The sequence below is a fragment of the Enterococcus sp. DIV0187 genome, assembly GCF_051713785.1.
In the GTDB taxonomy this organism is placed as follows: domain Bacteria; phylum Bacillota; class Bacilli; order Lactobacillales; family Enterococcaceae; genus Enterococcus_A; species Enterococcus_A avium.
The window spans coordinates 980418-1038088 of the sequence record NZ_JBIOQO010000002.1; the positions used below are offsets into that span (position 1 = coordinate 980418).

Sequence of the window (57671 nt, forward strand, 5' to 3'; positions counted from 1 at the left end):
GTTTGGCAGGATCTAGCTAAGGCAGTGGCTGATGGTGAAGATGCACAACGGCGAGAGAGAATTCATAACGCTTCATGTTTAGCGGGAATGGCCTTTAGCGAAGCCTCGTTAGGAATTTGCCACAGCTTGGCTCATGCGCTGGGGGGACGTTTTCATATTCCTCATGGTCGAGCTAATGCCATATTATTGCCACATGTTATTAGCTTTAATGCGGGAATTGAAAGCAATCAAGATCTGCCTGCTTTGAGTAAGTATGCTGAAGCGGCGAACCTATTGGGAATATGCTCAACAACAGAAAGAACGACGGTCAATCTTTTGATTGCAGGTATCCAAAAATTAACCCGAAAACTCGATATTCCGAAGTTCGTAACAGATCTAGGAATTAATGAAGATGCGTTTATCGCTGCAATTCCAGAGATGGCAGAAGCAGCATTGAAGGACAAATGTACATTAACCAATCCGCGGCAGGTTACGGTGGCGGATCTGGCAGGTATTTACGCCAGAATTTGTCGAGGTGAGTGCTGATGCGTTTTATTACTGAGCAGGAATTACAGTTAAAAAATCGACAGAAATCAATAGAACGTTTTTTGTTAACAAAAAATGAGCGTTTAACTCCTGGAGCGAAACAGTTTTTGACGGATCATCAGATTCCGATTGTAACGCATGATGAAACGGATACTGCTGGAGGATCGTCCGATGAAATGATGAAAAATCTGGCTTTAGTGTCCAAGCATAAGACTTTTTTTCCGTTATTAGAAGTCGAACTGTGGGAAGCAGCGTTAGAGGCGAGAAATGTTTGTTCAGCTAGCTGTGAACGAATAACTGCTTTGACTCAACTTGTAAAAAAAATTGTAACGCAAAATCTTGAAGAGCTTCCTTGCAGTGAAAATGAAAAAGATCAACCGATTGAACTTTCTGAAATCAGCGAGGTTCAGATTTTTCAGCCTGGAGGTAAGATCGCTTTAAAATTGAGACGCGCAATCATCTATGCGAAAACGATTCAAACCTGTGTCACACTCGAACAACAAGCAGCTTTAGAGCAATTGATCTATTTAATTGCAAAAGAAATCGAACAGCTAGAAAAGCTTTAAAATGTTAAAACTTGGAGGAATCGCCTGTGATGACTATGAACGATATATCTGCCTGTGACCACTTAGTCGCAGAATTTGAAGCAGTGATAAACAAACCAAAGAAAAATTCAACACGTACACTTTATACCGGTGTCGATCTTGGGACAGCCTGTATCGTTTTAGCTGTTATGAATGAAAACTATCAACCAGTGGCTGGGGCTTATCGCTATGCAGATGTCGTGCGAGATGGGATGGTTGTGGACTATATTGGCGCGATTACCATCGTGAAAGAGCTGAAGGCTGAATTAGAAGAAAAACTGGATACAGAACTAATTTATGCAGCGGCGGCAATTCCTCCAGGAACAGATGCGTTAGATGGCGGCGCGATCAAGAATGTTGTTCAAGGAGCCGGTTTTGAATTGACGAATGTGCTGGATGAACCTACTGCGGCCAATCAGGTCTTAGCGATTCAAAACGGTGCCGTCGTCGATATCGGTGGCGGAACGACAGGTATCTCCATTATCAAAAATGGTGAAGTTGTAAAAGTCGTGGATGAGGCGACTGGCGGTACTCACTTAACACTTGTAACGGCAGGTGCATACAAGGTTTCTTTTTCAGAAGCGGAGCTTTATAAACGAAATCAAGATAATCACCAAGAGTTGATTGCTGTTTTGAAGCCAGTAGTAGAAAAAATCGCAACGATCATTACCGAACAAATTACCGGTTTTGAGATCAATGGTCTGTATTTGGTTGGCGGAACGGCTTGTTTAACAGGGATTGAGAAAATCATTGAAGCAAAAACCAAAATCAAAACGTACAAGCCATTGAATCCGATGTTTGTTACTCCGTTAGGCATCGCGTTGAGTTGTACAGATGAAGCTTTGTAGCTTTGGCAGTAGGTTAAAAGTCTTAAAGTAATCGATTTATGCGTTTAACCTATTGCCAGAAAGAAGAAAACGTTTGGTGAAATAAAGGAGGGACAGCAAATGGATTGTCGAATGATTAAATCTCCCGGTGAAGGAACGCTGGCTATCTTAAATCGTCGGAAAGGCTCTGGTCCTAAAGCAGCACTGGAGATACCTGATGCAGTAGGGTTGGTTCAAGGAAAATTGATTGAAATGGTCTGTGCGGCTGATGTTGCAGAAAAGGCAGTGGGCGTTACGGTGGAGGATATTCGCGGAAGTTGTCCGCAAAATATGATCTTGTTAGCGATTTTTGGTGATACCGCATCTGTTGAAGCAGCAATCGAGGAAATCAAACGAAAAGAGAAGGAACGAAAATGGTAACAGCACGATTAATCGATAATATTTGGGCAACACGAAAAGCAGAGCAACTGAATGGCCTGAAGCTAATGATTGCAGAAATCATCGGTGGATCGCGTGATGGCGAGCAGATGATCGTTTGTGATGTGATTGGTGCAGGGATTGGTGATCGAGTGATTGTTACCTGCGGCAGTGCTGCGAGAAGAATGCTGGAAAATGATGCGATTCCAGTGGATGCGGCGGTGATCGGTATTATCGATGAAGGCTGTGAATCTGTATAGAGAGGATCAGGTGCAATGAAGGAATTGATATGTCTGGAGGATGTAACAAAAGCGCATGAAGCGGGTGAACCTCTTTGTGTTAATCAAAACACGATCATTACACCCGCTGCACAGGATTTAGTCGAAGAACTGCATGTTCCGTTAAACGAATCCTGTGAAACGCAATCAAAAGAGCTCAATTTACCTAATGAACTGAATCAGGAGACCTTGTTGCAGCTGTTGAAAATGATTTTAGCGGGTGAAACGAGCCCCTTTCAATGTGAAAAACATTCCAGTGGATTAAAAGTTGTAAAAGGCAGCACTGTGGAAATGAAACCCTTTGAAACAGGTAATCCTGAAGCGCAGGTTTTTTATCAAGAACTCATCAGTAAAGAAGAGGCGAAAATCAATGCAGGCTTTTTAGAAATTGATCATTCACGCTTTGATTGGGAACTCAGCTATGAGGAGATTGATTATGTGATTAGTGGAACTTTAGAAATTACGATCGAAGGTCAAAAATTTACAGCATGTCCAGGAGATGTTGTTTTCGTGCCAAAAGGCAGCAAAGTCACTTGGGGTTCTAATGATAAAGTGAGGCTGTTTTATGCAACGTATCCAGCGAACTGGTCAGATTTGCTGTAAAAAAATTGTGCCGACAACGTGTACGATGAAGGAGTAGACAATGAACGCATTAGGATTAGTTGAAACAAAGGGCTTATTGGCTGCGATCGAGGCCAGTGATGTCATGCTGAAAACAGCGGAAGTGAGCTTAACGCAAAAAGAAATTGTCGGTGGTGGACTAGTGACGATAATGGTCTCAGGTGATGTGGGAGCAGTCAAAACGGCAGTGGATGCTGCGGCTTCCGCTGTGACAAAGCTCGAGGCAACTTTACTCGTAACAACTCACGTTATTCCACGTCCTGATAAAAGCTTAAGCCTTTTTGAAAGAAAGGAAGAGACTCAGGAGTCTAGTGATGAATCAGTATCTATTGTTGAGGAGGCACCTCAGGACGCGGAAGAAGTGTTAATCTCAAATGAAAATCATGAAGAGACAATTATTGAAGGTAGTCAGGAATCAGAAGCCGCATTAAGCCCAATAATTTCAGGGGCTACCCTTTCACAATGGGGAAAGACTGGAAAAATAGCGGAAATGGAAGCAGCATTAACTGAAATGAAGGTTATTGACCTGCGAAAACTTGCGAAAAAGCAAACTAATTTTGCTATCAGTAAAAAGGATGTGCATAAAGCCAATAAGGAACAGCTTGTTTCTGCATTGAGCTTACATTTTCAAAAAGGCTAGTGACTGTCTTCAGAGGCTGCATTTCCGCCAAACTGATGAGAAGAATTCTGTTTAAAAATTTTAGCGCTAAAGGAGTCACATAAAAATGAACAAGTTTGACAAAGATTTATGTTCCGTACAGGAAGCGCGAGACTTAGCCCGAGCTGGAGAAAGGGCTGCTCAAGAATTTGCGACCTTTAGTCAAGAGCAAGTCGATGCAATTCTAAAAAGTATGAAGGAAGCAGCAGAAAAATTTTCTGTTTGTTTAGCTAAAGCTGCTGTGGAGGAGACTGGTTTTGGAACAGTAGCGGATAAGGCTTACAAGAACCATGCAGCCGGAACGTTGCTATACGAAGAAATCAAAGATGAAAAAACCGTTGGGATTATCGCTGAAGATACGACTAAAGGGACCCTTGATGTGGCGGAGCCAGTGGGGCTAGTCTTAGGAATTATCCCTTCAACCAACCCCACATCAACGGTTATTTTCAAGGCAATGGTGGCATTGAAATCACGGAATGCTATCGTGTTTGCTCCGCATCCTGCGGCTGCAGAATGTACGAAGAAGGCTGCGGGCATGATGAGTCGTGCTGCAGAAGCAGCCGGAGCACCCAAAGGCATTATTAGCTGTGTCTCGACACCAACGATGGCGTCAACAAATGAATTAATGCATGCTGATGAAGTAAGCTTGATTATCGCTACTGGCGGGCCGGGAATGGTAAAGGCTGCCTATAGTTCAGGAAAACCTGCTATCGGTGTAGGAGCGGGGAATTCTCCTGCTTATATTGAGAGAAGCGCTGATGTCAAAAAGGCTGTTTCACAAATTATTGCAAGTAAAACCTTTGATAATGGAACGATCTGTGCCTCTGAGCAGTCGATTATTTGTGAAGAGATCAATGAAGCTGAGGTTATTGCTGAATTGAAAGCTCAAGGTGGTTACTTTATGTCTGAAGAGGAGACCGCAAAAGTCTGCGGGCTGCTTTTCAAAGGCCGAGGTCATGCGATGAATGCGAAATTTGTCGGGCGTAAGCCGCAAGTGATCGCAGAAGCAGCCGGTTTTACTGTTCCACATTCAACGACTGTTTTGATTGGTCGACAAAACGGTGTAGGAGCGGGAAATCCGTTGTCATTTGAAAAATTAACGACTGTTTTAGCCTTTTATACCGTCAAGGATTGGGAGGAAGCCTGTCACTTGAGCATCGAATTATTACAAAACGGCATCGGGCATACCATGAGTATTCATACGAATAATCGCGACATTGTTTTGAAATTTGCGGCGAAGCCGGCTTCACGCATTTTAGTGAATACAGGAGGCAGCCAAGGAGGAACAGGAATTAGTACTGGGTTGCCAATTTCCTTCACGCTAGGTTGTGGAACCTTTGGCGGCAGCTCTGTTTCTGAAAATGTAAGTCCGAAGCATTTATTAAACATTAAAAAAGTCGCATACGGCTTAAAGGACGTGACGACTTTATTGGCTGAGGATACTAGTTTTTCTCATCCAGAACTGGAAGAGCCACTAGATGCCTGTTTGACCGCAAAGCCAGTGGAAGCGAGCCAGCCATCAGAGGGGAAAACGGACAATTCAAGTATGAAGGATTTTTCGGCAGCAGAATTGTCAGAGTTGGCAGAAGTCGTGCGGAAAGTTTTAACCCAAATGAATGCTTAAATTGAAGCAAATAAAGAATTGAAGGAGTAGGAATGGAAGATTATGAAGTGATTTTAAATGCCATTATGGCGCATTTAAATCCTGAAGATGTCCCAAATGATGATTCGATTCCAGTAGGGATTTCAAATCGTCATATCCATTTAAGTCAAGCTGCATTAGATAAGCTGTTTGGCAATCACTATCAATTAACTAAGCTAAAGGATCTCTCGCAACCGGGACAATATGCTTGCAAAGAATGTGTCACGCTCGCCGGTCCCAAAGGAGTAATTGAAAAGGTCCGGATTTTAGGTCCTGTGAGAGCAGAAACGCAAGTAGAAATTTTACAAAGCGATACGTTCAAACTTGGAGTAAAGGGTGCGTTACGGTTATCTGGTGATTTAAATGGTACACCTGGCTTAACATTGATTGGTCCCAATGGCGCATTTGAAATGGCTAAAGGGGTAATTATCGCCAAACGTCATATTCATATGCTGCCGGAAGAGGCAGAACGTTTTGGCGTGACTGATGGTCAAGTCGTGACGATTGATTTTGCTGGTGAACGCGGCGGAAGCTTAAACAATGTAGTAATTCGCGCGACTGCGAATTCAGGCTTAGAGTGTCATATTGATACGGAAGAAGCCAATGCTCTTGGTGTTACGCCAGGAACAACAATAAAAATCAGAAATTAATTTAGGAGGAATACAAAAATGAAATCAGATGCATTAGGAATGATCGAAACAAAAGGATTGATCGGTTCAATCGAAGCGGCCGACGCAATGGTGAAGGCAGCCAATGTTACATTAGTAGGAAAAGAACGTGTAGGAGGCGGGATTGTGACCGTTTTGGTTCGCGGTGATGTTGGCGCAGTAAAAGCGGCAACCGATGCAGGAGCAGCAGCGGCTCAGCGTGTAGGTGAACTATTATCTGTTCACGTGATCCCACGTCCGCATTCAGAAGTAGAAACAATTTTACCATCAACAAATGCGTAAATTCTTTTATAAAAATAGGTAATTGATCTGTACTGTTTCTGACAGGCCTTGTAATTTTGGCAAAAGGAGCAGTACAGATTTTTTAGTGTGTGAAAGAAGAATATTGTGTATTAGCAGCTTTGAAGTGCGTAAAAAAGGGGAATCGGGCGTAAATTTTTTAAGTAAGCTAGAATCTTCAGACTGTTCTCATGTATGATGAGGATAGAAAAACGCTTTCTCGAAAATAGTAAAGGCGCTATAATGATTTATTGTTTATTAGAAAGCGATACAAGGAGGGGCATTATGCGTTTGATTGAACCGTGGGAAAATATTGAGATAAATGTATTAGCAGAAGATCGAATCATGCAGCATTTTGATTTAAATATCCATTTAATCTATGTGTTGGCAGGCGAAGTGACGATTGAAAAAGAAGGAACAATCATTTCATTGCAAAAAAATGATTTTTATATTTTGTCAAAATCATTGGTACATACTGTTTATAAAAAAAATGCGCGGGCATTTGAGATTGTTTTAGAGTATTATTTTGAAGAGCAAGAGAACCAAGTGTTTGAAGGAAACTCGGTCACAGAGAATAAAAGAGCAGATAATCAAGTCATTCAGTCGATTGAACGCTTGCTAAAGCTATACGTCTTACAAGAAAAGCATACAGTTTCAGAAGTGTTTGAGGAGTATTTTCATATTCTTCAGATATTGGAAAAGGAATACACGAAACCTTCTACTATAGAAGAAGAGCGAAGCATGAAGCAAAAAGTCTATGAACTGAAATTTTATATTGATAATAACTTCGATAAGGATATTCGATTGGTCGATATTGCCAATAAGCTGTATGTTTCCGATCAATATTTGTCTCGCAGTTTTTCTAACGAAATCGGGATGCCAATGAATGAATACCTGATTCGTAAACGGTTGGAAAAGGTTCGGAAGGATTTGCTGGAAACGGAGAAATCAATTACCGACATAGCCTTTTCAGCGGGCTTTTCGAATATTAACTCATTTAATCGTTTATTTAAGAAGTATCAAGGTTTGACGCCGAGTGAATTTCGTAAGGAAACAAAAGCGAAGGCTAAGGTTTCCTCGAAGCAAAATAGCCTTGAAGAAAAAGACCTTCGAAATTTGGAAATTTACTTTAAAGAAAAGGATGCGGAAATCAGTGATGAGACGATTCAAGTTTCCATGCAGACATCGTCAAAGCAAAACTTTCAAAAGAATATGATTAATCTTGGCTACGCTGGTGATTTGACTCATGCTTCATTTGCGGAACAAATTCACTATTTGCAGGAAAATAATCCTTTTAATTATGGACGTATATGGGGATTGTTAAGCGAAGAAATTCTGGAGCAGGTAGGCGAGGCTTACGATTTTTCCACAGTTGATGAAATTTTACGAATCATGCTAAAGGCGGGAATCAAACCATTTTTAGAACTCGGCTTCAAAGGAAAGCTGATTCATGAATCCCATACGCAGATTGTTAAAAGTCATCCTTTTATCCGAAAATCCTATAAGCTATCTGACTTGATCCAACGATTCCAAGTTTTTTTCCATCATTGTGTGGATGTATTTGGTTTAGAGGAAGTTTCTACCTGGATGATCGAGATTTGGAAGCCTAATCCTTTAGTTTTGAAGACAATTGGCTGTGAGGATTTGATGCGAATTGATCAGGATGGGGTACAACTGAATTTAGCTAAAGAAAAGACCTATATTGATGTCTTTTCGAAAATAAAAAAAGCTGTAAAACAAATCGTACCAATGATTCAGATCGGCGGCTGTGGCTTAAGCTTAGATATTGAAACGCGCGATTTAAGCACGTTTCTGACACAGTGGACAATGAGTAAAGGCGCACCGGATTTTCTTAGTCTGTCGATTTATCCAATGGATGCGGTAAAGCAGCAGCTGAACCAGAAAAAGCAGCATCATGAGCCGATTTCACCGAATTCTGATTACATGCTTCATCGCATAAAGGATTTCAAAGAGCTTTTGACGGAAATCAATTATCAGGGAAAAACATTCATTACGGAGTTTAATGTGACCATTTTAAGTCGCGATATTATCAATGATACGGCCTTCAAGGGCAGCTATATCTTGAAAAATGCTTTAGGGGCGATGCCTTATTGTGATTTGATCGGCTACTGGCAGCTGACGGATTTATCGGTGACGACCTTTGATACGGCCAATAAAGAGATTTTTGGCGGTTCTGGTTTGATTTCTAAAAGCGGTATACCGAAGATTGGCTACTATGCCTACCGTTTCTTAAATCGATTAGGTATTCAGGTCGTGTATCAATCAGAGGATCTATTGATTACGAAGGATGATCCGAACAAGATACAAATTTTGTGCTATTCTTATAGTCATTTAAATTCTACTTATTATTATGACCATAGCAGTGTCTTTACTAGGAGAAATGCAGCTGCCCTGTTTGCTTCTGGAAATGTTCAGACGAAACAGGTGTTGTTGAAAGATTTGAAGGAAGAAGAAAGTCACTATCGTATCAAATATTATCGTATAGGTCAAAAGACCGGCAATATTCTGGAGGAAATTAATCAGATCAGCAGCTCTGATCGGTTAGATGATGAGATGATCACTTACTTGAAGCATCGTTGTGAGCCGCAGCTGGAAATAAGGGAAGGACAGTCTAGAAACCATCAGTTAAAAATCGAGCTAGAGCTTTTTCCGCAGGACATTCAATTGATTGAGATTCAAAAAGTCTCTCGTTAACAAGATTGTGTAATACAATCTTGTTTTTTTGTGGATTTCAAAGCCATCATCCTAGGAAAGTATCAATAGAAAGAATGAAAAAAGCAGAGTAATGTTTTGGCTGACAGATTAAACTATTCATTGTAAACGTTTGCAAATACAACTATTCTAGGAGGTTCACATGGAAAAAGATGTCTTTGAAAATGGAATGAAGATGGAGAAAAAGGGTTTAACGAAATTTTCTATGATTGCTTATGGATTGGGTGACTTGGCTAGCCAGTTTGTCTGGACATTTGTCGGCACTTATTTGACTGTTTTTTATACGGATATTGTTGGTTTGGCTCCGGTTGCAGTTTCGATGATTATGCTAATTGCCCGTTTATGGGATGGGATCAATGATCCGATGATGGGGATGATCGCTGAACGTACAAGAAGCAAGTTAGGTCGTTTCCGCCCTTATATTGCTTTTGGCTCACCATTTTTAGCTCTGTTTTCAGTTTTGACTTTCACCGGTCCGTTTGGAAATGGAACGGCAGGTATCATTTGGGCAGCGGTCATTTATATCATCGCTGGAATGATCTACACATTAGTGAATATTCCTTATGGGGCTTTGGCGGCGGTGATGAGTGAAGATGCCAATGAACGAAATCAGTTAAATGCATGGCGCTCGGTTGGGATGAATGTCGGAATGATCATTGTGAACTCATTGTCTTCGTTTATTATGCTGGCATTTTCAGATGGTTCGCAGGTAGCAACTGGTCGAGGCTATTTTATGACAGCGTTGATCTATGCGGTAATTTCGATCCCGTTGTTTTTCGCGGTATTCGCGACATCTCGAGAAGTTGTTCAACCGATGAGAAATGAAAATAAAGTACCATTTCGTACCACGATTAAAAATGTGATTGGTAATAAATACTTAATGATCGTTTTTCTTATCATGATTTTGCAAATGACTGCTTTTATGGGAAGAATCGCTGTAACAACTTTTTATGTCATTTATTGTTTAGGTGCGTTTACCTTGATTGCCTTACTCATGACGATTCCATCCATTGGCGGAGCGCTTTGTTCATTAGCAATTGTTCCTTTGGTTAAACGTTTTGGGAAACGTAATGTGTTGATGGTTTCCTTGATTCTTCAAGGGATTGGTTTACTCGTCGTATACTTTGCTGATTTTGACAACTTGCCAATGATTATTGCCGGTCATGTAATTTTTGGATTGTTCAATATGGGCTTTCCGATTTCACTTTCATTAGTGGCGGATTCTGTAGATTACCAAGAATTGAAATCAGGGGTTCGAACAGACGGGACTGCTTATGCGACTTATGGATTAGCGACAAAAATTGGTAACGCTATCGGAGCATCGGTAGGAATCATGCTGCTGCATTCATTCGGCTATCGGGCCAATATGGAACAATCAATGGCGACTAAAAATGGTATCAATCTAGTGGTTAATTTGATTCCAGCAATCCTATTTTTCGCTGCTGCATTGGCTTGTCTGTTATGGAACTTAAGCGACAAGGATACGGATGATATTCGTGCGCAACTAGATAAAAAACGCGAGAATATCAATGATTGAGCATAAAAGTATGGTATAAATTTGTGCATTATAAAAAGAATGAAGATATAGTGCAAAAATGTTTGATCTTTAAACGTACGATTTGAAGAGTACGAAAAGCCATCATTCAGTAAACTAGATTTTGTAAGCGATATCCATTTAGCCAGTCAATAAAATGATTGCGGCTGGCTAATAGTGTATGGATGTCAGCGTAAAAACGAACAAGGAGGAAAACAACGTGAAAAAATTAAAATTCGGTATTATCGGGTGCGGCGGGATCGCCAACCAAAAACATTTACCAGCGTTAGCGAAATTAGCGGATCAAGTAGAATTGGTGGCCTTTTGCGACACGATCATTGAACGGGCAGAAGCTGCGGCGGCAGAATATGGTGTTGCCGATGCATTAGTTACAGAAGACTACAAAGAAGTGGTGAAGCAAGCTGATATTGACGTGATACATGTATTGACACCAAATATTTCTCACTCATTTATTACGGTTGATGCCTTAGAAAGCGGTAAGCACGTGATGTGTGAAAAGCCAATGGCGATCAACTATGAAGAAGCGAAAAAAATGCTGGAGGCCGCAGAACGCACAAGCAAAAAATTAACGATCGGATATCAAAACCGTTTCCGTGCGGATTCCTTAGCAACCTATGATGCCTGCAGTAAAGGCGAGCTTGGCGAAATCTACTTTGCAAAAGCTCATGCGGTTCGTAGAAAAGGTGTTCCGACCTGGGGTGTTTTCCCAGATAAAGAAAAACAAGGCGGCGGTCCGTTGATTGATATCGGTACCCATGCGTTAGATTTAACCCTTTGGTACATGAATAATTACAAACCAAAAATGGTTTTGGGCTCGACCTACCAAAAATTGAAGGATAATCCAATGGCGAATATGTTTGGACCGTGGGAGCCGGAATCCTTTGAAACGGAAGATTCCGCATTCGGTTTAATCAAAATGGAAAATGGGGCAACGATCTTCTTGGAAGCGGCTTGGGCCTTGAATATGATCAATCCGAAGGAAGCACAGGTCACACTTTGCGGGACAGAAGGCGGCGCGGAAATGTTCGGGAAAGCCTTCTTAGATCAAGGGTACGTGGTCTTTAACAAAGCAGCCCACAACCAATTGGAGCAAACACAACCTTCCGATGCTGGCGGCGTCTTTGGCTTTGAAGGCAGTAGCTTGGAGCAAAAAGACGCAGAAGCGAAGCAATGGGTTGAAGCGATTTTGAATGATACAGAGCCGTTGGTAAAACCAGAACAAGCAATTGTGGTGACACAAATTTTAGAAGCCATTTACAAATCTGCAGAAACTGGAAAAGTTGTGGAACTGTAATTTAATGAGGCGGACGAGCGCAATTGAAAGCAGTCGTTCGTCCCATCATCTTTATTAATTATTCGTAGGAGGAATACAAATGTCGAAAATCAAAACGGCTGTAAGTTTATATAGTTTACAGGATGAATACTTAAATCATCGCATGAACCTAGATGATTTGATGCACTTTTTGCAGGAACACAAGGTTGAAGGAGTCGAGATTTTACCAGATCAAATGATCAAAAAAGCCCCGCATCCGACAGAAGAGGACGTTGCCCATTGGCATCAGCTTTTAGAAGAAACAGGAATTAAGCCGGTTATCGCGGATGTTTTTTTAAATACCAATCTCTATAACAATCGCAGTCTAACAAAACGCGAGTGTATTGAGTTATTGATCGAAGAAATCAAACAGGCCAATCGTTTGGGAATTAAATTGATTCGTTTGGTATCGATGGTGCCTTATTGGGTTTGTGAACCGCTGCTGCCTTATTGTGAAGAATACGATGTGACGATTGCTTTGGAGATCCATGCTGGCATGGCCTTTGATGAACCTGAGACGCTTCACTTTATCGAAGAAATGAAACGCTTAGATTCACCATATATCGGATTAGTGATCGATACAGGAATTTTCTGTAAAAAATTCCCGCGAGTAGTGGTGAATTATGAAATCAATAATGGCGCAAGCCCAGAAATGTTTGCTTACTTAGATGAGATCTTTGCACAGGGAACAGACCTTCACCGTGTCGTAAAAGAAAACAATGGCGAATATCCAGAAGACTTTAAAAAAGTTATTAAAACAAAAGAAGATCAAATGTTTGCGCCACTTTGCGATGGCTATGAAAATTATCCGTTTACCGTGATGGATGAGTATATGCCGTACATCAAGCATTTCCATATCAAAATGTTTGAAATGACCCCCGAAGGTCCCGAATATTCAATGGATTACAAAGGACTTTTAGAATACCTGCATGAAAAAAACTACGACGGTTACGTGGCAACAGAATATGAAGGCAATCGCTTTACACTGCCAGGCAAACCAATGCAGGAAAAAGAACAAGTGGCCGCAAACCAAAAATACTTGCAGGCGTGCTTAAAAGAGATCCAAGGATAGGAGGATGTAAGAATGTTTGACAATAATGTGTTTAAGGATGCAACTTGCAAAAATATTGAAGAAAAGGGCGAAGTAATTGGTTTCGAATTACAAACGCTGATTACGTATTATCGTGGTGTCCCTCTTTCCATGGTGGAATTTATTAAAGTCGCGGTGGATGATACGGAAGTCTCAACAGAAGACATCCAAATTTCAATTGATCAGCAAGATTGGTTCTATTTAAAAGAAGCAACAACTGTTACCAGTTATAAATGGGAATATGGTGAGCCCTTATATATTCGCGTCTTAAAACCAGGCGGACTATCAACAAGCGATCATCAAGTAAAATTGACCGTGGCTACTAGAACAGCGTATATTCCAGTGCCGTTAGTCGGTGTGAAAGAACGAACGGTGACGATTTAAGAGAAGGGGTTAGAAAGATGTTAAATTTTGGAATCATTGGACATGGTTTCATGGGTCAGACTCATACGCAAACCATCAAAAAATTAGATTATGCAACCTTGATCGCTGTGTGTGATATCAATAAGGACCAGCTAAAGGAAGTAGACGAAGGCGTAAAAACCTTTTTGAAGGCCGATCAATTATTAGCAGAAAAAGACATTGACACAGTCATCATCGCGGTGCCGAATCATTTGCATTTAGAGATGGTGAAAAAAGCGTCTGCAGAAAAAAAGGATATTATTTTGGAAAAACCAGCGGCGATGAATGGCACAGAATTTCAAGAAATGATGGAAATCACTGAAAAAGCGGGTGTGCGCTTTACGATTCATCATCAACGTCGTTGGGACAAGGATTATCGTTTGATGAAGGAAGTCGTCGACAGTCAGACGCTTGGCGATATTTATACGATTAAAAATTGTCTCTACGGCTTTAATGGAAACATGCACGATTGGCATGTGTATCCGGAGTTTGGCGGCGGGATGCTTTATGATTGGGGCGTACATTTGCTGGATCAAATGCTGTGGATGATTCCAGGGAAATTGAAGACGGTTTATGCGGATGTGCGAAATATCATTAATAAAAACGTCGACGATTACTTCAATATCCAGCTTTATTTTGATAGTGGAATCACTGGTCAAGTAGAATTAGGGACATATTTTCTAAAAGATGAAGCTTCATGGTTTGAACGCCATTGGTTTGTCGGGGGAAATAAGGGCAGTGCATACGTGGACGGATTTAATCCGCAAGGGAAAATCGTGCGAACCAGTGAATTGTTAACGAATGTTCCAGGCAAGATTACTATGACGGCAGCCGGTCCGACCCGTTCATTTGGCCCACCGCCAGAAGGCCGCCTAGTCACCGAAGAACTTCCTGAGGTTTCGGTCAATCATGAGATGTTTTTTGATCAATACAGAAGTTATGTGGCTGGCGAAGGCGAATTAGTGGTTAAACCAACAGAAATATTGCGTTTAATGAAGCTGTTGGATGCGATTCGCGTGTCAGCGAAGGAACACCGTTCGGTAGATTTTGAATAGAAAGAGGGAAGGAACATGCAATTAGGATTGGTTTCAGCGATTTTAGATCAAAGTGATTTTTATGAGATGATCGATATCGTTGCTGAAAATGGATTGGATTGTGTGGAAGTTGCCTGCTGGCCTGCTGGAAAAGCAGAGCGTCGCTACGCGGGCGTTTCACACATTGACACAGATAATCTGACAAAGGAACAAGCAGAGGAATATAAGGACTACGCTGCTGAAAAGAAGGTTGCAATCTCGGCCTTGGCCTATTATCCAAATCCGTTAGACGAGAATTTGGAAAAACGTCAGCAAGTGATTGATCATATCTATTCAGTCATCGATGCGGCGAAATTAATGGAAATAAACTTGGTGACGACCTTTATTGGACGGATGCCTACAAAAACAATCTCTGAAAATTTGAAGGAAGTGGAAAAAGTTTGGAAGCCGATTTTAGCGTATGCGGAAAAGCAAAAAGTCAAGATCGCGATTGAGAACTGTCCGATGCTCTTTACCGAAGATGAATGGCCAGGCGGTCAAAATTTGATGACAACCCCTGCATTATTCCGAAAAATCTTTGACCTTTTAGACAGTGATTATCTCGGCTTAAATTACGACCCTTCACATTTTGTTTGGCAGCAAATGGATTATTTGGCTCCGATCTATGAATTCAATGACAAGCTTTTCCATGTTCATTATAAGGACATCAAAGTTTATTGGAACAAGCTTCAAAAGGTCGGCGTGATGGCGACTCCGTTAGAATACATGTCACCGAAATTACCAGGCTTAGGCGATGTTGATTGGGGAAAATATGTTTCGGCGTTAACCGATGTTGGCTATAGCGGCTATACTTGTATTGAAGTAGAGGATCGGGCGTATGAGTCTGATTATGAAGATGTCAAACGTTCCATCAAACAAAGTACTCATTACTTACGGAATTTTGTTTAGGTGATGGAATGAAAACACAAGAAAATAGACTAATTGGGATCGATATCGGTGGAACCTCTATCAAGTTTGCCTTGATGGACGATGCAGGAACAATCGAGAAGAAGTGGTCGATCCCAACCAATATTGCAGAAAAAGGGAAATACATTCCTAAGGAGATTTGCGCCTCCATTCGAATGACACTTGAAGATACTGGACTAGCGACGGTTAAAGGAATCGGAATCGGTGTGCCGGGTCCGATCTCACCAGATGGGAAAACGGTCGTTCAAGCAGTCAATTTGGATTGGAAGGATTTGCCATTAAAGGAAATAATCGAAACCGATTTAGGTATAGGCGTGTGTCTATTAAATGACGCAAATGCGGCAGCGCTAGGTGAAATGTGGAAGGGTGCTGCTCAGGGTAACGTGAATCTGCTGTTTGTCACACTAGGTACAGGTGTTGGCGGCGGCATCGTTTTAAATGGTGAAGTCTTGAATGGTTGTCACTCTTCTGGTGGAGAGATTGGCCATATTCCTATTCGCTCTGACGAACAGCGATTGTGCGGCTGTGGTGGTAGAAATTGCCTCGAAACCTTTGCTTCTGCCAACGGATTGGCGCTAAGCATGCGAAAGAAACTGGTGGAAGTCAATGAAACGTGGCGGGAAATCACGCCGCCAATGGTTTTTGAGAAAGCAGCCCAAAAGAATGTCCACGCACAGGCAGTATTGGAAGAATTCATCGATATCTTAGGTCAAGCCTTAGCAGGAATCATGAACACGATTGATGTAGAAGAAATCGTGATTGGTGGCGGGCTATCTGAATCCGGCGAGCAATTGCTGCTGCCACTTACGGAAAAGCTAGAGGAGTATGTGTTTCCGCAAATCAAAGCACATTTCTCCGTAAAGAAAGCGCAGCTAGGGAATGAAGCCGGAATCTATGGGGCGGTTTATGCGTATTTGATCAAAAATAAAATAGTATAAAAACACTTTGTTGCCTTGAGTTCAGTTGAAAGGTAACAAGGTGTTTTAGCTTTAAATAAGAGCAAAAAGAGGAGCTGTGACAAAAGTCATGTCGCAGCTCCTTTTTCCGAACAAATGGTTTTCCAAAAGTAGCTTCTTCGAAAACAAGCCGATTTTTTTTGCAGCTAGTCACTTTTGTCACAACCGTTCTCTTAATTTGATTATTTTGTTACTGTGTACCAAAAACGCTCTAAGGTTTCTATTTGTGTCAGCTGGCGATTGCATTGATCGCTATCCGTACAAATGTAGTTGCCTTTTTTGGTATAGGTTCCGTCTCCTGCGGATTTGGTGGTTGCCAAAAAGAAAGCGACGGTGCTGATTTGATTACAGATGGCACAATGGCCTTTTTGCACATCAGTACTAAAGCTGCCATAGGCACCGACAAAACGTCCGTCGATTTTACGAAGCAAGTATTTACGATTGGTGCCGCTATCGTTCCAGCCTAAATAGCTTAATTCTCGAAAATCTTTCGCTTCCAGGTCAGGATGCTGCATTTTCTTGACTTTACGAAAGCTTTTTTCAATCTGCTTCGTTGATGGGATAGCCATCGGAATAACGAATTGTTTCATCTCTTCAAACAGCTTTTCGAATTTGTCGCGTGTGAGAGCGGTATTCATAAACTGTTCCCAATATGCGGCGAGTAAAGGATTGCGGCCGAAAAATTCTTCGGTCTTTCCTTGAATCAATGTTTGTAAAGTGACGACAGTTTGCTTGTCGTTTACGGAATGATAGGCGCTGACAAGTTCGCTGATCTGCTGCTTGCAATACCAGTATTCATAAGGGGTTAAAACGTTATTTTCTGTATTCATTGTTGATTTTCCTCATTTCTTTCTTTGAGGAAAATTGCTTTTCCGTCAAAGAACTAATCGTTTAATAAGTAAGATAGTTCTTTGAGCGTACGATACAAGATGAATGTGTCATCATGATCTCCTCCTAATGTTGCATGATTCGTACCTCCGATAGAATAAATCATTCTTCGCATTTCTACAAGTCTTTTCTTCTGATTAACCGATAATTTAGGAGAAGCCACTTTTTATCGCAAGATAGTTGATAAAGTAAACTAAATGGTTTATACTTTGATAAAGTTGATAAAGTAAACTATTTCCGCAAAAGGAGGTGTCCCTTTTTGGATACCCGTGATGTCAGAAGGTTCAATCGTTACTACACAAGAATTCTCGGAGTGTTTGATCAAAAAGTCTTTGATCTGAATTATTCAATGATAGAAATGCGCATTTTAGGGGAAATTGGTCGCCACCCCGGTATTACCGCGAATGAACTGACAAAATGTTTGAACATCAAAAAAAGTTACCTTAGTCGAAAATTAAGTAAGCTAGAAGGAGAGGGCTATATTTCTAAAAAGAAAAATCCTGATGATAGCAGAAGTATGCATCTTTTTCTTAGTGAAAAGGGTCTGGAATTAAATAAATATGTTGAAGAACAATCGGATCAAAAAGTATTGGAGCTATTAGCGCCTCTGGATGAGTCAAACTATCAGGAGTTAGTCATTGCCATGAAAACCATCGAGAAGATTTTATATCGAGTCGTACCAAATGAGCTGGAAAGTGGTCAGTAAAATTTTTATCATCTATTATTAATCAGAAAAAACACTAAAATTTATAAAGGCGTGATTTGGATGAGTGAGATAAAGATTGTTCCATTTGAAGAGAAATATACACAGCAAGTCGTTGATTTGATTCTCCCGATTCAACGTGACGAATTTAATATCGATATTAGTATCGAGGATCAGCCAGATCTCTTAAGAATCAAGCAAGAATATATCGACACAGGCGGAAATTTCTGGGTAGCCCTTTTCAATGATCAGGTCATTGGAACGATTGCCTTAGTTAAGCTGGAAAATCATTGCGGAGCTATCAAGAAAATGTTTGCAGCTAAGGAGTTTCGCGGTGAAAAGCAAGTAGGTCGCAAGTTGCTAGAGACGCTTGTTGCTTATTGCAAGCATCAAGGTTATGAACGTTTGTATCTGGGCACGGTTGAGGTGTTAAAAGCAGCGCAGAAATTTTATAAGAAGCATGATTTTCAATTAATTGACAAATCAGAGATGCCAAAAGATTATCATTTGATGGATGTGGATACGGTTTTCTTTATGCGTGAGTTGACGAAAGAGTAAGTAAAATTCTTCCTAAACACTTTTCATAGTGGCTAGGAGGATTTTTTTGTTTATGGGAATAGGGGTACCAATATTTCAAAAGCTACTATGATCGTTTGTACCAAACTGATAAACTGAAGGCATAAATGAATCGGAAATTTCGATGACAGAGGAGGATAAAAGATGAGTTTCTTAGGATCACCAATCAAAATTGGCTGTTTAGATGTAGCGAATCGACTAGTTATGCCACCGATGGCAACGGAAAAAGCAAAGGGAGACGGAGAGGTGACTGAAGCACTTTGCGATTATTATGCAGAAAAATCAGCAGGTGGTTATATCGGTTTGATTATTTTAGAGCATAGTTATATTTGTCCAGAAGGAAAAGCCAGCAAAGGCCAGCTGTCAATTGCTAAAGATAGTGATATTGTTGGTCTGAAAAACTTAGTAAAGACGATCCATCAACATCGCAGCAAAGTCTTTGCACAAATTAATCATGCCGGTGCCCGTAGCAAAAAAGAAATCATTGGCGATTTGCCAAAAAGCGCGAGTTCCGTCGACCATCCAAAATTTGCCAAAAACAAAGCACTGCCGATTGAAATGACCTCAGCAGACATTCAAAAGGTTATTGCTGATTTTGCAGCAGCAGCTTTAAGAGCAAAAAAAGCTGGTTTTGATGGAGTAGAAATCCATGCTGCTCATGCCTATTTACTGACTCAATTTTATTCTCCATTAACTAACAAGCGAGAGGATCAATACAATGGGTATTCGCTTGAAGGAAGAATCCGGCTGCATTTAGAGATCATTGCTGCCGTTCGACAAGCTGTAGGCTCAGATTTTCCGATCGCGCTTCGACTAGGTGCCAGTGATTATGCAACTGGAGGTGCCACGATCGAAGATAGTATTCTTGCCGGGGCAGCATTTGAGCAGGCCGGTATTGATTTACTAGATATTTCCGGCGGACTTACCTCATATATTAATCCGAATAATTCGGTTCAGGGCTATTTTAGTGATTTGACAGAAGCAATCAAGCAAAAGGTGTCGATCCCGGTGCTCTTAACAGGTGGAGTTATTGATGCAGCAGCTGCGGAAAAACTTCTGCAGGAAGAAAAAGCGGATATGATTGGTGTTGGTCGGGCGATTTTGAAGGATTCAGAGTGGGCGAAGCGGACGATGTTGCTGCTAGATAAATAAGGTCAAAGCTATTTTAGTAGAAGCTTATGAGCCATTCCGGAAAATTAGTTTTTTTAGACTAACAATTATGGGGTGGGTCAGTTTTTGATTTACTGGCTATGTTTATCGATTGAAGATTGACATTTTTTAAAGAAAACAAGCGAATTTAGCAGCAGGCAGTTATACATACTTCTATCATGAAGTGTTTGCGGACAAAAAAATTTCCTGAAGGATCTGGTAGTAAATTCTCATCATAATTAAATTCGATAGAAGCTCAACTAATTGACAGTTGCTCTTAGTAGCGATTAGAATTCGGTTACTATGAATAAATGTCATCGATTTTTAATGGAGGCATTACTGGAGGAGAAAAAAATGGAACTAGATTTAAAAGGAAAAACCGTATTGGTCACCGGTTCAACTAAAGGAATCGGTAAGGCGATTGCTTGGGAATTGGCAAAAGAAGGGGCAAATGTCATCGTAAATGGTCGCAATAGTCAGGTAGTGGATGAAGTAGTAATGGAAGTAAAGAAACAATTCCCGCAAACAACGCCACAGGCAGCCGCCTATGATTTATCTAAGGAAGACGAGCGTCAAAAACTGTTTGAAGCTTATCCGAGAGTTGATATTTTGATCAACAACATGGGCATTTTTCAGCCAAAGGATTATTTTGAAATAACAGATGAGCTTTGGCAGCATTTCATTGATGTAAACTTCTATTCCGGCAATGCACTGGCGAAGTTTTATTTACCTGAAATGTTGTCGACTGATTTTGGCAGGATTATCTTCATTGCGAGTGAAGAGGCGATTATGCCCTCTGGTGAAATGCCGCAATACAGCTTGACCAAAACGATGAACCTTTCTTTAGCTAAAAGCTTATCTAAATTGACAAAGGGAACCAATGTAACAGTCAATACCATCATGCCAGGCTCCACTTTAACTGAAGGCGTGCAGCAGATGTTGGTGGATATGTATAGCGACACGGATATCCCTGAAAGTGAATGGGAAAGCGATTTTATGAAAAATCATCGACCATTGTCTCAAATTCAACGATTGATCCGTCCAGAAGAAATCGGTCGCTTTGCAGCCTTTGTTTCCAGCCCTTATGCGCGATCCTTCTCAGGAGCAGCCTTACGTCTAGATGGTGGATTGGTACCGACAATTTTCTAGAACGATTTATTTATGGATAGCATGTTGTAAAAAAACAACACAAAAAAATGAACCTTCAAGAGAAAATCGCTGAGGGTTCATTTTTAATATTGTTATTTAGCTGGGGGTGTACCGTACATTTTAGGTGTAACAGGATCAAGCTTAGGGGCTTTTCCTTCTACTTTTGGTTCTTTCAAGTAGTTGTATTCACCTTCACCGTCTAATGCTTTTCCTTTGGCCCAGCTGCCTTTTTTGCTTTCTTCGCCTTCAGAAAAGTTGTAGAAATCATAAGCGATATCTAAACGTTCATTCTCTCTTGGGAACGTACTAGGAACTAAAATACTCTTTTCCTTTTCTTCTAGTTCTTTGACAGCAGTCGCCCATAAGTTTTGGTGATAGCTGTCGCGGGCTAATAGTACGGATAGTAAATCTTTAACGCCTTTATCTTCAATCATTTCGTAAATTCTGGCTACTTGCAGGCGGCCTTGGGATTCCGCATTTAGGTTTGCTCGGAAATCGGCTAGTAAATTACCGCTGGCAATAATATAACCGCCGCTCCAAGGATTTCCTACACTGTCAGCAGGACGTGGTCCTAAGCCAGCAACAATTGCCTGTTGCGGATTCATACCAGCAATTACAGCGCCAATAGCAGGATCATTTTTCATTGCTGATTCTTGATCTTCAACAGGGGCGCCTTCTAAAAGTCGAGCCACCATCGTTGCCAACATTTCTACGTGGCCAATTTCTTCTGTTGCGATATCCATCAGCATATCTTTGTATTTTTCTTCTCCGCGCATGCTCCAGCCTTGGAACAGGTACTGCATAGCAACGCTCATTTCGCCGTATTGTCCACCAATCAATTCTTGAAGATACTTCGCAATTAGAGGATTCGGACTATCCGGTTTTGCTTCAAACTGTAATTCCTTTTTGTGTAAAAACATATCAATATTCACTCCTATTTATTTTTTACATGAACCAATAACAGTTCATTGTATTTGGTTTTGGATGGTGATTTTATTGAATAGTAAAAAGCTAAAATACGTCAATAAAAGCTTATTTATTCACCAGTAAAAATTTGTTTGGTAACTTTATAAATTTAAAAAATGCTTTACTAACGATCGTTTAGCTCTTACATTAGTTTCTAAAGATACGAAGGAAATAATAAGAAACTTAATCTGTTTATCTATAAAGTAATGCTTGTTGTATAAAATAGTGTAAAGGATAACTTTTTTTTTGAACAGAAATATGCTTAAAAGAGTAAAAATGGGGACGCGTATAGGAGAAAATAAACACATTTTCAAGCGCTTGTTGTGTATTTGGAATTAAGGAAAACATAAAGCTCAGCCTTTAATGATGTTGACAAACACGGTGTTATCTATTAAATTTACACTATAGTGGATTTTATTCGAGATAGTAATTGGAGGATATTATGATTTCAGCAAATGAAATTGTCAGTCGAAATATTAAACGAATTCGCCAAGAAAGAAATCTGACCTTAGATGATCTGGCGCGATTGTCCGGCGTTAGTAAGAGTATGCTAAGTGAGATCGAGCGTTGCGCTAAAAGTCCGACGATTTCGATGCTAGAGAAAATTTGTACAGGAATTCATATTCCTTTAGCCCAGCTGACTTATATAGAAACACCGGATGTGTCAGTAATCAGAAAAAGTAATAGTAAGCATTATTCAACTTCAAAAGGGTTTGATACGTATAATTTGTTTGAGTTTGATCCGGATAAAAAATTTGAAATGATGCGTCATGTGATCGCACCTCACTCGGAGCGCTTATCTGAATATCATGAAGCCGGAATCAGAGAATATATTATTTGTACACAAGGGGTATTGGCTATTCAGGTTGGTGAAAAGAGTTTTGAACTAGAAGAAGGAGAAGCAATCCAATTTTTAGCGAATTGCAATCACAAGTATGCCAACCCGATGAATGAGGAAACACATATTTTGATGCTGATGTTTAGGGAGTAGAAAGAGGGGATTGAATGAAAGGGTATAGTGTTCGGTTGGTGAAGTTGGTATTTGGTTTGTTTTTATTCGCATTGGGTTCATTTTTAACGATTCAGGCAAATATCGGATTGGCTTCCTGGGAGGCCTTCAGTATGGGATTAGCTTATCTGACAGACCAAACGTATGGCAATATTTTGATCATTAGCGGATTTGTCATTTTAGTGATTGACGTGGCTTTAAAGGAAAAAATTGGCTTTGGAACAATTCTTAACACGATTCTGATTGGAACTTTCGTGGATCTGATTCCTCAAATGAACAATTTTTTCTCTGGCGTTTTGATGCTGTTACTTGGACAACTGTCGATTTGCATTGGGAGTTATTTTTATATCGGGGCTTCGCTTGGCTGCGGGCCGCGTGATGCTTTGATGGTTGCGTTGGGAAAACGTCTGCCGAAGGTTCCCATCGGAATTGTTCGAGGTGTAATCGAGGGCACGGTTCTGCTGATTGGTTGGCTATTGGGAGCAAAGGTGGGAATCGGAACAGTTATTTCGGTCTTTGGAATCAGCTTCATTTTAGAGGCGACCTTCAATATTTTGCACTTTGATGTTACGAACATTGAGCATGAAAGCATCGTGGATACCGTGAGAACATTATAAAGCTAAATTTAATCCAAAGAAAAACGAATTGTCTTTTATAGGCGGTTCGTTTTTTTGTAGCTGCGGTCAGAAGCTCCTATTTAGGAATGAAAACCAGATTTTTTTAACATATAGTCAGACTCCTCTCGAATGTGACAAAAAAACATTTGATAACAATAGAAAATGGCCTCTTCTAAAGAAACGTTTGAATAACAACGTTTCTTTAGGTTATCAATAAAAATTTATTTGTAAATTAAATATAAAGGTTAGTTGACAAGAAAATAATTTTTTTCTAAAGTCCGTTAATTAAATGAATAGAAAACAAGAAGCAATGTTCGGCGTGTATTTTGGGATGAAAAATACGAAATGAGAGATCTGTTTATGATAGCAGGTCTTTATTTTTTTGCTCTTTTAAAGTTTATATTTTGAATAGGACGTTAATATAGACTTATTTTATTATTTTTGTCATTTTCAGACCTCTAATTTGACTAATAATAATAGATGAGAAAGAGCCTATTTATTGTATAAATTGAAGCGGCTTTTCTCAGATCTGTAGCCTTGGAAAATGGAAGAAAAGCTAGTCAAAAGGTTGGGAAATGCTGGGAAAGTAATAAAGGAGGCGGAAAAATAATAAAAAGCTATAAGACGATTTTAATGGATTAGTTTGTTTAAGGCGGAGAGTCAACGCTTAAGCAAATTATTTACATGTATAAGGAGGTTGTGAAAAATGAAACGATTAAAAAAGCTTTGGTCGTTGTCTGCAATAATTGGCATGATGATTAGTCTTTTTCCGATGTCGGCTATTGCGGAAACCGCGGATCAAACGGGAGTAGTCGTTAATCAAGTGACTGTCACAGATACCAATGATCAGGAAATCACAGAGAATCATCGGATAGATCAAAAGACGGCTGTCAAACTGAATTTAAGTTGGGCACTGGCACAACCGACATTGATTGAGGAAAATACCACCACGATTATTGAGTTGCCCGCAAACCTGCATTACCCAGAGCAATCAGGTAGTTTAGGCGAGATGGGGAATTATCAAGTAAAAAATCAACAACTAATCTTTCAATTCAAACAAAATTATCAAAAAACAGCAGATGGACTTGTACCAGATTTCGCTAGTGCAAAATTTTATGAAGGATTGATTGAGGTAACGGCAGAAACTACATCAGATAATGTAGAAGCAGAAACAATCGATTTTGGGAATAATGTGTTGACCAGTATATATTACAACAAAGCTTCAGATCCAGCGCCCGATATCGTCAACCAAGCTGAGGCAGACCAGACAATAGCTAAAAGACAAGCTCGGGCGGATCATGAAGCAAATCTGAACGCTCGTGGCGTGAATTTATTTACCAATATTAAAATTACGGATTTTAATGACCAAGAGTTTAATGAGGAAAATCCGGCTGTTCAAGATGCTAATATCAAGATTCATTTTGATTGGGTGTTGGATGATGCAGAAATTATACAAAATGGTGATTTTTATACGTATCAGCTGCCTGACTATTTTTCTATTCATAATGCCGTAACAGATGTGCTGAAAAATCAGGATGGAGATGTTTTAGGGTCATTCACCTTAGACTTAAATGGGCTTTTAACCGTCACCTTTAATGATAAAGCCGGAAATTTAAGCGAGCGTCAAGGGACGATTGATTTAAGAACAGAACTGAAAATTACTACGGAAAATGAAACAATTGAGATTTCAACTGGGATCACAGATGAGGCTGGAGTAGAAATTAGGATTGTCATTCCAGTCGTAAAAGCGGACATTAGTAAAAGCGGAAAAATTGAAGCTGATAACTCAGTGACATGGACGATCATCTTAAATGAAGAAAGACGTGATCTGAGAAACGCGGTTTTAAGAGATACGATGCCTGAAGGATTATCTGTTTGGTATACCCAGGATTATGTGATGAATGAGAATGGTGAATGGGTAATACCGCCAGCAGGCTTTATTAATTCTTGGATAGCTGGCACAGATTATGTCTACAAATTTACCTCTGGTGTGATGAATCAGCCAGTAAAAATTGTTCTTAAAATGCGGGTGGATGATGAAAGCAAGAAGGAATTTTTGAACAAAGCAACGATTAGCGGAGATAACTTTATTTCTAATTCGGCAGAGGCGAGTGTGTCTTTCGATGATAGAGACAATTATAAATATTGTACGGATTATGATTTAAATACCGGTATTTTCAACTGGGAAATCAAAGCTACGTATACGACTGATGGTGGAATTCTTAAGGACTGGATGTATTCAAGATATGGTGATCCGAATACAGCAAAACATTATTTATTGAAAGACAGCATCAAAGTGTATGACGAAAATGGCAATGAAGTCGCTAGTGATAAGTGGACATTTTCAGAAGCAGCGGCTGATTATAAAGAAAAAAACGGAGAGTATGTACACTTTACGTTAAATTTTGCAGAAAAAGGCGTTTATAAAGTGAAGTATTCGACCCAAACATTTGATGTGCCAACGCCATTACGAAGTGCTCTTCAGAATACTGCTTTGATTATTGATGGAACAGAAAGTGAAGAAATTAATGCGGGAGAAACACCAGATGTTGAAGGAGCATTAGGCATCACCAAAACAGCGCCGAGTAAGAATTATGCGACGAACACAATCAGCTGGCAGGTAGTATTGAACAAAAATCGTCTTTTAATGAAAGATGCGATCATCAAAGATAGATACACCACTCTTTCTGGAATAAATAAGAGTGCGCTTCAATTGATTGAATCATCGCTTGTAGTAAAAGCTAATGATGGAACGACTGATAAGGTTTTAACTAAAGATAGCGACTACGTTCTGGAAAAAGTCGATGGCGATGAAGATTATTCGTTAGGATTTAATATCCGATTAATTGGGGCTTACGCAACAACAAGCGATCAAATCACCTTTAATTATGACACACACTTCTTCATGGACAAACAGCCACATCATGATACGGGTACTACACAAAGATTTGATAATAGCGTAGTGGTAACGTATACCGGTGAAGATGGAAAAAATCATACAGATGGTGCAGAACTTGCCACGTGGGTGAGTGCACAGTACGCATTTAATGGTTTAAAATATGGGAAATATCTTACAGAAGGGGTAGATGTAGCCAAGGCCTTTAGTCATAATAATCCATTCTTAGAAACAACCGCAGGAGAAAATAGTGTGTATTGGACAGCGTTGTTTAATACATGGAAAACAACCATTCCTAAAGAGACAACGATTAAAGAAGCATTAGGCGAGGGACAAACGCTTAAAGAACTTGTTATTTACGATGTCGATGTGGCTGCTAGTAAGCTAGAAGCTGCTCAATTAGGAACGAAATGGGAAGTCAATGTTGATTATACGTATGAACTTGATGAAGCTGGGGTTCCAACTATTACCTTATTAAAAGACAAAGAGTCAACCTTCGCCATTTTTGTTTCGGCAGAAGCGGCGGATGAAGTTCCAACCTATAAAAACGTTGCGACGATGACAGTAAAGGATAGTAAACCAATAAAGGTCGAAGGAACCGTTGAAAAAAGTGCGAAGGATGCATGGATTTCTAAGAGCGGTCAACAAGGAACAGGTGAAGACTACCGTTCAATCAATTGGTCTGTTGTTTTAAATAAAGACGGGCATACAATTCACGATCCAGTCGTTAAAGACACTGTAAAAATCAGTGAGCAGACATTTGTTTATGACGCTGATAAAAATGTAGTGGTAAAGGTCTTTAAGGCAAAAAATAATGGTTCAGGAACATTTGTTAAAGATGGCGAGGCTCTTGTGTTTACAGAAGAAAACAGCCCTGTGGTTACTTCGGATTCTGCAGCAGGAACTCAAACATTAACCATTCATCTAGGTGAGACGATCGATTCTGCTTACATCATTGAGTATCAAACATTGCTAGATCCGGGGATTCAAAATAATGAAGTGATTGCAAACGAGGCATCACTTTATGGTAAAGACATCCAATTTCATGAAGTAACGAAAACTGTGACCGTGAAATCTACAGATGGTGAAGGAACTTCAAGTGGGAAAAATGGCTCGATCACCTTCCGGAAACTAGATGAGAACGATCAGCTAATTACTACAAGTTCAGCCTTTTTCGATCTTTATCGAAAGGACACTGAAGGCAATCTAACACTGATGCTTTCAAATATTGAAGTAAAAGGCGATAAAATCATTGAAAATGGTGCGGAAGTCGATCATCTGTCTAATTTACGTTATGGAACCTATGTTATTGTAGAAAGTCAAGCACCTGAAGGATATGTGAAGGACAACCAAGAGCATGAGTTTATCATTTCTAGAGAACGAATAAATCATACATTCTCTTTAGAAAATCGAAAAGCTTCTTCAAAAATTGAATTAACGGCGAAGAAAGAATTAAGCGGACGACCTTTAAAAGCTGAAGAATTCAGCTTCAATCTGAAAGGTGAAGGCGTGGATCAAACCCAGAAAAATGCGGCAGATGGAACGATTACATTTGACGCGATCGAGTATGGTGAAGCCGGAACTTACGAGTATTCGATTTCTGAAGTGATCCCAGCCGAAAAAGAAGCAGGCATTACCTACGATGAGACAACGTACAAAGTAATTGTGACGGTAGAAGAAAAAGCTGGTGAGCTGGAAGCAACAGCCGAATACGAAAATGTGGAAGTCGGAGAAGTACCAACATTCAAGAACACCTATGCAGTGACACCGGGAAGTATTCGTTTAGAAGCGCAAAAAGAATTAACAGGTCGAAAGCTAAAAGCCGAAGAATTCAGCTTTAATCTGAAAGGTGAAGGCGTGGATCAAATCCAGAAAAATGCGGCAGATGGAACGATTACATTTGATGCGATCGAGTATGGTGAAGCCGGAACTTACGAGTATACGATTTCCGAAGTGATCCCAGCCGAAAAAGAGACCGGAATCACCTACGATGACACTATTTATAAGGTGTTCGTGACTGTTGAGGAGAAAGCTGGAAAGCTTGAGACTACCGCTGTTTACGAAGGAGTTGAAGCTGGAAAGCAGCCGATTTTCACGAATCATTTTACTCCAGATAAGGAAATTCCGCCGGGTGAACTGCTATTGAAAAAGACAGATAGTAAAACTGGCAAGAGATTGGCAAATGCAGAATTTGAATTGGTAACTGGCGAAGATAAAATAGTCGAGGGTCAGGAAATGATCGTCACCGGTAAGGATGGAACGATTCTTATTAAAGGTTTGACTGATGGAAGCTATAAGCTGATTGAAACCAAGGCGCCAAAAGGGTACCAATTAGATGCAACACCAATTGAGTTTTCAGTAAAAGATAATCAACCAAATATAAAAGAGGTTACCAAAGAAAATACGCCGATAGCAGAGCCAGAGATAGAAAAAACAAAGGATGAGACGAAGAACAGTGTCACGAAGAAGAATACGACGACCCATCAAACTACAACGAGAAGCACATCTACAACTTCTAAACGTTTGCCAAGTACAGGAAGTCAAAACAGTGGCATCTGGAGCACTTTGGGCATTTTAGTCCTATTGATTGTATTGGGAGTAGTTGTATTAAAAGTCAGAAAAAAGAGCATTTAAGAAAACATGAAATGAGAGGATTTAATGACAGTCTTACTTTTAACAAAAAGTTATTCATACGAACAGGATTTTGTAAAAAAACTGAATGATTTAGGGTATGAGGTGCTGTGCAGTAATCAAGTACTTTTGGATTTGCAAAGTACAGATAAAGAGGAATTTTCTAGCGAGCTTGATTATTTTGATACAGTAATTCTAAGCGAAACCATTTCAGATCAGGAAGTAGCAACTTGTCTAGAAACATTGAAATTGTTTCACTGCAGACTCATACGAAAAACAATTTCAGAGCTAGATGAGGAGACTCGTGAGCAATGGAAGCAACAAGGAGTCGAATTGATTGTTTCCCAGAAAGTAAGCTTTGAAGAATTACGCGAGCAGATGTCAATTCGCGAGAAAACGGAGCAAAAAAGCAAACCTACGCTGACAAAGGAAAAAGATATTGATTTGGAAAATTTCGATTACCGCTTAACAAAGCAAGAATATCGAGTCTTTCGCTTGCTGAAGCAATCAATAGGAAAATGTATTTCTCGAACGGAGATGTGCTATTACTTGTGGGAATCTGCACCTTCAAGAGCGAAGGAAAGCCGTCTGTCTGGCATTATCAAGTCGCTTAAGAAGAAAATGGGCGAGCACGGATTAGATGAATCCCAGCTGCAAACCTCTTGGGGAAACGGCTATTGCTTGAAAAAGGTTGTTTCTAAAAAAGCCTCTGTTACAAATCAAGTGTGATGAAATGTGTATAAAAAATGAATTAGTCGATGGAGCATCAAAATATAGGTCATAATTTTTTCAGACTTCAATGAAAGCAGTAAAAAATCTTCGGATTTTATCCTTCGAAAATTTTTTTACTGCTTTTTTGTCTAAAAAAACAGTGAGTGAATTATTTATGATCAATAAAAATATTGTTATATTTCTAAATTTATAAAGAACAAAGGAGGCTTTCTGATGCTAGATTCTTTTATAAAGGGACAAGATCAACTAGTACAAAAGGTTTTCACGTACTGCTATCGATCGTATAACTCTGTTTTCAGTTATAAAGAACTTACAGAAGAACTGAGTATTTCCTATTCTATGTTAAGACAAGTATTGGATCAGATAGAAACGATTCAACAGAGTTATCCTGAATTTTCGATAGAGCGAGAGAATAAGGAAGCCACAATTAAGTTTTCCGAAAGATTTCTGCTAAATAAAATTCGAGTGGATTTAACCAAATCAACGCTGCCCTTTATTATTTGGGACGCTATTTTTAATCAGAAATTCAAATCCCTGGAATCGTTTAGTCAAAGTCAATACCTAAGTCGTCGAACGGTCCAACGACAAATTGGAGAATTTAGTCCAATTTTGGCTCAATATCAAATCGGTTTGAATTTAAAAAAGAACGGGTATTTAATTGGAGATGAGTTTCGTATTCGTTTTTTCTTTCATAGTTTTTATTGGCATATTTATGATGAAATTGACAGCAATCGTCCTCCGATTGTTCAAAAAAGTGCAACTGTGATCTATCAAAGTTTAACTGAATACTTTCCTTTTCTTAGACATGCAGATAAGGAGCGTTTTATCAATTTTCTGGCAGTGACTGTTATGCGTATTAAACAGGGCTATTTGATTCAAACGATACCGGAAACGGTCAGAAAGTTTTTTAATCCCTTTATTTCCAAAGAGCTTTTTGAAAAAGAAATACTTGTTCCTTTTTTTGAAGCCAACCTACTTTTCGAAAAGGATTTACCTAGTGATGAATTCTTGTATATCTATTATATGTTTACCGTAGGACAGAGCTATTCTCAAGAAACGTTGCAACAGATTCAATTACAATCGCCGACTTTTCTAAGTGACTATCGACGCTTAATTGACGAATGGATCATTCAGATAGAGGAGCATTTGCAATATCGTTTCGGACAGGATGAAAAAAGATTTCTATTTATTAATACCACGTATATTTTTTCTTTTTTATTAACATTTGGATTAGGGAAACAAATCGATTCCTTCGGTGATTATATGACAATTTCTGAGGTTGAGGACCAGTATCTTTATCTTTTTGATCTCCTGGAAAGGATCGCTCACAGTGTGGATACGCCAAATGAAAAATGGAGTAAGACAATCAATTCAAATTCCTTCAAATATTATGTTTCACAACTGCTTTATCATATTCTGATGGACCGCGATCTACCTATCCGTGTGGCGATAGAGTCCAAAGGGCGGGGACTAGAAGAACAGCTGCAGAAACAAACTTTGGTGCGAATCAGTCCGCGCCCGATTATTATTGTCGGTATTCGTCAAAAACCGGATGTTGTGATTTCCGATTACGCGATTGATTTGTCTAAGTATTTTTCTCGCGATTTGCCGCATCTTTTTCAATGGGACGAAAAGCAGTATCTTTCAGATTGGATTCGAGTAATTACCTTTATTAATAAAATTCGTGATCAAAAATACAATCAGTTATTATCGTAAAATGACTCTCGGTACAACTAGAAAATGATCGCGAACAGTATGATTTTTTCGTGTTTGATTCTTTTTTTATTTGATTGAAAAGAACAAATTCTGGCTGAAAATAGCAAATAATGCTAATATGCAAAATGCAAAGGGGGAATTTGTGTGAAAAAAGAATATTTTTTAAAAGGGTTAGCAGTAGTTATCGCCTTATTTGGATTCGTATTGGGGATGATAAGTAATAATGCAGTCGCAGGACTATTTCCTGCGAGTATGCTTTTAGTAAGTGCATTGGTGAGTACAGTAGTACACATTTCTATTTGCTTATTGTTTTTCTATTTTGCTAGTAGGGTGGAAAAAAAGACGATTCGTAATTATGGAATGAGCTGGAACAAGGGTGATGGGCGTCAGTTAATTTATGGACTGTTAGCAGGAATCGGTGTATTTTTGATTATTAAAGGGACACTCTATTTACCAGGACTTTATCAGTTGAAAACAGGAAATCAAAATCTGTATAAATTACTTGTTAATTTTGTGATTTTTGTGGCTGTCGGTACGAGTGAAGAGTTATTTTTCCGTGGGTTTATTCAACATCGGCTGTTAAAATTTGGACCAATTATCGCCTTACTAGGTTCAGGTCTTCTTTTTGCTTTAGTACATGCTCTAAATCCGAATGTAAGCTTACTAGCTTTAGTGAATGTTTTTCTCGCCGGATGCTTTTTTGGAGTGTTGATGTATAAAACTGGAAGCTTGCTTACAGCGATCGGTGCTCACATTACCTGGAATTGGGTGCAAGGTTCCTTATTGGGAATTCCAGTCAGCGGAACTACCGAATCTGGATACTTTAGAACGATCATTCATGGGGACAACCCGCTACTAACTGGAGGACAGTTCGGAGCAGAGGCAGCACTGTCAACAACTATTGTCTTAGCTGTTCTTACTCTAGTCCTTCTACTTTATTTATACAAAACGAAACAAATCAACAGCATCGTCTGATAAGTGATTAGTGATGATCAGAACAGACTTCCTTCGAATCTGAGGGAAGTCTATTCTTTGGCTGGTCATTACGTGCTGAGAAGAAAGGGTTAGGAGTTAAAAGAAATGCAAACGTTTTTAACAAAAACATCTGTAAAAAAAGTGGTCCTACTTGATCACCTGCTGGAGAAAAATGATTGGTGCACTATAAAGGAATTGAAAAGCTTGCTCAAGGTTACAAACAAAACTGTCTTACACTACATTGAAGAATTATCAGGACTGTTTGAGATCTATGATGGTAGAATTTATCTGTTAAATGATGAAAACAAACGCTTCTATGTCAAAAAGGAAGAGGATTTTCCAATCTATGCAATCTACCTTCATTTCTATAAAGCTTCGTACAATTATCAGCTAATCGATTTTATGTATCGTCAGCCTGAAAAGTCGTTAAAGGATTTTGCGGAAAAGCAATTTACGAGCGTATCGACTGTTTTTCGGTATGCAAAGTTACTTGGTCCGTATTTCGAGCGTTATCACATTGACTTTCAGCCCTATAAGCTCTATTTACAGGCAGAGGAACAAAGAATTCGTTGCTTTTATTATTACTTTTACTGGCATTCAACGCGGGAAAATATTGGAAGTTGGCCCTTTGCTACAAAGTTAAACAAGATAGAATCATATATAGAAAGCTTTGAAGAAAACTATCGAATTTCGTTGGAACCCCTGCAGAAACGTATATTTTCTTATTGGCTGGCAATAACCTTCGAAAGAAGCAAAATCGTCAATATATCAATTCACACTAGCGTGAAGGCGGTCATCGAATTAGATCCATATTTTGAACGACTGAGACATTGGCACAGCGAAACCGATATGGTCTTAAATAATGATGAGCTGTTTTTTCTCTATCAAATCATTTACTCCTTCGGCATTATTGATGGGAACAAATGCTATGAGAATAGTTACGCCGCGGCACATCAAAAGGCTAACACCGATTCTTATCGAGCGGTGGAGAATTTAGCTGCTGCTTTGAGACAGGATTTCAATTTTGAATTGGCTTTAATGGACCAAGAGCTATTATTCAATTTTATTGCCTTTCATGAGAGGAGCCTATTTTTTTATGGAAATACTGATCTCTTCTTTAATCGTTCCTATCAGAATGAGGTTCTTGCAGAGAAACCTAGGAATTATCATATAATTAACACGTTTCATAAAACACTGAATCAAATGGCAGATAAACAAGTATCGGCTATTTTAGAAAATTGGGAGCAGCTATTTTTAAACTATTACTTTGTTTTAGATTATTACGGACTGTTTTTAAGCAGTTTTAAGCCTTTAAAGGTATTAATTCAAGATGATCTGCACCATACTCATCGCTTATGGTTGATGAATAAAATCAATGTACAATTTGGTCATACGTATACTTTTGCATTTTATGATTATAAAACAAAGGCCTCAGAAGTAGATTTAGTCGTTTCTAACTATTATTTCAATACTGGAGATACACCGTTGGTATTAATGAAAAACATCCCCACTGAAAGAAACTGGCGACAATTAGGGAAAGTTATCTATGATATAGCCAATCAAAAAGACGCATGGACGTAAAAGTCGATGCGTCTTTTTAATTTGATGAAAGAAGTATTTCTAATTTTTTTCCGGATTTAGGAAAATTTTCGAACTAGAAATAGTAAGAAGTCCATGCGAGAATTGATTTAGTCGAATTAGACTAATTATTATTTAGGAGGAATTATAGAATGAAAAAAACGATAGTTACAACCGCCGCACTAGGGTTATTGGCATTAAGTGCGACAAGTACGACTGTTTTCGCTACTGACATTACAGAAAATACGAACAAAACAGACGTAACATTCACTGCAGGATCGGGAGAAGATGTGGACCCAATTGTTCCAGATGATACTCATGATGATGATCCAAGTACAGGAGGTACTGGAGCTCTATCCATTCCGTATGCATCAAATATTACATTTGGTCAACAAGAAATTAGACAGGGAGATACAGATTACTTTGCAATGAATCAAAAGCCACACGTGCAGGTAAACGATACTCGAGGCGGAGCAAAAGGTTGGACACTTGGTGTAACTATCTCTCCATTTGTAGGTGAAAATGGCAAAGAGCTAACTGGAGCAAAAATGTCATTAGCCAATGGGAAAGTCGTGACAAAAGACAATGAATCAGTAGCGCCTAAAATGGCAAATGATTTCTTTGAATTGAGTGATGAATATCAAGATGTAATGTTGGCAAAAGAAGGACAAGGTGCTGGAGGTTTTGCGGCAGTCTTTGAAGGCCAAGACGGTCAAAATGAAAATGTGAAGCTTCACGTACCGCGTGCTGGATTGGAAGCACAAAGCTATACGGCAGATTTAACATGGGTGTTAACTGATGCGCCAGCGTAGGAAGCTAGGAGGGTGGGGGAAGAGATTCCCCCTCTTTTTTATTCTTTGTTTTGTTAGCTTAGCAGTTCTTTTTTTACCAACTCATACTTTGGCTGAAGAAAAAAACACGACAAATAAGGTCAGCTTTGATGCTCAAGCAGTTTTACCTGATAATCAGCAATCTGAGGCAAGCTATTATGATCTGAAGGTGCAGCCTGGTGCTGAGCAGGAGCTAACACTTAAGCTACAAAATACAAGTGAAAAGCAGATTCAGGTCATCGTTGAGGGGAATAACGCCATTACTAATAAAAATGGTTCAATTGATTATTCAAAGCATGGAGCCAAGCTAATCGGCGGACCCTCTTTTGAAGAACTTATCTCTGAGCCGCAGACAGTTACACTGAAGCCAGGAGAAGCACGAGATGTAAGCTTTCAATTAAAAATTCCTGCTGAAGGATTCGATGGAACGATTCTAGGCGGTTTTTATTGCTATGAAGATACGAAAGGGCAAGAAAAAAAGGATGAAGGGTTCAGTCTTAAAAATAAATTTGCCTATACTATTGGTGCCAAACTCAGCTGTTCGGATAAAGAGATTCAACCAGGATTGGCTTTAAAAAAAGTGACTCCAGGATTAGACAATGGTTATTTGACAGTATTTGCTGAGATGGAAAATACGCAGCCCATACTCATGAGCAAATTGGCCATGCATGCGACGGTGACAAAAAAAGGTCAGAAGGACATACTGAAAGTCTTAGATAAAAAAATCTCCTTTGCACCGCGAACCAGCTTCCATTTGCCAATCAGCTGGAATAACGAGCCTCTTAAAAAAGGCAAGTATGAACTAACAATGCATTTAAAAAATGATGCTGGAAAGAAATGGGTGTTTAGAAAAGAGTTTGAAATCAAAGGTACGGATGAAAAATTGAATAAGCAAGCAGTAGAAGTAAAAGACACAAAGGATTATAGCTGGTTGCTTTATTTAATAGGGATCGTATTCTTGGGAATCATTCTTGGTTTAATCGTGTATATTTACAAATTAAAAAGTAAAGATCGATAGAGCGGGGGAGAAAAATGAAAAAAGTTTTGAGCTTCTTGCTTTTGGCGTTATTGATAGGGGTATCTATGCCAGCAGAAGCTGCTGAGCAAGCCAAAAGTGAAGTGGGTATAACATTTTATCAACCTAGTAATAAAAATCAAACGATACCAATGGAGAAGGTATCGATGAATGATTCCAAAAGTGACGCACCTCAAATGGTGGCAGTCGCAACAGGATCAGGTTCTAAAATGTACCCAAAGACAAATGAAGAAAAATCACTTTTATTCGGAGGAATCGGCCTGCTGATTCTAGTTTTAGTTGTTTTCATCTACTCGTTGAAAACGAAACTTAGAAATGAGGCGATGCAAGATGAAAAAGCGTAGTCATTTATTGTTTTGGCTAATATTATTTGCAGGTGTTTTCTGGAACTCAGTCAGAGTAGAGGCGGCACCTAGACCTCTGACAGATCTAGGGTACTTCCATTGGGCAAACCAATCAGTAACACCGGCAGAAAATACCTTCATCATGCATTATGGAAAAAATACGACTGTTGAAGCGCTTGAAGGAGATGTCGGTTCAGATTATATATCGGTTGATCGAAAGACAAATAGAAGTAAAGCGTTAGTGAAAAATGTCGGTTTCTATGAGGGAAAAGAAGTAAGCTTACTGATAATAGTGGAGAGAAATAAAAGCAATTTAGATGGCGGGACCATCAGCTTCACAAAGAGCTATTTTCTGGGAATTGATATTTCAGGTGAAATGATCGTCACTTATGAATTTTTGGACAAAAATGGTCAGCCTATGGAGATAAAAACCGCATTTAATTATTATGGGCTAAATCAAAACAAATATATTGGCTATAAAAATCCAGGCACAATAATTGATTCATTGTATGCGGAAAATCCAACACATATTCTTTATGATACTTGGGACGGCGGAGGAGATAAATATTGGTTATATCTAAAAAATATCACCGCTGGAATTCCTTGGCGAGATCCGCGTCAGCGTTTTGAAGTAACAACAAATGCTGTTTCTACTATCACGTTTATGGTACACAACAACGATGTTACTCCTTCGTCAATTGTTTATTTCACAGATTTTATAGCCAAACCAGAATTTCCTCCTGCTTACGCTGTAGATTCAGAATTTGAAGTAGCAAATAAAGATGTTTATTTGAAGGCACAGCAGACGATGCCAAATGTCGATCAATGGTCAAAAACAAATCAAATAGAAATTGATTTCAATTTGGAGCAGGTGAATCAGACAAGACAATATGAGCCAGAAAAAATGAGAATAACTAATATAATTGGAGAGGATCTTACCGATTTATTTAGTTATCAGGTTACAGATGACAACCATGTGATAATTAAAGCTAAGAATCCAACAGATAATCGTCTATATGACACCGTTCTTCAATATAACGTATATCTAAAATGGATCGGAGCAGAAAATCCTGTTGATTCATCTGCTGTTTCTGATGGGAAATTAAGCTTGCCGTTTAGTGTACAAACTATTTTTGATGGAAAAAATTTAGGAGAAAAATCGGCGGCTTCTGTAATCAATTATGGTGCAAAAATAACTATAGCCTTTTTAGACGAAGGAGACAATACGTTACGTGAGTCGATAACGAAAGAGGGAATCCTAACCACACCCTTTGATTTATCTAATGATTATCCAGAAATTCCTGGATATGAACCTATCAAGGATAATAAGCAAGACAAGGGAATCTTCTTGCCGGATGAACAGATGATTGTTCATCGTTATCGTGAAAAAAAGGTATTGCAATTCAAACTGAATGATAATGAAAATCCGCTCTACATCTCGCGTTTTACTAATTCACGCGAACTTTCATATACGTTTTCGCACGACACTGGTGCTAAGGTGTATCTAATGGCTCGTTGCGGTACTGAAGAAAAAGTGCTAAAGGAATACGCAAACGCTCCTGAAAATATGGTAGATAAGGTTAAGTTCACATTTCCTGAAAATTGGCTAGATCAAGAGGTTTTCTTCTATATAAAAGACGATAACAATCAAGAATCTGAAAAGGAAAGTAGAATTATCAAGAAAGAATCTAGTCCTAAGCTTATTATTCCTAATACGATTAGTTTCGGTGAAAATGAGATTCCAGCGATGGATAAGATAATCTCTGCAACCACGAAGGAAGAATTTGGGGTTGAGGATGTAAGCAAGCTGGATAAAAGTCACTGGACAATTAAAGTAAAAGAAGAACAGCCGCTAACAAATGAAAAAGGCCAGGTACTCGCTCAAAGATTAAGCTATAAAAACCAGAAGCAAGATGTTCCAATTAATGAGGACAATCAACCGATCTGGGATGGAAGCGGCAGTACGAAGGTTAATTTGGCGGAGCATTTGCAATTAACAATTCATCCCTCAGACACAGTCGGCACATACAATGGCGTATTGTGTTGGTCACTTGAGGATGTACCAGAAGAATAAATCAGTAGTAACTGTAAGGTACTAAAAAAAAAAATGAAACACTTCCTAAGATATGCAAAATGGGTGGATGTAAGAGCAGCGATAAGGGAGTTTTAATATGAAAAAGTTTGAAGTAAAACATTTCACATCGACTTCAGGTTCGATAATTAATAGCCTCAATTGAAAAAAGTCTTATTCGTTTGAAGAATGATGTGAAGGATTTGATTCCTCCAATGTTTTGTTTATTTCGTCTATGGAGCAGTGCATATACTCGCGCTTACTTTTTTACTAGCAATTGAAAGATCAAATAACAGTAAAACGCTTTTTTAGGAGGAAGACAATGGGAATAAGTGTATCTACTAAAAAGATTGTTTATCAGTTGTACAATCATTTGATTGCTCGTGCTGATAAAAATAAAGGATTAAGGGATATCACTGATGTTCTGCTACAAGTCTATACTGAGATAGATTCTTCGAAATACCCAGAATTGCTTGAAAATAGGCTAGTAAATTATATTTTGATAGTTGCTGTAGACAATCATGTACTTTTTGATACGTATGAAAAGAAACGTATTTTAGAATTAGAAAATATTGCAAAAAATTTGGGAGCTACTATCAATTACCAAGCCGGGTGTGTATCTAAGGCACAGTTTTACGAGTAGATTTGAGCATCAAATAAAAATAGATTTAAGCAGGGTGAGGAAAATCAAAATATTAATACTAACTCATAATATTTTAAACGAGTGCTCTATGCAGGAGAGTTTACAGAAGTTCAATTATGAAGTCTTCGTATCAAAAACGATGCTTGATGACATATTACGCATGAGTGTTCAAGGGAGTATTCGTTTTTTTCAACTTGTCATATTGAGTGAATCTTTATCTAACAAAGAAGTAGAAATGATTGTTCCTCAATTAAAGGAAAAACGAGTTTTTGTTTTCAGAGAATATTTAAATGAGCCAATTGACAATGAAAAAAACAGTATAAAAGACTTAGCAATTGATAAATGGATACCAAAAGATATCGGGATGGATCTTTTACGTGAACTGATAAGTGATTGTGCTGGTATTGCAAGGAAAGAATCTGAAAAGAAGCATGCCGATAATTATGATTACGATCGAATATTTTTAGATTTCACGAAAAATCAACAAAAATTTTTCCAGAAATTGTACGATGCACATGCTTCGATTGTGTCTAGAGAAGAGTTATGCAAATATATATGGAATAAAGAGCCATCGAATTCAAACTTGGCCCAACTGTCAGTTTTATCAAAAGATCTTCGCCGCAAATTGATCAACGAAGGCTTTTCCGAAGATGTTTTGGAAACAGTATGGGGCAAGGGGTATTACTTGAAAAATGAATTTTATGATCTTTGCAGGCGACCTGATAAAAAGTATTCTGATTATTCCACCGAAAGCAACACGGAATGTCAGATTATTTGAGGGGAACAAGCCGCTATTTCTGAGCCTAATAAAGGTAATCTATTCGTAATTGTATAAGTATAAATAAGGAACACACTTATGATCTGTTGATTCAGCTCATAAATGTGTTCCTTTATTTTTGCTTGCATTTTATGGACTAATTTTTTGTAATCTATGTTTATCTTCATTTTATTTTTACGTTTAGACAATGGAAAACTAATCTGATAAAAATTTACTCATCAGAAAAGCTAAATTATTTGAAAATTTTGCATGAAAACGGCAAACTAAGGTAAATGTAAAAAAAAAATTTGAGTACGAGGAGGGCGACCTTGTGAAGCCAAAAATTAGTCGGGACGAAGTAAAAAAAATGCTTGTTTCTGATTCATATTTTGAGAAAAGACACTACCTGTTGAAAATCCTACAAACTGTGGTTGCCATTTTTAGTTGGCTTTGTGTAGTTGCTCCTTTTATATGGATATTACTGCCATTCATATCTCCGGAGAATGCACGAGAGAATCATATTCTAGTTTATAAGGAAGAAATGCAAACGTTAAAATTTCTGTTCATATTCTTATGTATCATGTTTGTGGTCATCGCGGTGATTTTCATTTTACTGACGATTTGGAATAATTATCGTTTTAAAAATCTTTTACAAAAATCAGTCCAGTATGACGAAGAACGCTTAGATGCCCGTCGGCAGTTACTAAAAGACGAGTATGACAAACGCTTTGGCCCAGAAGAGTTTCGCAAGGAGGTTTGCTACTATTCGGTAAAGGAAGAGCAGAATCTGGATACGGACTTTGTACGAAATCTGTATAAAAAAGGTGGTGTGAAGTTATGATTACTTTTTTCCATACTGGCAATTATATTGTCGATGTCATTTTTACGTTAATGTTCTTGGTACTGATTACTTATCCGATTATTGGCGGCTTTTCTTGGTTTATTGGTGTTTTTTGCTATACTTTTTTGTTCAAGTATCGTCAAAAGGATTGGCACGAGATTCCCTCAGAAATTGAACCTTTTATTACCATCATGGTTCCAGCCCACAACGAAGAAATTGTTATTGAAAATACGATAGAATATTTAATGACAAAAATAAATTATGAGCATTATGAGGTATTAGTGACTGATGATGGCTCTACAGACAGTACGCCTGAAATATTAGCTAGGTTACAAAAAAAGTACCCAAAACTGCGAGTCATCCGAATTGAAAAGAATAAAGGCAAGGCTCATGCTTTTAATATTGGCTTTGCGTTTGCTCGTGGGAAACTGCTTTTGAGCAATGATGCGGATACGGTTCCAGAACCTGATTCTTTGAATATGTATGTGAATTACTTTCTTAGATCAGATTCAACGAATATTTCTGCGATTACAGCGAATATGGACGTGCAAAATAGAACCAGACTTATCGCAAAATCGCAAACGGTAGAATTCTCCAGTATCGTAGGCATTATCAAACGGACTCAAATTGGCGTTTTAGGAAGTATCTACGCCTACAGCGGAGCAAATACGATGTATAGAAAAGATGCATTGATCGATGTCGGCTTATTCAGACAAGACAGAGCTACTGAAGATATCAGTATTGCGTGGGATCATCAAATGGATGGATGGTTATCGCTTTTTGCGCCGCAGATCATGTTTTTCATGGAGGTTCCAGAATCCTTGAAGATGCTTTACCGTCAAAGAAAACGTTGGGCTAAAGGTGGAACAGAAGTTTGGCTAACCAATTTTAGGAAAGTGCTGCTGCATCCTTTCAATAATCTTGGTCGTACAGTGATGTTTATTGATCAAACCTTTAGTATAATCTGGTCCTTCTTCTTTTGGATCTCTTCATTTATGTTTGTATGGAGCTTGGCTCGCTTTGCACTAGATGGAAATACGGAACGAATCTATCATATGTTTACGATGGCTTTTCTCTTTGTCTGCTTTGAAATGATCTCAGGAATTCTTCAATTAGTGGCTTCACTGATTGTGGATGATCGTGGCAGGAAAATAAAATATTTATTATTTGCGCCGCTATACATGCTTTTTTATTGGATGATGAATGCAGTAACAATCGTGGTAACATTTATTCCTGCAATAAAAACTATCATGGGATTAGGCTCCGGTACCTGGAAGAGCCCAGAAAGAAAAGGACCGCCACCTGCAAAAAAGGCTTCGGAAGAATAAACTTTAAAAAGATACCGCTGTTTTAGTGCAGGTAGCAAAATAGGTTTATGACTGTGCTAAATGGCCTAGTCATATACCTATTTTTTGGAAGAAAAAATGAACTTAGTCAGATGAGTAGAAAGATTTTTTTCAGTTAAAATGAAGAAACGTCTTTTTATTTATTGTTATTTTATTCTATTGAAGATGAACTGAAGAAAAATGACAATAAATCTATAATATAACCGTTTTATTGACAGCTATCTGAAATCAGTTTTTTCAATCAAAAATATGATTTATTTTTTTATATATTGTGACTTTGTAAGCAGATTATTGTTCATACAAAATTATTTGCGTTAAGCTATTAAGTGAAAGTAAGAAGAGGAAAATGACAGCGTGATTTTCCGATAAAATATAAATGGTTATTTTATCATTTGTATGAATAGTTTGAAAAGCTATTCTCTTACTGAACAGGTCAAGATGATCAAATGAGTCATCTGGTAAAAGGAATATCAATTAACAGGAGGAATTTAAGATGGTAGAAAATTACGAAAACAAAAACTTTAATGGCAAAGAAACACCTGAACAAACACACACGAATCAATTTAGCACTAACAAGGATGCACAAGTCAAAGGTGAAACCGTCTATGACGATAAAGTGATCCAAAAAATTATTGGCAGTGCTATTGATAAAATTGACGGCTTATTAACGGTCAATGGCGGCTTTTTCTCGAATGCCGCAGAGAAATTGGTTAACACAGAGAATGTTACGGCAGGAATTGAAACAGAAGTTGGCAAAGAACAAGTAGCTGTTGATATGGATGTTGTGGTCGAGTACGGTAAAGACATTACAGAAGTTGTTGATCAAATTAGACAAGTTACGCACGATGAAGTTGAAAAAATGACGCATTTAGATGTTATTGAAGTAAATATTCATGTAGTAGATATCAAAACCAAGGAAGAATTTGAACAAGATAGTGAAACGGTCCAAGACAAAGTAACAAGTGCAGCGAAAACGACTGGCGAATTTGCCTCAAAGCAAACAGATAAAGCTAAAGCTGCGGTTAACCAAGGTGCAGAAAAAGCACAAGAAAAAATGGCAGACAACCAAGATACACAAGTAAAATAGTTAAACAATAGTAGGAGGAAGTTATTATGGGTTTATTATGGTCATTAATTATAGGAGCTGTTATCGGTGCAATCGCTGGTGCAATCACAGGTAAAGGCAATAGCATGGGCTGGATAGCGAATATCGTTGCCGGGTTAGTCGGTTCCGCTCTAGGACAAGCGCTGCTAGGCTCTTGGGGTCCATCATTAGCGGGGATGGCATTAGTACCATCTATTATTGGTGCGATCATCTTAGTTTTGATTGTTTCATTTTTCTTAGGCCGCTCAAAGCAATAGGAGGAACGCGATGTTAGTAATTGTAGATATGCAGAATCGAATTTTGGATCCAAATGATGAAAATTATGTTCAGGGTGCAAATACGATTGTTCCTAAAATACTGCATCGTTTAGAAAAGGCCCGTGAATCTGGGGAAATGGTTCTTTTTACTAGAGACATTCCCATCGAGCATAAGAATGAATCAGAAGAGTTGGACGGACTACAAATAATTAAGAATCTAACTCCCTTACCGGAAGAATACGTGATTAAAAAAAATTATTATGCATTACCACCGGAAGCACTGATCGAGGTTCGAGAGTTGACGGAAAAACATGAACAAGAAAAAAATCACATCGAAGTTGTTGGTGTGGAGCTTAGCTTATGTGTATTAGCGAATGCTTTGGCTTTGCAGGGAGCTCTTCCTGAAGCAGATTTTTATATTAATTCAGAGCTAGTTGTTGGAAATCAATTAAACGAAGCAACGTTGAGTTTACTAAAGAAATTTAATATTGAGATAAAATAATAGAAAACTCTAACCTAAGACCGAAATTCTTCTTAAGTTTGGGTATGATTGCTAAATAGAAATTGGTGATGTATTGCTCTTGTGTTGGATAGGAGTCAAATACATCACCAATTTTTTACTCAATTTGATGAGAAGTTAATTGAAACTAAACCATTGGAGGAAAAGATTTTGTTGAATATCAATCATGCCGAATCCATTAGAATTCAAAAATATTCTGACTCTAGAAGGATTGAATAATATAGCAAACCTATAAAATCATCATAAGCAGTCTATTTATGCCATCTATTCGACTATATAAGTCCATATTTCTTCATTTTTCGCCATAAAGTAGTAGTACTGATGTTCAATTTATGAGCGGTTTCTTTACGATTTCCAAAATTTTCCCGCAGAGTGTCTTCTAGCATTTCTTTCTCTGTTTTAGTTTCGGGAATATTTGCTTTTAAGGTTAATGGATTATTTTGATTAAACTTAAATTCCTGTCGACAAATATCAACTACTGTATTATAGGTAATCTCAGAATAATCTGTCATCACTACACAGCGCTCAATCAAATTGATTAACTGTCGAATGTTTCCAAAATAATCAAATTGCTTGAAATAATCTAAGCTTTTTGTTTGGATCATTAGCTCTGGATAATGCTGGGTCAGGTAATTGGAGATGATCAGTGGAATATCTTCTTTCCGATCAGAGAGTGCAGGCAGTTTTAATTCTAAAACGGCTAATCGATAGAAGAGATCATTTCTGAACTTGCCTTCAAAGGATAAGCTTTGAAGGTCTTTATTTGTTGCACTGATAATTCGAACGTCGACAGGAATCACTTTTTCTCCGCCAACACGGACGATTTCCTTTTCTTGTAAAACCCGCAGTAGCTTTGCTTGAACTTCGAAATTAATCTCACCGATTTCGTCTAAAAAGACAGTCCCATTATGTGCCATCTCAAAAATCCCCATTTTTCCTTCAGTATTTGCACCAGTAAATGCACCTTTATCATATCCGAAAAGTTCACTTTCTAATACTGATGAAGATAGAGCTGCACAGTTGATAGCAATGAATGGTCCATCCTTTCGTGCACTGTGATTGTGGATGCTTTGTGCAAATAATTCCTTTCCTGTTCCCGTTTCACCTAAAATCAAAATACTATTGTCTGATTTTGCGATTCGCTTGGCCCACCCTACAGCCTGATTCATTTGCGGGCTGTTGCCGATAATATCTTCAAAATTCTTATGTGCGACATGACCTTTTGTATAGAGCTGTTTGCGGACTGAGTTTTCAGAAGAAATAATATCGGTCGCACTTTTTAGATGTACCACCGTACCATAGATGGAATCTTCAGAAGTTAAGGGAATCATTGAGAAGACAAACTGTTCTGAATTAATTTCAATCAGTTTATTTTCAATTTGCTGTCCATTTTCAAAGACTACCGAGTAATTTTCGTCCGTCATGATTAAGTCGGTAAAGGTAGTTAGGGGGATTCGCTTTAGAAACTTCTTTGACCGTGAATTGATATAAGAAATGCTTCGATCACGTTTGAAGGCAAAAACAGCCTCACCAGCCACATTTAAAATAGTTTGAATAAATTGGTAATTTCGATTTCTTTCTGCTTGAACGGCTAACAGATGACAGGCCTCTTCTAAAGCATCAATCAAAGAGGGCGGGCTGATTTCTAACATAACGTGGTCAGCACCGAGAAATTCACAGGCATTCTTAGTGTTCAAACCACCTACAAACGTATCCACTCCCTGATCCAATCCTTCTTTGACTAATTCCACAAGATCACCGTCTGGCTGTATTTCAAGTGGAAGAAAGCTCTCACCAGAGGTTTCCTGAAACGTTTTAATCATTCGGAAAATAGATCCGTAGCCAATAATCGCAATGTTCTTCGATTGCTTATTGGCTTGCTGAAAGGCTTTTAGAATTTCCTCGTAACAGCAGCGAACCTCGATCACCGGGATATCGTACTTATTTTTTAAACGATCATAGTTTTGACCGCGAGCAATAAATAGCTTCGCTCCTTGGTTGTAATAGTATTCTCCTAATTCCTCCGTTTTCTTTCCAACTGCTTCAGTAACAATAAAGCCTTCATATTTTGGATTATTTTCCACAAGGTAGGTTACTTCACGGGTAAAATTCTTTTGTCCAGAAAAAATAACTGTCTCCATCATTTCAACTCCTTTCAAAACGTTTCAACTATTTCATCAAATGAAACGTTTTCTTTCGTGAAACCAGTATAGCACACTATCCCAAAGTTAAGAAAGCGCTTTATTAAGACTTTTGTTGAATTAAAAAAAAGTTGGCACAGGGGTTGCATATAGAAAAGTGTAAGACTTACAAAAACAATTTGGAGGAATGAAAGCAATGGGATATAAAATTTTATTACCACAAGAAATTATGCAAGAAGGCCGTGACTATTTAGAATCTCGCGGATATGAATTGATTGATGGCTCGGGTAAAGAAGAAGAGGATATTATTCGTGACATTGAGGATATGGATGGCATCATCGTTCGTTTATCTCAAATGTCTAAGGAAGTGTTTGAAGCAGCCCCAAAATTAAAGGTTGTTGCTCGCCATGGTGCTGGCTATGATACGGTTGACTTGGAGGCGGCAAAAAAACATGGAGTGATGGTCTGTAATGCGCCGATCGCTAACAGTATGTCGGTAGCTGAACTAGCTGTTTTCTATATGTTGTATTGTTCACGTAATTTCAAGAAGGTTCAGAAGCATTTTATCGATGACTATTATTACGCAAAGCTTCGTCTTCCAAAAGTTGAATTGGACGGAAAAACAGTAGGCTTGATTGGTGTTGGGAATATCGGGTCGCGGGTTGCTAAAAAAGCGTTGCATGGATTCAACATGAAAGTCATTGCTTATGATCCTTATAAGACACAAGAAGAGGTTCCGGAAGGTGTGGAGTTGACCGACGACTTCGATCGAATCTTTAAGGAAAGCGATTTTGTTTCTCTTCACTGTCCAGCAAATCAAGAAACGACTGGCTTTGTTGGTAAAGAGCAATTGGAATTAATGAAATCGACAGCCTATTTCATCAATACGGCTCGCGGCAAGATCGTAGTGGAAGAAGAGCTTTATGAGATCATGAAGAATGAAAAAATTGCTGGTGCAGCTTTAGATGTAATGCAGAGTGAACCGGTCGATCCTCAAAATCCATTACTTCATCTAGACAATGTTGTTGTCGCACCACACGTTGGAGCAGCAACGAAAGAAGCGACTGATCGAGCGTCTCTACACTGTGCTATGAGTATCCATGAAGTTTTGAGTGGGGAAAAACCGACCTGGCCTGTCCCAGAGATGAAAGAAGAAGCAGTCTTGAACTAAAAATCAAGGGTTTTCTGCATCTTCCCTGGTGCAGAAAACCATAAAATGGAGGGTTATTTATGGGTATTGGAATTCTTTCACTGATCGTGTTTATCGGCGTCATTCTTATCTGGTTCTTAGTTGTCAAACGCTCGATCGGCGAATCAATGTTTTTAGGTTTTATTGCGATTTGTGCACTGGGAGGAAAAGATGCTTTTGTTCTATTTTATGAAGGGGTGAAGTATGCGGCAACGTATGAGGTGTTGTACGCAGCGTTAGCCTTTGTGGTGATGGCTTACATCTTTGATCTATCTGGTGTGCTGGAGGGTCTTATAAATATTTTGAATTCGCTATTAGGTAGGATTCCTGGAGGCGCGGCTTTCATGGATGTCATTGCATCAGGCGCGCTTGGACTTATTTCTGGATCTACAACTGGTAATGTGGCAGCACGAGGTGTGTTCACGATTCCTTGGATGAAAAAGACCGGATTCAGTGATGAATTGGCAACCACGATTGCATCGGGAAATGCTGGAATGGCCGTTGGTTTTCCGCCGAATGCTTCCATGTTTATTTTGTTAGGATTAGCACCGATTGCAGCCCAAGTCTCAGAAGGTCAATTGTATCTGGCGATGTTGATTGCAGGAACGTATCAGATTCTTTGGCGTTTCTTAATCGTAGGTTTCTTTATCAAGAAAAATAAAATTAAAGGTGTTACTGAAAATGTTCGGCCAATTAAGGAGACACTAAAAGAAGGCTGGCCATCGCTCTTTGTCTTCCTTGGTGCAGCGATTCCGATTCTTTTAACCATGAGTCCTATTGCTGTTTTCCTTGGATCAGAAAATATGGTTGGTCCTGAAGGTATGGATACGATCTCGTTGATCACTTGGATGCCGATCGTCATTAGCTTTATCTGTATCGTTCTTGGCTGGAAGAATTTTCCTAAGAATGGCAAGGGCTGGATCAAGATCGCTGAAAGTTCAATCTCGAAGTTTTCATCAATCGGCGCTGTATTATTGTTTGCTTTTGCGGCAAGTAATGTTTTAGGACTGTTAGGTATGGGTGAAGAGTTAACTGCATTTTTAGGTTCCTTGTCTATTGCTCCGTGGTTAATGGTAATAATTGTTGGAGCGATTGTAGTCTTAGTGGCTTGTCCACTATCATCAACTGCCACACTGACTGTTGTCGGCTTAGTCGCTTATTCTGCACTCACCTCAGTTGGTGTAAATCCAGTAATCGCTGTTGCGGCAGTCCTTGCTTGGGCTTCTACAGAAGGTGAATCAATGCCAACATCAGGAGGAATCTATGTAGCAGCCGGGATTGCCGAATCGAATCCAGCAAAATCCTTCGTCCCATTATTTGTATACTATGTGATTCCTGTAATGGCTATCGGCTGGATGATGTGTTGGGGTTGGCTGCCATTGCCGGTTTAGAAAGTGAGGGTGTGAAATGAGAAAATTAGTGAAAAAACTATTTACATTGTTTGTTTTGATCTTTATGGTCGGTGGGACTCTTTTAGTTGTCGCACAGCTATTGGGAATGATCTTGAGAAATGGACAGTTAATGATTGATGCCACGAATTATATTGGCATGCCAACCTTTATCTGCTCGGCCATTGCCGGATTTTTGGGTTTTATTTACAGCTATTTCCCGAAAGAAACAGAAGGCGAAAAAGCTGAAGCAAAATAGAGTTGATTGTTTTAAAAAGTCACATTCGTTATTAAGAAATCGTTTACAATAAAGGAGAAGAAAAAATGACTATTGGAAATCGTGTTTATCTTAAAAGAAGTTTGCCAGAAAAAGAGTTAGTCGAAAGATTCAGTAAATTACCAGCCGCAAATGTGGCGGATTGCATGTCTCGTGTATTTGCCTTGAATCCCGAAATTAAGCTAATGTCATCACCAGAAAAAAGAATGTGCGGCGTTGCTCTAACCGTGAAAGCGCGTGCCGGGGATAACTTGATGTTGCATCAAGCACTGAATATGGCACAAGAAGGAGATATCATTATTCTTTCTAATGAGGGCGATCGCTCACGAGCATTGATGGGAGAAATCATGTACAAATATTTGGCAGACTTCAAGAAGGTTGCTGGGATCGTGATTGATGGACCTATCCGTGATATTGATGTTCTAGGCAATGAGAAATGTCCGATTTACGCAACAGGAACAACACCAGGCGGACCGTTTAAAGAAGGTCCAGGTGAAGTCAATACACCAATTGCGATTGGTGGAGTTCCAGTGCTTCCGGGAGATATTATTTTAGGAGATCAGGATGGTATCTTGGTAATACCTAAAAAAGATGCTGAAGATTTGATTGAAAAAGCAGAAGCCAACGCTGAAGCAGACAGTGCGAAGGTACAAAAAGCATCAACTGGATCTGCGGATCGTTCATGGGTTGATCGGACACTGGAAAGTAAAAAGGTTGAATTTATCAACGCCGAATTTAACGATTAATTAGGATCAGCTGAAACATGAATTCCGTGTTTCAGCAATCCTTTTCAGTATACCTATCTGCCAACTAAGTGTACATAATTGGACGGAGGACTCAACATGGGAAACGCATCACTTGCACTAATCATATATATTTTACTAATCATTGTTTGGGCAACAGTCATTAAAAGAAATATGGCAGAGGGTATGCTGTTAGGATTCATTGTCGTAGCGATGTTTGGCGGAAATGATTTTTTTACCTATTTAAGAATAGGTTTTTTTAACATTAAAGGAAGTATAACATTTTAAGAGGTCAAAGGATTGATACATCAATCTTTTGACCTCTTTTCATCTGGTCTTTTTCCTATTAAACTGGAGATATGAAACCCAATATTTTACACGCCATTTTCTTTGATGAATATCAAAACTGGGAGAAATTCAATCAAAGGTACACGAGAAGGATTCGATCCGTTGTGAAAAGAGAAGTGAAGAAGTTTCGCGATTGTGGTGACCTTAAAAAAGGTTATCGTCTATTTGTCTGTGAAGGATGCCATGATGTAAAGAAAGTGGCTTTTCGTTGTAAAGGGAAATTTTGTCCAACTTGTGCAACTGGGGAAAGTCAACGGTGGGCAGAGGTTGCGGCGAATGATCTGTTTACAGTGACGCATCGACACGTCATCTTCACGATCGATGAAGGTTTACGTGAGATTTTTCTGAAGGAGAAGTATCGTAAGGAGCTTTTAAAAGGATTAATGGATGAAGCTGCACGGATACTATTAGATTTTTTTAGAAAGCACCATATACAAGCTGGGGTTGTGGCAACACTCCACACCTTCGGTTCTCAGCTAGAATACAATCCGCATGTTCATTTAGTCGTCACCATGGGTGGACTGACGAGGGATGGAAAATGGAAGGACTATGACTATTTTCCGTTCGCAATGTTGAGGAAATATTGGCAGAATGCGGTCCTAAAGCTCATTCGAAGAACCTTATCCCAATGGGATAAGGCACGAGTCCAGCCGCTTTTACAAGCGGCGTACACGAAAAATGCAGAGGGTTTTTACGTGCATGCACCCAAAAGGAGCCGAACTTCTCTCAAAAAGATATTAGAATATATCAGTCGTTATATGAAACGTGGTCCCATTGCTTTAAATCGTATCCTTTTGTACGATGGGAAAATAGTGATGTTTCAGTATCATGATAAACGAACTAACACGGATAAGATAAAGACGATGTCGGCAGAGGAATTTATTGGTGCACTGATTCGTCATATTCCAGAGAACCAGTTCAAAACAATTCGTAGATACGGCATTTATAGTCGGCGGATCAAGACAATCATGAAAAAAGTATTAAGTAATTACCAGAAAGAGATTCAACGAATGCTTGTGAATGTGAAGAAAGCACTTAAACCAAAATCATGGTGTGAACGAATAGCCGAAGAATTCGGAGTAAATCCATTGGAATGTACTAGATGTGGCGAATATTATGAATTTAGTGGAGTTAGTGTGTCTAAAAATGGACGACTTGTAGTGAAATATGCGAAGAATAAAGAATCGGAACGATTCATGCGAGAGGAGAATAAAAAAATTGGGGAAGAAGCATCGAAACGTAAGTATGAAAAAGAAAAAGAAGCAGCTTTTAAAAAACTTCGATTCCAATGGAGTGGTTCATTACATTTGTCTTGAATGTGGGATAAAGGAAAAAATTCCAAAGGAAGTAGTTCAATTTTTGGATGCAGGAGATGTTGCATTTGATCCTGAGAACGCTCCGCAATTTGATTGCGAAAAATGTGGTGGAGAGATGTATCCAGAATACTATAAGAACGTACTTGGATACGAATTTAGAATCAGTGATCGACAATAAAATGATTTATCTAAACAAAAAGTCCTCAGGAGCGGTTTTCTCCTGAGGTTTTCTTAGCGCATTATCGAACGAGGTATTGTTTGCATCATTAGCCTTTGTTTTAATGAGTTATTTGATTAAGGAGTCAGAGCTTTTAAAAGGCATTTTAGAGATTTTTCAGTCTTTGTTAGGAAGGTTGCGGGGGGGACCGGCTTTTGTCAATATTGGGCTTTCTGCCATTCTTGGAATGCTATCAGGTTCCAATTCGGCGAATACCGCAACCTCAGGAACTTTCACCGCTCAATGGATGATCGAAACCGGTTGGAAAAGAGAAACGACCGCGACTCTATTAGCAGGAAATGGTGGTCTAGGTGCTGGTTTTCCGCCGAGCGCCTCAATGTTCATCATGTTGGGGTTCTCCGAGATCAGCGGTTTGATCACGGAAGGACAGCTGTATATTGGACTGTTCGTTTCGGGAATCTATCAAGTCGTTTATCGAGTTTTCTTAGTATTGTATTTGATGCGTAAAGAGAAAATTTCTGTGGATTGCTCTGAGCATCATTTGACATTAAGGAAAGCTTTAAAAAACTATTGGTCTTCCTTGATAGTTTTTCTGGGGGCGATCATTCCGATCTTGATTACGATCGGACCGGTGCGTCAATTTTTCAATCAACGAGAAATGGAAGAGGCTTTATCTAATATTTCTTTATTAACTTGGATTCCAATTTCAATGATTTCCATTATTTTAGTTCTGGGAAGAAAAAAACTAAGGAAAAATATTTCGAATCCTTCTTATTTGGTCAAAACCCTTTTTCCACACTATAAGAATATAGGTGGGATTCTGCTGTTTGCCTTTGCAGCTAGTGAGTTGTTTGCGCAGTTGAATTTGGCAACTGAGCTGGTAGCAGTATTCAATCAATTGAACTTTGCAAAACCGATTATGGTACTGCTGGTAGGTCTGTTAGTTGTGTTGGTTGCCGGACCGTTATCATCAACTGCGACATTGACTTCCATCGGATTGATCGCCTTTAGTGCTTTAGTCAGTGTCGGCGTTCCCGCTTTGCAGGCAGTTGTGGCAATCCTTGTTTTTGCCTCAACAGAAGGGGCATCTCCACCAGCTTCAGGCTCGATTTTTATTGCCGCAGGACTTACCGATAGCCAACCGGAGGCCACCTTTTATCCCTTGATCAAGTTTTTTGTGTTCCCGATTACTCTGATTGGCTGGTTGATCGCGATGGGTTTCTTGCCGTTGTTTGTATAAGGAGAAGATAATGAAGAAAATTTTGGAGTATCTCATAATAATTGGATTCGTACTATTTTTTTTCGGTGGCTTGATTCTTGTCTGTACACAAATCGCTGGGTTGATTTTTTTTAATCAGTCATTGGTTATTGCCGCCCGAAGCTATTTTTCTTGGATCTTTCCATTGACTGGATTAACAGGTCTATTGTGTTGGATTTATTCATATTTAAAAGAAGGGGAGGATCATTAAAATGAAAATTTTAACGATTGATGCAGGCAGGTATAGCTTAAAATGGGCGTTATTCCAGCTTCCTCAAGGAAAAGAGCTTGCTTCTGGAATCTTTGAGTCGATTGGCAAAAAAAGCAGCTTCCGGAGATTTCACTGGAAAACATTGAATGATACCAAAAGAATAACTATCACTGATCATGAAAAAGCTGTACAAGCCCTTTTAGCGGAATTAGTTTATTTTTCGGTGGTTGATTCATTGGATGAGATTGATAGTATCGGACATCGTGTTGTCGCTGGCGGTGAATATTTTAAAGAATCCACTATTGTTCCAAAAAAGAAAGAAGCCAAAGTAACGAAATTAGGAACCTATATCTTACTAAACAATTGTATCCAAATAGAAACCATGAATATTTTTCAGCAATTACTGCCGCAAAAGCTTAATGTAGCTGTGTTTGATCATTCGATTTGCAAAAAGAAACATGAAGAATGGTATTATCCATTAAGGAACATTCGCTCGGTCAACCAACGGCCATTCGTTCACACGCTAAACAATTATCTTCAAGATGGAAGAATTATTGCTGAGGACGTCTATGAGATGATTGGAGAAAAAGTGCGTGTTTAAGGCATGTCTTAAATAGCGAATAATCATGTGTGGGATAAGAAATTATTAAGTATTTCGATACGCTTTTTTTAAGTGATTTTATTATTATAGTTGTGTTTAGCGAATCTAAGAGCAAACAAAAGGAATCATTGAAAATAAATAATATCGATATCATCGTAAAGTTCAAAAGCGAATCTACTTAACGAACATAAAGTAGATTCGCTTTTTTGTGGTTTACGGATTATCTGACAATATCCCATTTTCGATCCAACCGTTTTTTCGTTTGAAGTCGGTAAGATTTTGCTGGAAATCCTTCGCATATAATAGCGAGAAAAGTGTATCTAAAATATACTCAAAAGCTACCTGAGAAGAAAAGGTACTGACTTTTACATAATCCATTTCTTCTTGGGTGAAGACAATTGACTGGGATGCCAGAGGAATCAAATTCGATTGTCTGTTGCCTGTCAGTAGGATTGCAGGAATATTTTCGTTTATAAAGTGCTTCATCATTCGTTCGTATTGCGGCACGCGTGCCCGATAGGTAATGAAAATCGCACAATCTCTACTGGTTAGGCTGGCGGCATTCCAATCCTCGTCTGCGTATTCATCTGCAATGATCAAGAATTTATTGATCTTCACCAGCTTGTTTTGAAAGCTACGGGCCCGAATCTGAGAATCTCCTTGGGCGAATAGAAAGATTCGTTCGGCCTTAGCCAATAGATCGACTGCGTCATCAAGAACTTTATCATCTAATTGAGCATAGGTGCGTTGGACCGTGTTGATGGTCAAATCGGCAATTTTTTTAGCGATTTCTTTGGTTGAGTCTTGTGGTAAAAACGGGAAATTGGCATCGACAGGGTTCGATCGATAAATGTCACTATGGGCAATCTCAGAAACCGCCACTCGAAAATCGCGAAAGCCGTCAAACCCCATTTTTTGAGCTAAGCGAATCACTGATGAATGGGAGGTATAGGTATTTTTTGCGAGATCTGCGACGTTGATTGCTGGAATTGTTGTTAAATTCTGTAAGATATAATCAGCGATCCGTTTTTCCGTATTGGTCAGATCCTTTTGCATTCGTAATTTATCGATTAATAACATTCCATCACCTTTTCATTTAGGTTAACTACCATCCATTCTATCATAACGCAAGTTCACCGATTTCAGAAGAAACGGCCTCATTTTGAAGCTTTTTTTGGATAAAATGTTCAGAATTTATGCGTATGCATACGAAAGATTGGATAAAACGACCTGTTTTACTGAATCCTCTTTTCAGGAGGAGTCGTTCTTATATAATAAAGTTATCAAAAGAAATCTGGAGGAATCTATTCATGTTAACTATCGCATATATCGGAAACGGCAAAAGCACTAATCGCTATCACTTACCATTTTCAACTAAATTAACCGACAAAATCAAGGTCAAAACCATCTATTCACCTAGCGGCCGCATTACCTGGGAGAAAAATCCTGACACCAATTATACATCAGACATCAACGATATTTATAATGATCCAGAAATTCAATTAGTTGTCGTAACGACGCCAAGTCCATTGCATTTCAAATTAGGCAAAGAAGTCTTGGAGCACGGGAAAAATGTTCTGATCGAAAAGCCTTTTACTGAAACCTCTGAGGAAGCCAAGGAATTATTCCGTTTAGCAGATGAAAAAGGCTTATTCATTCAGTGCTACCAAAACCGTCGCTACGATTCAGACTTTTTAACCGTACAAAAAGTAATCGAAAGTGGTGTGCTGGGAGATTTATTGGAAGTTGAGATGCACTATGATTATTTCCGGCCAGAGGTTCCTGAAAGTGTTGAGCATTTTTCAATCGGAACAAGCTATCTATACGGACATGCTTGCCACACATTGGATCAGGTGATCTCTTATTTTGGCCGCCCAGATGATGTGCATTATGAAGTACGCCAGCTTTTAGGCGATGATCGAATGAATGATTACTTTGATCTGGATCTGTTTTACGGTCGGATGAAGGTTTCGGTGAAATCTAGCTATTTCCGTTTGAAGGAACGTCCGAGCTTTGTGGTTTACGGGAAAAAAGGTGTTTTTGTTAAGGAAACAAAAGACCGTCAAGAAGAGCACCTGAAAATGTTTTATATGCCTGAAAACGAAGATTTCGGGATTGATTTGCCTGAGCATTATGGTACGCTGACTTATATGGATGACGGAGGCGTGTTTCATGAAGAGAAGGTCGTTTCAGAAATCGGCGATTATAGCCGTGTCTACGAAGATATCTATGAAACGTTGATTAACGGCAAACCTAAAGCCGTCAAAGATGAAGAAACGCTGCTGCAAATCGAAATGCTGGAAAAAGGCATCCAACAAGTCTCAAAATAGCAGAGAAAGAGGGAGTAGCAATGAAATTAGCCATTTTTGGTTCTGGCAAAATTGTTCAAGAGTTTTTAGCAATCACGAAGGATTTACCGGAGATTCAATTGAAAGCTATCATGGGCACAAAACGAAGTCAGGAAAAAACGGAGAAAATTCAAGCAGAATACAAAATCGAAGCCTCCTACACGGATATTGATGAGTGTTTAAAAAGTGATGCCTTTGATACGGTTTACGTAGCAGTACCGAATCACCTGCACTACAGCTTTGCAAAAAAAGCACTAGAAGCTGGAAAGCACGTGATTTGCGAGAAGCCATTTACGTTGAGGGCAGCTGAATTATTGGATTTAGAACAGCTAGCACTGGAAAAAGATCTGGTATTAGTAGAGGCTATTACGAATCAATATTTGAAAAATTTCCAAGAGATTAAAGAAGCTGTTAAAAAGATTGGCACCTTGAAAATCATTGAATGCAACTACTCACAATACTCTTCCCGCTATGATGCGTTTAAGGAAGGAACAATTTTGCCCGCTTTTAATCCGAAAATGGGCGGCGGGGCGTTAATGGATATCAATATCTACAATATTCATTTAGTTGTTGGTTTATTAGGAAAACCAGAACGAGTACAGTACTATGCCAACATTGAACGGGATATCGACACGTCAGGTATGCTGCTGCTGGATTATGGGAATGTAAAAGTAGTTTGTATCGGCGCCAAAGATTCTGAAGCAACAATTCGCTCGACGATTCAAGGGACAGAAGGATCAGTGATCGTCAATGGTCCAACCAACACCTTGGATAGCTACAGCACACAACCATTGGCTGGCGACATCGAAACCTTTGATCACAAGGATCATCCCCATCGGATGTTTGATGAATTCAAGCTATTCAATCAGGTGATTGAAGATAAGGATATGACATTTGTTAAAAATCAGCTGGATCATAGCAAGATCGTTATGGAAATTGTCGAAGCAGCGATTAAGGATGCAGGGATTGTTTTGGGATAGTTGGAATATAGTAAAAACGGCGCAGACTTTGTAATTGAAAAGTCTGTGCTTTTTTTTATGACGATTTATATTCGAAAGATATTTGACCTCATAATCCTTTATTTTTCTTTTTCTAATCTTTTTTGAAACTAGGTTTGACAAAATGTAAGCGCTACCTTATAATAGAATTGTTCATATGATTAATAACTGTTCAAATGATCATAATTCAATTGCTCAAATTGAAGCGAAAGGAGATTCTAAATGAAAACGTATAAAATACTAATTGCTTGTGGTAGCGGGATCGCGACGAGTACGGTAATTGCCAATCGTGTTAAAGACCTAGTTTCAGATGCAGGCTATGATGTGAAAGTGGAACAAGTCAAGGTTGTTGAAGTAGAAAAGCTTGCGGCAGATTTTGACTTAATCGTCGCTAGTACTCAAATTCCGCAAACAATTACAACCCCTTATGTGTTTGCAATTAATTATTTAACAGGAATCAATAAGGAGGCAACAGATAAGGAGATTTTAGATAAAATGTCGACGATCGCTTCAAAATAGGAGGAGCACATGGAAATACTAAATTGGATTTTAGGATTAGGGGCGGCAGTTATGCTGCCGATTATTATGTTTGTTTTTGGTCTGATCATGGGAGCCGGGTTCTCCAAGTCATTTCGTGCTGCAATTACGATCGGGATCGGTTTTACCGGGATCAATCTGGTCATCAATTTACTTACAGGTGAATTGGGGCCAGTGGCTCAAGCTATGACTGAGCGATTAGGATTGAATCTTAAAATTATCGATATTGGCTGGCCGGCAATGTCCTCCATCTCTT

Annotated in this window: 57 protein-coding genes and 1 pseudogene (2 of these 58 cut by a window edge); 54 read left to right on the top strand and 4 right to left on the bottom strand. The window is 38.9% G+C overall.

What is annotated here, in order from left to right; translation table 11 throughout:
* From IGI52_RS24700 to IGI52_RS24785, 18 genes are all read left to right on the top strand, one after another.
* A protein-coding gene (locus IGI52_RS24700) for a 1-propanol dehydrogenase PduQ (RefSeq protein WP_185937629.1) crosses the window boundary here: on the top strand, positions 1–525 show its 3' end. 615 nt of this gene lie to the left of the window's left edge; only the last 525 of its 1140 coding nucleotides appear in the window; its start codon lies off the left edge, out of view; its stop codon occupies positions 523–525.
* Positions 525–1091 carry a hypothetical protein gene (locus tag IGI52_RS24705; RefSeq protein ID WP_137439044.1) on the top strand — a complete coding sequence of 189 codons (567 nt, stop codon included), beginning with the start codon at positions 525–527 and terminating at the stop codon, positions 1089–1091. The genes IGI52_RS24700 and IGI52_RS24705 overlap by 1 nt, the downstream gene beginning before the upstream one ends.
* Before the next feature lie 29 nt (positions 1092–1120).
* A complete protein-coding gene (gene eutJ / locus IGI52_RS24710) occupies positions 1121–1957 on the top strand; it encodes an ethanolamine utilization protein EutJ (protein ID WP_438782702.1) in 837 nt (278 codons plus the stop codon).
* A 99-nt stretch (positions 1958–2056) separates the two neighbouring features.
* On the top strand, positions 2057–2356 hold the full coding sequence (locus IGI52_RS24715; protein ID WP_016178636.1) for a BMC domain-containing protein: 300 nt from the start codon (positions 2057–2059) through the stop codon (positions 2354–2356).
* Entirely contained in the window at positions 2350–2613 is a 264-nt protein-coding gene (locus IGI52_RS24720) for a EutN/CcmL family microcompartment protein (RefSeq protein ID WP_438782649.1), read from the top strand. The genes IGI52_RS24715 and IGI52_RS24720 overlap by 7 nt, the downstream gene beginning before the upstream one ends.
* Positions 2614–2628: 15 nt before the next feature.
* The gene (locus IGI52_RS24725; protein WP_438782650.1) at positions 2629–3234 is read left to right on the top strand and encodes a cupin domain-containing protein; all 606 of its coding nucleotides are present in this window, start codon (positions 2629–2631) and stop codon (positions 3232–3234) included.
* A 40-nt stretch (positions 3235–3274) separates the two neighbouring features.
* Positions 3275–3892 carry a BMC domain-containing protein gene (locus IGI52_RS24730; protein WP_102866484.1) on the top strand — a complete coding sequence of 206 codons (618 nt, stop codon included), beginning with the start codon at positions 3275–3277 and terminating at the stop codon, positions 3890–3892.
* A gap of 85 nt (positions 3893–3977) precedes the next feature.
* A complete protein-coding gene (locus IGI52_RS24735) occupies positions 3978–5534 on the top strand; it encodes an acetaldehyde dehydrogenase (acetylating) (protein ID WP_438782651.1) in 1557 nt (518 codons plus the stop codon).
* A 32-nt stretch (positions 5535–5566) separates the two neighbouring features.
* Complete coding sequence (locus IGI52_RS24740) at positions 5567–6202, top strand: phosphate propanoyltransferase (protein WP_438782652.1); 636 nt, start codon at positions 5567–5569, stop codon at positions 6200–6202.
* 18 nt (positions 6203–6220) lie between these two features.
* Positions 6221–6502: a BMC domain-containing protein gene (locus tag IGI52_RS24745; protein ID WP_016178630.1), complete on the top strand. Its 282-nt coding sequence runs from the start codon at positions 6221–6223 to the stop codon at positions 6500–6502.
* Positions 6503–6784: 282 nt separating this feature from the next.
* The gene (locus tag IGI52_RS24750; protein WP_438782653.1) at positions 6785–9214 is read left to right on the top strand and encodes a GH39 family glycosyl hydrolase; all 2430 of its coding nucleotides are present in this window, start codon (positions 6785–6787) and stop codon (positions 9212–9214) included.
* 160 nt (positions 9215–9374) lie between these two features.
* The gene (locus IGI52_RS24755; protein WP_016178628.1) at positions 9375–10769 is read left to right on the top strand and encodes an MFS transporter; all 1395 of its coding nucleotides are present in this window, start codon (positions 9375–9377) and stop codon (positions 10767–10769) included.
* A 217-nt stretch (positions 10770–10986) separates the two neighbouring features.
* A complete protein-coding gene (locus IGI52_RS24760) occupies positions 10987–12081 on the top strand; it encodes a Gfo/Idh/MocA family protein (protein WP_438782654.1) in 1095 nt (364 codons plus the stop codon).
* Between the two features lie 79 nt (positions 12082–12160).
* A complete protein-coding gene (locus IGI52_RS24765; RefSeq protein WP_438782655.1) occupies positions 12161–13171 on the top strand; it encodes a sugar phosphate isomerase/epimerase family protein in 1011 nt (336 codons plus the stop codon).
* A 12-nt stretch (positions 13172–13183) separates the two neighbouring features.
* On the top strand, positions 13184–13573 hold the full coding sequence (locus tag IGI52_RS24770; RefSeq protein ID WP_438782656.1) for a C-glycoside deglycosidase beta subunit domain-containing protein: 390 nt from the start codon (positions 13184–13186) through the stop codon (positions 13571–13573).
* Positions 13574–13590: 17 nt separating this feature from the next.
* Positions 13591–14646, top strand: a complete 1056-nt coding sequence (locus tag IGI52_RS24775; RefSeq protein ID WP_438782657.1) for a Gfo/Idh/MocA family protein — start codon at positions 13591–13593, stop codon at positions 14644–14646.
* 15 nt (positions 14647–14661) lie between these two features.
* Positions 14662–15573, top strand: coding sequence for a sugar phosphate isomerase/epimerase family protein (locus tag IGI52_RS24780; protein WP_438782658.1), 912 nt, complete (start codon positions 14662–14664; stop codon positions 15571–15573).
* Positions 15574–15581: 8 nt separating this feature from the next.
* Positions 15582–16529: an ROK family protein gene (locus tag IGI52_RS24785; protein WP_438782659.1), complete on the top strand. Its 948-nt coding sequence runs from the start codon at positions 15582–15584 to the stop codon at positions 16527–16529.
* Between the two features lie 200 nt (positions 16530–16729).
* On the opposite strand, the gene IGI52_RS24790 is transcribed toward IGI52_RS24785, so the two are convergent.
* Positions 16730–17377 (bottom strand): FusB/FusC family EF-G-binding protein, encoded by a 648-nt coding sequence (locus IGI52_RS24790; protein ID WP_048719539.1) that lies wholly within the window; start codon positions 17375–17377, stop codon positions 16730–16732.
* Positions 17378–17694: 317 nt separating this feature from the next.
* Here IGI52_RS24790 and IGI52_RS24795 point away from each other — a divergent pair, with 317 nt between their 5' ends.
* The 4 genes from IGI52_RS24795 to IGI52_RS24810 all read left to right on the top strand — a co-directional run bounded on the left by IGI52_RS24795 (position 17695) and on the right by IGI52_RS24810 (position 21012).
* Positions 17695–18141 carry a MarR family winged helix-turn-helix transcriptional regulator gene (locus IGI52_RS24795; RefSeq protein WP_438782660.1) on the top strand — a complete coding sequence of 149 codons (447 nt, stop codon included), beginning with the start codon at positions 17695–17697 and terminating at the stop codon, positions 18139–18141.
* Positions 18142–18201: 60 nt separating this feature from the next.
* On the top strand, positions 18202–18696 hold the full coding sequence (locus IGI52_RS24800; protein ID WP_137439031.1) for a GNAT family N-acetyltransferase: 495 nt from the start codon (positions 18202–18204) through the stop codon (positions 18694–18696).
* 162 nt (positions 18697–18858) lie between these two features.
* Entirely contained in the window at positions 18859–19866 is a 1008-nt protein-coding gene (locus IGI52_RS24805) for an NADH:flavin oxidoreductase (RefSeq protein ID WP_438782661.1), read from the top strand.
* 351 nt (positions 19867–20217) lie between these two features.
* Complete coding sequence (locus IGI52_RS24810; protein ID WP_438782662.1) at positions 20218–21012, top strand: SDR family NAD(P)-dependent oxidoreductase; 795 nt, start codon at positions 20218–20220, stop codon at positions 21010–21012.
* A gap of 92 nt (positions 21013–21104) precedes the next feature.
* On the opposite strand, the gene IGI52_RS24815 is transcribed toward IGI52_RS24810, so the two are convergent.
* The gene (locus tag IGI52_RS24815; protein WP_048719534.1) at positions 21105–21932 is read right to left on the bottom strand and encodes a manganese catalase family protein; all 828 of its coding nucleotides are present in this window, start codon (positions 21930–21932) and stop codon (positions 21105–21107) included.
* A gap of 488 nt (positions 21933–22420) precedes the next feature.
* Here IGI52_RS24815 and IGI52_RS24820 point away from each other — a divergent pair, with 488 nt between their 5' ends.
* The 18 genes from IGI52_RS24820 to IGI52_RS24905 all read left to right on the top strand — a co-directional run bounded on the left by IGI52_RS24820 (position 22421) and on the right by IGI52_RS24905 (position 43864).
* The gene (locus IGI52_RS24820) at positions 22421–22969 is read left to right on the top strand and encodes a helix-turn-helix domain-containing protein (RefSeq protein WP_438782663.1); all 549 of its coding nucleotides are present in this window, start codon (positions 22421–22423) and stop codon (positions 22967–22969) included.
* A gap of 14 nt (positions 22970–22983) precedes the next feature.
* The gene (locus IGI52_RS24825; RefSeq protein WP_438782664.1) at positions 22984–23604 is read left to right on the top strand and encodes a YczE/YyaS/YitT family protein; all 621 of its coding nucleotides are present in this window, start codon (positions 22984–22986) and stop codon (positions 23602–23604) included.
* Positions 23605–24310: 706 nt separating this feature from the next.
* Positions 24311–29134, top strand: a complete 4824-nt coding sequence (locus IGI52_RS24830; protein ID WP_438782665.1) for a Spy0128 family protein — start codon at positions 24311–24313, stop codon at positions 29132–29134.
* Between the two features lie 24 nt (positions 29135–29158).
* On the top strand, positions 29159–29860 hold the full coding sequence (locus IGI52_RS24835) for a helix-turn-helix domain-containing protein (protein ID WP_048719687.1): 702 nt from the start codon (positions 29159–29161) through the stop codon (positions 29858–29860).
* Between the two features lie 216 nt (positions 29861–30076).
* Positions 30077–31579, top strand: a complete 1503-nt coding sequence (locus IGI52_RS24840) for a helix-turn-helix domain-containing protein (RefSeq protein ID WP_438782666.1) — start codon at positions 30077–30079, stop codon at positions 31577–31579.
* Between the two features lie 144 nt (positions 31580–31723).
* Positions 31724–32554 (top strand): lysostaphin resistance A-like protein, encoded by an 831-nt coding sequence (locus IGI52_RS24845; RefSeq protein ID WP_438782667.1) that lies wholly within the window; start codon positions 31724–31726, stop codon positions 32552–32554.
* A 105-nt stretch (positions 32555–32659) separates the two neighbouring features.
* The gene (locus tag IGI52_RS24850) at positions 32660–34135 is read left to right on the top strand and encodes a helix-turn-helix domain-containing protein (RefSeq protein WP_185937610.1); all 1476 of its coding nucleotides are present in this window, start codon (positions 32660–32662) and stop codon (positions 34133–34135) included.
* A gap of 149 nt (positions 34136–34284) precedes the next feature.
* Entirely contained in the window at positions 34285–34944 is a 660-nt protein-coding gene (locus IGI52_RS24855; protein ID WP_185937609.1) for a WxL domain-containing protein, read from the top strand.
* Positions 34931–35980, top strand: a complete 1050-nt coding sequence (locus IGI52_RS24860) for a DUF916 and DUF3324 domain-containing protein (RefSeq protein ID WP_185937608.1) — start codon at positions 34931–34933, stop codon at positions 35978–35980. Before IGI52_RS24855 ends, IGI52_RS24860 begins: the two co-directional genes overlap by 14 nt.
* Positions 35981–35994: 14 nt before the next feature.
* Positions 35995–36342, top strand: coding sequence for an LPXTG cell wall anchor domain-containing protein (locus IGI52_RS24865; RefSeq protein ID WP_185937607.1), 348 nt, complete (start codon positions 35995–35997; stop codon positions 36340–36342).
* Positions 36329–38416, top strand: coding sequence for a hypothetical protein (locus tag IGI52_RS24870; RefSeq protein ID WP_438782668.1), 2088 nt, complete (start codon positions 36329–36331; stop codon positions 38414–38416). Before IGI52_RS24865 ends, IGI52_RS24870 begins: the two co-directional genes overlap by 14 nt.
* Positions 38417–38735: 319 nt before the next feature.
* A complete protein-coding gene (locus tag IGI52_RS24875) occupies positions 38736–39056 on the top strand; it encodes a bacteriocin immunity protein (RefSeq protein ID WP_016178595.1) in 321 nt (106 codons plus the stop codon).
* A gap of 88 nt (positions 39057–39144) precedes the next feature.
* Entirely contained in the window at positions 39145–39834 is a 690-nt protein-coding gene (locus IGI52_RS24880; RefSeq protein WP_102866498.1) for a helix-turn-helix domain-containing protein, read from the top strand.
* A gap of 310 nt (positions 39835–40144) precedes the next feature.
* A complete protein-coding gene (locus IGI52_RS24885) occupies positions 40145–40654 on the top strand; it encodes a cell division protein (RefSeq protein ID WP_438782669.1) in 510 nt (169 codons plus the stop codon).
* Positions 40651–41982, top strand: coding sequence for a glycosyltransferase family 2 protein (locus IGI52_RS24890; protein ID WP_144325772.1), 1332 nt, complete (start codon positions 40651–40653; stop codon positions 41980–41982). Before IGI52_RS24885 ends, IGI52_RS24890 begins: the two co-directional genes overlap by 4 nt.
* Before the next feature lie 511 nt (positions 41983–42493).
* On the top strand, positions 42494–43087 hold the full coding sequence (locus IGI52_RS24895; protein WP_438782670.1) for an Asp23/Gls24 family envelope stress response protein: 594 nt from the start codon (positions 42494–42496) through the stop codon (positions 43085–43087).
* A 26-nt stretch (positions 43088–43113) separates the two neighbouring features.
* On the top strand, positions 43114–43362 hold the full coding sequence (locus IGI52_RS24900; RefSeq protein ID WP_048720002.1) for a GlsB/YeaQ/YmgE family stress response membrane protein: 249 nt from the start codon (positions 43114–43116) through the stop codon (positions 43360–43362).
* Positions 43363–43372: 10 nt separating this feature from the next.
* Positions 43373–43864, top strand: a complete 492-nt coding sequence (locus IGI52_RS24905; protein WP_438782671.1) for an isochorismatase family cysteine hydrolase — start codon at positions 43373–43375, stop codon at positions 43862–43864.
* 290 nt (positions 43865–44154) lie between these two features.
* On the opposite strand, the gene IGI52_RS24910 is transcribed toward IGI52_RS24905, so the two are convergent.
* The gene (locus tag IGI52_RS24910) at positions 44155–46023 is read right to left on the bottom strand and encodes a sigma 54-interacting transcriptional regulator (protein ID WP_438782672.1); all 1869 of its coding nucleotides are present in this window, start codon (positions 46021–46023) and stop codon (positions 44155–44157) included.
* Positions 46024–46219: 196 nt separating this feature from the next.
* Between IGI52_RS24910 and IGI52_RS24915 the strand changes: the two genes are divergently transcribed.
* The 10 genes and pseudogenes from IGI52_RS24915 (at position 46220) to IGI52_RS24960 (ending at position 53532) form a co-directional block, all read left to right on the top strand.
* Positions 46220–47194 (top strand): hydroxyacid dehydrogenase, encoded by a 975-nt coding sequence (locus IGI52_RS24915; RefSeq protein ID WP_070503862.1) that lies wholly within the window; start codon positions 46220–46222, stop codon positions 47192–47194.
* Between the two features lie 59 nt (positions 47195–47253).
* On the top strand, positions 47254–48603 hold the full coding sequence (locus tag IGI52_RS24920; RefSeq protein WP_070503865.1) for a TRAP transporter large permease subunit: 1350 nt from the start codon (positions 47254–47256) through the stop codon (positions 48601–48603).
* Positions 48604–48619: 16 nt separating this feature from the next.
* Positions 48620–48859, top strand: coding sequence for a hypothetical protein (locus IGI52_RS24925; RefSeq protein ID WP_396002262.1), 240 nt, complete (start codon positions 48620–48622; stop codon positions 48857–48859).
* Between the two features lie 65 nt (positions 48860–48924).
* Positions 48925–49623, top strand: coding sequence for an RraA family protein (locus IGI52_RS24930; RefSeq protein ID WP_144325781.1), 699 nt, complete (start codon positions 48925–48927; stop codon positions 49621–49623).
* A 96-nt stretch (positions 49624–49719) separates the two neighbouring features.
* On the top strand, positions 49720–49908 hold the full coding sequence (locus IGI52_RS24935) for a hypothetical protein (RefSeq protein ID WP_438782673.1): 189 nt from the start codon (positions 49720–49722) through the stop codon (positions 49906–49908).
* A gap of 71 nt (positions 49909–49979) precedes the next feature.
* Positions 49980–51284 (top strand): IS91 family transposase, encoded by a 1305-nt coding sequence (locus IGI52_RS24940; protein WP_438781589.1) that lies wholly within the window; start codon positions 49980–49982, stop codon positions 51282–51284.
* A gap of 43 nt (positions 51285–51327) precedes the next feature.
* Positions 51328–51462 (top strand): hypothetical protein, encoded by a 135-nt coding sequence (locus IGI52_RS24945; RefSeq protein ID WP_002302374.1) that lies wholly within the window; start codon positions 51328–51330, stop codon positions 51460–51462.
* A gap of 64 nt (positions 51463–51526) precedes the next feature.
* Positions 51527–52702, top strand: a pseudogene (locus IGI52_RS24950) (TRAP transporter large permease subunit); the annotation flags it as partial.
* Between the two features lie 10 nt (positions 52703–52712).
* A complete protein-coding gene (locus IGI52_RS24955; protein ID WP_083291815.1) occupies positions 52713–52931 on the top strand; it encodes a hypothetical protein in 219 nt (72 codons plus the stop codon).
* 1 nt (position 52932) lies between these two features.
* A complete protein-coding gene (locus IGI52_RS24960) occupies positions 52933–53532 on the top strand; it encodes a hypothetical protein (protein ID WP_438782674.1) in 600 nt (199 codons plus the stop codon).
* A gap of 213 nt (positions 53533–53745) precedes the next feature.
* Here IGI52_RS24960 and IGI52_RS24965 read toward each other — a convergent pair whose 3' ends face one another.
* The gene (locus IGI52_RS24965) at positions 53746–54612 is read right to left on the bottom strand and encodes a MurR/RpiR family transcriptional regulator (protein WP_438782675.1); all 867 of its coding nucleotides are present in this window, start codon (positions 54610–54612) and stop codon (positions 53746–53748) included.
* Positions 54613–54842: 230 nt separating this feature from the next.
* Between IGI52_RS24965 and IGI52_RS24970 the strand changes: the two genes are divergently transcribed.
* From IGI52_RS24970 to IGI52_RS24985, 4 genes are all read left to right on the top strand, one after another.
* On the top strand, positions 54843–55862 hold the full coding sequence (locus IGI52_RS24970; RefSeq protein WP_438782676.1) for a Gfo/Idh/MocA family oxidoreductase: 1020 nt from the start codon (positions 54843–54845) through the stop codon (positions 55860–55862).
* A gap of 20 nt (positions 55863–55882) precedes the next feature.
* The gene (locus IGI52_RS24975; protein ID WP_438782677.1) at positions 55883–56860 is read left to right on the top strand and encodes a Gfo/Idh/MocA family protein; all 978 of its coding nucleotides are present in this window, start codon (positions 55883–55885) and stop codon (positions 56858–56860) included.
* Positions 56861–57100: 240 nt separating this feature from the next.
* Complete coding sequence (locus IGI52_RS24980; protein ID WP_070503886.1) at positions 57101–57397, top strand: PTS sugar transporter subunit IIB; 297 nt, start codon at positions 57101–57103, stop codon at positions 57395–57397.
* 9 nt (positions 57398–57406) lie between these two features.
* On the top strand, positions 57407–57671 hold the 5' portion of the coding sequence (locus tag IGI52_RS24985) for a PTS galactitol transporter subunit IIC (RefSeq protein WP_070503888.1). 980 nt of this gene lie beyond the right edge of the window; the window shows 265 of its 1245 coding nt (coding positions 1–265); it begins with the start codon at positions 57407–57409; its stop codon lies beyond the right edge, outside the window.

What these genes read in the sequence shown, in the direction of transcription:
- IGI52_RS24870 (WP_438782668.1), top strand. Translation starts at nt 36,329, where the DNA reads ATGAAAAAGCGTAGTCATTTATTGTTTTGGCTAATATTATTTGCAGGT.
- IGI52_RS24745 (WP_016178630.1), top strand. Translation starts at nt 6,221, where the DNA reads ATGAAATCAGATGCATTAGGAATGATCGAAACAAAAGGATTGATCGGT.
- IGI52_RS24955 (WP_083291815.1), top strand. Translation starts at nt 52,713, where the DNA reads ATGAAGAAAATTTTGGAGTATCTCATAATAATTGGATTCGTACTATTT.
- IGI52_RS24875 (WP_016178595.1), top strand. Translation starts at nt 38,736, where the DNA reads ATGGGAATAAGTGTATCTACTAAAAAGATTGTTTATCAGTTGTACAAT.
- IGI52_RS24925 (WP_396002262.1), top strand. Translation starts at nt 48,620, where the DNA reads ATGAGAAAATTAGTGAAAAAACTATTTACATTGTTTGTTTTGATCTTT.
- IGI52_RS24895 (WP_438782670.1), top strand. Translation starts at nt 42,494, where the DNA reads ATGGTAGAAAATTACGAAAACAAAAACTTTAATGGCAAAGAAACACCT.
- IGI52_RS24900 (WP_048720002.1), top strand. Translation starts at nt 43,114, where the DNA reads ATGGGTTTATTATGGTCATTAATTATAGGAGCTGTTATCGGTGCAATC.
- IGI52_RS24920 (WP_070503865.1), top strand. Translation starts at nt 47,254, where the DNA reads ATGGGTATTGGAATTCTTTCACTGATCGTGTTTATCGGCGTCATTCTT.
- IGI52_RS24720 (WP_438782649.1), top strand. Translation starts at nt 2,350, where the DNA reads ATGGTAACAGCACGATTAATCGATAATATTTGGGCAACACGAAAAGCA.
- IGI52_RS24725 (WP_438782650.1), top strand. Translation starts at nt 2,629, where the DNA reads ATGAAGGAATTGATATGTCTGGAGGATGTAACAAAAGCGCATGAAGCG.
- IGI52_RS24735 (WP_438782651.1), top strand. Translation starts at nt 3,978, where the DNA reads ATGAACAAGTTTGACAAAGATTTATGTTCCGTACAGGAAGCGCGAGAC.
- IGI52_RS24825 (WP_438782664.1), top strand. Translation starts at nt 22,984, where the DNA reads ATGAAAGGGTATAGTGTTCGGTTGGTGAAGTTGGTATTTGGTTTGTTT.
- IGI52_RS24715 (WP_016178636.1), top strand. Translation starts at nt 2,057, where the DNA reads ATGGATTGTCGAATGATTAAATCTCCCGGTGAAGGAACGCTGGCTATC.
- IGI52_RS24705 (WP_137439044.1), top strand. Translation starts at nt 525, where the DNA reads ATGCGTTTTATTACTGAGCAGGAATTACAGTTAAAAAATCGACAGAAA.
- IGI52_RS24820 (WP_438782663.1), top strand. Translation starts at nt 22,421, where the DNA reads ATGATTTCAGCAAATGAAATTGTCAGTCGAAATATTAAACGAATTCGC.
- IGI52_RS24785 (WP_438782659.1), top strand. Translation starts at nt 15,582, where the DNA reads ATGAAAACACAAGAAAATAGACTAATTGGGATCGATATCGGTGGAACC.
- IGI52_RS24980 (WP_070503886.1), top strand. Translation starts at nt 57,101, where the DNA reads ATGAAAACGTATAAAATACTAATTGCTTGTGGTAGCGGGATCGCGACG.
- IGI52_RS24790 (WP_048719539.1), bottom strand. Translation starts at nt 17,377, where the DNA reads ATGAATACAGAAAATAACGTTTTAACCCCTTATGAATACTGGTATTGC.
- IGI52_RS24930 (WP_144325781.1), top strand. Translation starts at nt 48,925, where the DNA reads ATGACTATTGGAAATCGTGTTTATCTTAAAAGAAGTTTGCCAGAAAAA.
- IGI52_RS24750 (WP_438782653.1), top strand. Translation starts at nt 6,785, where the DNA reads ATGCGTTTGATTGAACCGTGGGAAAATATTGAGATAAATGTATTAGCA.
- IGI52_RS24940 (WP_438781589.1), top strand. Translation starts at nt 49,980, where the DNA reads ATGAAACCCAATATTTTACACGCCATTTTCTTTGATGAATATCAAAAC.
- IGI52_RS24970 (WP_438782676.1), top strand. Translation starts at nt 54,843, where the DNA reads ATGTTAACTATCGCATATATCGGAAACGGCAAAAGCACTAATCGCTAT.
- IGI52_RS24815 (WP_048719534.1), bottom strand. Translation starts at nt 21,932, where the DNA reads ATGTTTTTACACAAAAAGGAATTACAGTTTGAAGCAAAACCGGATAGT.
- IGI52_RS24855 (WP_185937609.1), top strand. Translation starts at nt 34,285, where the DNA reads ATGAAAAAAACGATAGTTACAACCGCCGCACTAGGGTTATTGGCATTA.
- IGI52_RS24935 (WP_438782673.1), top strand. Translation starts at nt 49,720, where the DNA reads ATGGGAAACGCATCACTTGCACTAATCATATATATTTTACTAATCATT.
- IGI52_RS24865 (WP_185937607.1), top strand. Translation starts at nt 35,995, where the DNA reads ATGAAAAAAGTTTTGAGCTTCTTGCTTTTGGCGTTATTGATAGGGGTA.
- IGI52_RS24830 (WP_438782665.1), top strand. Translation starts at nt 24,311, where the DNA reads ATGAAACGATTAAAAAAGCTTTGGTCGTTGTCTGCAATAATTGGCATG.
- IGI52_RS24905 (WP_438782671.1), top strand. Translation starts at nt 43,373, where the DNA reads ATGTTAGTAATTGTAGATATGCAGAATCGAATTTTGGATCCAAATGAT.
- IGI52_RS24890 (WP_144325772.1), top strand. Translation starts at nt 40,651, where the DNA reads ATGATTACTTTTTTCCATACTGGCAATTATATTGTCGATGTCATTTTT.
- IGI52_RS24740 (WP_438782652.1), top strand. Translation starts at nt 5,567, where the DNA reads ATGGAAGATTATGAAGTGATTTTAAATGCCATTATGGCGCATTTAAAT.
- IGI52_RS24800 (WP_137439031.1), top strand. Translation starts at nt 18,202, where the DNA reads ATGAGTGAGATAAAGATTGTTCCATTTGAAGAGAAATATACACAGCAA.
- IGI52_RS24880 (WP_102866498.1), top strand. Translation starts at nt 39,145, where the DNA reads ATGCAGGAGAGTTTACAGAAGTTCAATTATGAAGTCTTCGTATCAAAA.
- eutJ (WP_438782702.1), top strand. Translation starts at nt 1,121, where the DNA reads ATGACTATGAACGATATATCTGCCTGTGACCACTTAGTCGCAGAATTT.
- IGI52_RS24810 (WP_438782662.1), top strand. Translation starts at nt 20,218, where the DNA reads ATGGAACTAGATTTAAAAGGAAAAACCGTATTGGTCACCGGTTCAACT.
- IGI52_RS24860 (WP_185937608.1), top strand. Translation starts at nt 34,931, where the DNA reads ATGCGCCAGCGTAGGAAGCTAGGAGGGTGGGGGAAGAGATTCCCCCTC.
- IGI52_RS24755 (WP_016178628.1), top strand. Translation starts at nt 9,375, where the DNA reads ATGGAAAAAGATGTCTTTGAAAATGGAATGAAGATGGAGAAAAAGGGT.
- IGI52_RS24730 (WP_102866484.1), top strand. Translation starts at nt 3,275, where the DNA reads ATGAACGCATTAGGATTAGTTGAAACAAAGGGCTTATTGGCTGCGATC.
- IGI52_RS24770 (WP_438782656.1), top strand. Translation starts at nt 13,184, where the DNA reads ATGTTTGACAATAATGTGTTTAAGGATGCAACTTGCAAAAATATTGAA.
- IGI52_RS24915 (WP_070503862.1), top strand. Translation starts at nt 46,220, where the DNA reads ATGGGATATAAAATTTTATTACCACAAGAAATTATGCAAGAAGGCCGT.
- IGI52_RS24780 (WP_438782658.1), top strand. Translation starts at nt 14,662, where the DNA reads ATGCAATTAGGATTGGTTTCAGCGATTTTAGATCAAAGTGATTTTTAT.
- IGI52_RS24775 (WP_438782657.1), top strand. Translation starts at nt 13,591, where the DNA reads ATGTTAAATTTTGGAATCATTGGACATGGTTTCATGGGTCAGACTCAT.
- IGI52_RS24850 (WP_185937610.1), top strand. Translation starts at nt 32,660, where the DNA reads ATGCAAACGTTTTTAACAAAAACATCTGTAAAAAAAGTGGTCCTACTT.
- IGI52_RS24765 (WP_438782655.1), top strand. Translation starts at nt 12,161, where the DNA reads ATGTCGAAAATCAAAACGGCTGTAAGTTTATATAGTTTACAGGATGAA.
- IGI52_RS24960 (WP_438782674.1), top strand. Translation starts at nt 52,933, where the DNA reads ATGAAAATTTTAACGATTGATGCAGGCAGGTATAGCTTAAAATGGGCG.
- IGI52_RS24965 (WP_438782675.1), bottom strand. Translation starts at nt 54,612, where the DNA reads ATGTTATTAATCGATAAATTACGAATGCAAAAGGATCTGACCAATACG.
- IGI52_RS24975 (WP_438782677.1), top strand. Translation starts at nt 55,883, where the DNA reads ATGAAATTAGCCATTTTTGGTTCTGGCAAAATTGTTCAAGAGTTTTTA.
- IGI52_RS24835 (WP_048719687.1), top strand. Translation starts at nt 29,159, where the DNA reads ATGACAGTCTTACTTTTAACAAAAAGTTATTCATACGAACAGGATTTT.
- IGI52_RS24805 (WP_438782661.1), top strand. Translation starts at nt 18,859, where the DNA reads ATGAGTTTCTTAGGATCACCAATCAAAATTGGCTGTTTAGATGTAGCG.
- IGI52_RS24910 (WP_438782672.1), bottom strand. Translation starts at nt 46,023, where the DNA reads ATGGAGACAGTTATTTTTTCTGGACAAAAGAATTTTACCCGTGAAGTA.
- IGI52_RS24840 (WP_438782666.1), top strand. Translation starts at nt 30,077, where the DNA reads ATGCTAGATTCTTTTATAAAGGGACAAGATCAACTAGTACAAAAGGTT.